The following is a 56,552-nucleotide window of genomic DNA, read 5'->3' as shown; positions in this document are numbered from 1 at the left end:
GCTATCATGAAAAGTGTTCCAGATGTCCGACAGGCCAACCGGGATTGGGGCAACCGAACTCCGGTGCTGCGGTTTGTCCCCGACCAGGATCGGCTCAATCTGATCGGTCTCTCCCCCTCTGAGGCAGCCCAGCAGATGCAGTTGCTGCTCAGCGGCATCCCTGTCACGCAAGTGCGCGACAACATCCGCAACGTCCCTGTTGTCGCACGTAGCGCAGGTGACAACCGGCTCGATCCTTCAAGGCTGGGCGATTTCTCGCTCATGAGCAGGGATGGCCGTCAGGTCCCCCTTGATCAGATCGGCCATTCCGAGATCCGGTTTGAGGAGCCAATTCTCAAACGCCGCGATCGCACACCGGTTATCACGATAAGATCCGATATCAACGAGGCAACGCAACCCCCGGAAGTCTCACAGCAAGTCATGAAGGCGCTTCAGCCGCTGATCGCATCGCTTCCCGTCGGGTACCGCATCGAAATGGGCGGCAACATCGAGGAATCCCTCAAGGCCAATGTCGCACTCGTCAAGATATTTCCGGCCATGATTGCAGCCATGCTTATCGTCATCATCCTCCAGGTTCGCAGCCTGTCAACGATGACGATGGTCATGTTGACCGCACCCCTCGGACTTGCCGGGGTGGTCCCGACGTTGCTTCTTTTCAATCAGCCGTTCGGCTTTAACGCCATTCTCGGGTTGATAGGATTGGCAGGTATCCTCATGCGCAACACGCTGATCCTGACCGAGCAAATCAAGGAAAACCAAGCTGCCGGGCTCGATGATTATCACGCCGTCATTGAAGCGACTGTGCAGCGGACACGCCCTGTCATCCTGACCGCGCTTGCAGCGATCCTGGCCTTCATTCCACTGACCCACTCGGTGTTTTGGGGATCGATGGCGTACACGCTGATTGGGGGAACGGCGGCGGGTACCGTGATGATCCTGCTCTTCCTTCCAGCTCTGTACGCGGTGTGGTTCCGGATCAAGCCAACGAAAGAAGACAGCCACGGGGAAACGACTGAAGACCTGAAACCGCCGGTGGCGCTGGCTGCGGAGTAGGACGATCCTGGTCGAGTCGCGATGTCTCTCCGAGCGCTCAGCGAGCGCCTTATGTCGACCTCGATACACGAAGCGCCCTGAACCCTGGTTGGTTGCCAACTTCGAAATGAGCCGTCATGAGGCGACGTGACTTCAAAGAGATTTATGACGTAGACCGCATGCGCCAACGCATTGTGGTAAATATATTATCACGACTCAAATAGGACAAACATCAGGTGCCGCTAACCAATCCTGGCCGACGAAGCCCCAGATGATCTCTCAGAGTTGAACCTTGATAGTCGGTACGAAACAGGCCGCGTTCCTGAAGGATCGGCACGACCAATTGCGTAAAGTCCTCGAGACCCTCCGGAAAGAAAGGTGGCATGATGTTGAAGCCGTCGGCCGCGTATCCGTCGAACCACTGCTGCAGACGGTCGGCTATCTCCACGGGCGTCCCGAGCACGATGTGGTGGCCGCGACCGGCGGCGACGCGCAGCGCCAGCTGGCGGATCGTCAGGGTCTCGCGTCTGGCAAGCGCCGTCAGAAGCTCGGCACGGCTGCGTAACTGGTCGGAGATAGGCAGGTCCGGCAGCGGACCGTCCGCATCGTAATCGGCAAGGCTGTGCCCAATGCGCTCTTCCAGCAACGGCATGCCGCTCTTCAGATCGGTCCACTGGTCGAGTTGCGCCAGTTTTTCCGCGGCCTCGGCAGAAGTGCGGCCGATAACCGGCAGGAAGCCCGGCATAACCGCAACGTCGTTCGCCTGACGGCCGCCCCGAACGACGCGTTCTTTCAGGCCTTTATAGAAAGCCTGGGCTTCCTCGATGCTCTGCTGGGCGGTGAACACCACGTCGGCTGTGCGGGCGGCGAGGTCCTGGCCCGGGCCCGAGGAGCCTGCCTGAATGAGGATCGGATGGCCCTGCGGAGCGCGCGGGATGTTGAGCGGGCCTTTCACCGAGAAATATTTGCCCTTGTGGTCGAGGATGTGAAGCTTGGCCGGATCGGCATAGATGCCGTTGCCCTTGTCCTTGATGAAGGCGTCGTCGTCCCAGCTGTCCCAGAGGCCACGCACCACATCGACGAATTCTTCGGCAACGGCGTAACGCTCGTCATGCTCGGGATGCGACTTCGTAAAATTGTTGGCGGTGCGGGCATAGGACGTCGTGACGATGTTCCAGGCGGCACGGCCGTGGCTCAGGTGATCGATCGAGGAAAACGCCCGGGCGACGTGATAGGGCTCGCCATAGGTGGTGGACGAGGTCGCCGCCAGCCCGATCCTGTCGGTCACAACAGCCAGCGCCGCCAGTAGCGTCAGCGGTTCGAAGCGGGCAATGGTCGAGGGATGGGCGTCGGCTCCGCTGGTCAGGCCGTCGGCAAGAAAAACCATGTCGAACTTGGCGGCCTCGGCCATCTGCGCCACGCGCCGCAGCAGATTGAAGTTCTCGCTGCCCGCTTCCGCCCGCGGATGGCGCCAGCCGGAGACGTGATGGCCAGCGCCCTGAAGGAACAGGCCCAGATGGATTTCTCTCTTGGTGGTCATGACATCTCTTTCCTTGATGGGAGCTAGACAACGTCCTGATTGAGCAGATCCAGCAGGCGGCCGAGATCGGCACGGCTGGTCATGGCTCGGACAAGCGGGGGAAGCTCGGCAAAGGTCGGGCGGCGGGCGGTCGCATCGCCGAATTTCTCGGTGGGATCGAGGAGGCCGGGGAGGCCCTGAAACCGGCGGGTGATCGTGGTGCCATCGCGCAGCGCGACATCGAGAATGACGAAGCGCGTTCCCGGATCGCTCGACATGCGCGGCGCATTTTCGTCGTGCCGGCGCCCGGCACGGGCCGCAAGCGCCATGAGGTGGGGCTGCACCGGCCTGTCGTCGAAGTGGTCCAGCCGCAGGACGCCGTCGATCAGGGCGGCCGCAAAGACGTATTCCGGGCTGAAGCGCGCCTCGATGCCATTGGTCGGTTGACTCACCACCAGGGCGGCATCGGCGCCCGGCGGATAGGTGAAGGTGATACGCTCGATGGCGTCGGCGGCGAGGCCTTCGCCGTGGAGATCGATGCCGAGAGCGGCAACCGGGTGGCTGGCGGTGCAGCAGGGATAGGCTTTCAGCGTCAGCCCGGGCGTCACGATCTGCCAGGGCGCGCCCCAATTGTCGCACAGGGCGGCAAGGTTTGCTGCACCGAAGGCATAGGCCGAATGAAACCCGACAGGGTTGTCGAGAAAGTCGGGCGCACCGCCGAAGCCCGCATCCGCCAACCGGGCTGCAAGCAGGCCGGACCGTGCGGCCATGCCTGCATGATAGGGCTTGGCGTCATGGCCGAACTGGAGGCGCAGGCCGGAGGCCTGTGTGGCCGCAAGACCCAGTGCGACGGCCGTTTGGTCGACGGGGCTGCGCGTCAGATGCGCGATGGCGGCCGCAACGCCGACCGGGCCGAGCGTGGCGGTCGCGTGAAAGCCTTTCTCATAGTGCTTCGCGCCAATCGAAAGGCCGAGGCGGGCCATCGCCTCAAGGCCGACAACGTAGGAGGCGATCAGTTGTTCTGCTGAAAAGTTCCGTTCCGCCGCAAGCGCCAGCAGAGCCGGAATGATGACGGTGGTCGGATGGCCGCGGACGCTCGCATGCACGTCGTCATAGTCGAGCACGTGGCCGGCATAGGCGTTGATGACGGCTGCAACCAGGAGATCGGTGCGGCGCGACGTGCCGATCAGGATCGCTTCGCCCGGCTGCTCGACGCCGACCGCCTGCGCCAGAATGCCCGTCGCCCGGTCGCCGGCACCGGCAATGGCGCAGGCGAGGAAATCGATGATTGCCGTGCGCGCTGCGTTCATCGCAGGGATGTCCCTCGTCGGGTCCGACGTGACGATTGCCTCGGCGAAGGCATAGGTCAGCGGAAAAGATATGGCGTTCATGGCGGGTTCCTGATGCACATTTCCAAGCTCTAGATCGATTCGCCGTCGCGAATCTCGCCCCGTCCGCCAGAAAACCCGCCGACGAACTGGCGGATGCGGGGATTGCCGGAGGTGTGAAAGATCTGCTGCGGCGTCCCGTGATCGACGACACGGCCATTCTCGGTGAAGACGACTGTATCGCTGATCTCTTCGGCAAAGCGCATCTCGTGGGTCACGAGAATGCTGGTCATGCCCTCGCGGATAAGGTCACGGATCACCCACAGTACTTCGCCGACGGTCTCCGGATCGAGCGCGGACGTGACCTCGTCGAACAGTACCAGATCCGGCTTCATCGCAAGCGCGCGGGCGATGGCGACGCGCTGCTGCTGACCGCCGGAAAGCTGGCCGGGATAGGCGTTTTCCTTGTCCGAAAGCCGCACCTTTTCGAGCAACTCCCGCGCGAGTTTTTCCGTTGCCGGCCGGCCGGCGCCAAGGATGCGGGTGGGCGCAAGTACGATATTGTCGAGCACCGTAAGGTGCGGAAACAGGTTGTACTGCTGAAAGACGATGCCGACGCGTTTGCGCAGCGCAATGCGTTCGCTTTCCCCCGTCAGCTGATCGACGCGGGTGCCGCCAACGGTGATCCGGCCGCTCTGGGGCTGCACCAGCGCATTGATGCAGCGCAGGATGGTCGACTTGCCCGAGCCGGAAGGCCCGATGATCGACACGGCATCGCCCTTGTTGACGGCGAGGTCGATGCCTTTCAGCACCTCGGTCCGGCCGAAGGACAGGTGGACATCCTCCAGTCGAACCAGCGCGGTTTTCGTGTCTGTGGTCATCAGCGTCATCCTCTGGGCCGGCTCAAACCGCATTGAAGCGGCCTTCGAGGCGGCGCGTCAGGTGGGAGATCGGGTAGCATAGCGTGAAAAAGGCGGTCATCACCACGAGGTAGGCGATAACTGTGAAGTCGAGCCGCCGCACCGCCGTGCTGGCATCCGTGGCAGCGTGCAGCAGTTCGTGCACGCCGACCAGCGAGGCAAGCGCCGTGCCCATGGTGATAGAGGCCAGCACGTTCATCCAGGGCGGCAGCGAACGTCGCAGGCATTGTGGCAGGATGATCCAGCGCAGGGCCTCGTTGCGCGAAAAGCCGAGGCCCTTTGCCGCTTCCCATTGCGTCGTCGGAATGGAAAGAATGGCGCCACGGGTGATTTCGGCGACATAGGCGCTGGCGGGAATGGCAAGCCCGATCACCGCCTTCACCCAATCGGGAAACGGCAGGTAGGTGCCGAAGATCATGATCTCGAAAGGGAAAATGTAGGTCGTCGCGAAGATCAGAACGAGATGCGGCGCGTTGCGGAATATCTGCACGTAAACTGCCACCGGATAGCGCACCAGCTTGAAAGGCGCGAGCGCCAGAATGCCGAACAGTACACCGACCAGCGTGCCGAGCGTCATGGCCGACAGCGCGATGAGGATGTTCATCATGAACCCGGAAGCCAGGTACGGCACCCATTCGAGAAGCTCGCGCCCGAGCGTCGGGTCGGCGAGCGACCAGATGAGGCTTATCAGTGGCAATGCCACGAAGCCGCCATTGCGCAGGATATGGCTGCTCCTGCCGCGCTTTGCGAGGACGGCGCCCATCATAGGCCGTACCCGGGAACCGCGAGCTTGCGCTCGACCCAGAGGCCGGCTCGAGCGACAATCAGATTGACAAGGCTGAAGAACAGCAGGATGACGATCATCAGCGACACGACATTGTCGCGTTGCGTCCACACCATGATGGAGGCGTAGGTGATCTCGCTGACGGCGATCGCATTACCGACGGTCGTCAACTTCACGAGGTTAATGAGGTTGTTGACGATTGCCGGAAGCGAGGCCCGCAAGGCGAGCGGCACCTCGACGTAGCGCAGGACCTGGAGCTGGCTGAAACCGATGGCGCGCGCCGCCTCGACGGTTGCAGCCGGCACCGCCTCGATCCCGGCGCGGAGCGCTTCGGCATGGAGCGCGGCGATATGCAGCCCCACCACGGCCACCACCCAGAAGAAAGCAGACAACGGATTGTTCTGAGTGCCGCCGACGAGACTGGAGACGAAGGTGTTGAGAACCAGAAAGCTGAACATCAGTTGCACAAGCGTCGGCGTGTTGCGCGTCAGTTCGACGAAGGCACGCACCGGCGTCGACAGCCACAAGCGCCCGGAGGTCAGACAGGCCGCAAAGAAAAGGCCGAACACGAGGCTGACGGGGATCAACAGCAGGATGAGATATAGCGTGGTGGCAAAGCCGTCACGCCATATCTGGGCCTCGTATCCGGTCGCCAGGAACTCGTAGTTCAAGCCGATCCTGCTCGTCAGGCTGACGAACAGGTCGATGACATCAAAATCGGGCATTATCGCTCTATCGGTGCATTCGCGTTATTGCGCTGCGGAAAGCGCCTTCTGTTCCTGTTGCAGGAATTCGGTTTTCAAAAGCCGATTGGTCTTGGCAAACTCCAGAAGCTTGCCGGAGGAATGCAGCTTCTTGACGCTGGCGTCGAGTGCCGCGGTCGTATCCGCCTCGCCCTTGCGCAACCAGATGACCGAATCCGATGGGATCAGTTCGGTCGGAAAAAGAATGGCATAGTTCTTCCATTCCTCGGGGCGGTCCTGCAGCAGCAGGCCGACGGTCGCGCCGACGTGGACGGCCACGTCGCAATTGCCGCCCTGCAGGGCGAGCAGCGATTCCGGTTGGCTCGGCAGCGCTTTCACCTCCGCGCCGTATTGCTCGATCAGTGGCTGCGTGTAGTTGGAGCCTTGTGAAACGCAAGCGGTCTTTCCCTTCAGGTCGGCCCAGTCCTTCAGCCCGCTGTCCTTGCGGCCCACGGCGGCTCCCCCAGCGCGATCATAGGGTGTCGGAACGTAGCCCAGCACCTTGGCGCGTTCTTCGGTGTATTGCATGTTGGCGATCAGGATATCGACCTTGCCCTGCTGCAGGAACTGAACGCGGTTCGGCGGCGTCACCGTGACGGTCTCGAGCTTCACGCCGAGATCGTCGGCAAGGCCCTTGGCGATGTCGAGATTGAAGCCTTTCTGCTCCTGTGTTTTCGGGTCGATGAAACCGAACGGCGCGCCGGACAGGATAACGCCGACCGTCAGCGTTCCCCGGGCCTTGATCCGGTCCAGCGTCGCATCGGCCGAAGCGGTCGTGGCGCTCAGCGCACAAATCGACAGAGCAAGCCCGACAAGGGCTCTCAGGGGGGCCTTAGACAGCATATAACATCTCCATTTATAGACAAAGACTACGCAACCGCAGCAGGGCGTGCGAGGAACGGCATTCTATAGGCTGGGCCAAAACCGGCAGATATTTGCAAAGGACAATCGCGGCGGGAATGAATGTTCTGCAGATGCTTTTGCGAAGATGCTCGATTTCCGCAAGGTAGGGCGTATCAGACCATGCGAAAAGCATAATGCCGGCTTCCCTTGCTTGCGTAAAAGCGGTCGACATCCTCGGCAGGGCCGGCACCGCGAGCTTGGGGCTTGCGTATCAGGGGGTTATCATGTCGAGAGCCTCAGCTACGCCGCGGTCGATCTCGGTACGCTCGAAGACGGACGGCACCAGCCGTTCGGTGGATGGCTGACGATGAAGGATCGGGCACTTCGCGGCTGATGCGATCAACGCTTGAGTGCGACATGTCATGCCCGCAGACAGCAACCGGTCGTCCAGCGACCAAACCTGGGAGTGTAGCCCGAGCCGCGGGCCCGATGGCTTGAGACCTGAGCCGCAGCCTCAGAACGTCATCGATATTTAACAGACGCTTCAGGTTTGAGAAAATCTGGCCCCGACGACGAGGTCAAACGATTCGATCCCGTTCGTTTCGAACAAGGTCGCAACCCGGAATCAAAATTGACGTTACTCACTTGCGAACATAATTCGGAAATTGTTCGCTGATGAGATCAATGATTGAAAGCGTTCCAGACAGATGTTTGCGCAGCGCAATTGCCGCGGCTTCCGCGTGTCCGGATTTTATCGCATCGATAATATCTTGGTGATCGTTGAGGACATTTTGCATCTTGCCCGGCATAGGCAAATTAAGTCGCCGCAGCCGGTCAAGATGGACGCTCTGCCGGCGCACCGTCGACCAGAGGTTGAGAATGTTCGCATATTCGTAAATTTTGCGGTGAAAGTCTTTGTCGAGCCTGTCGAACGAATCGTAGGTTTGAGGCGAGGCCACATGACGTTGTCGCGCCAGAATTTCTTCAAGTTCGTTGGCCAGTTGTTGCGGAGCCTCTTGGGTCAGACGCCGTACGGCCTCGAGTTCAATTGACAGTCGCAAGAACTGGGCTTGTCTTGCATGGCCAATATCGATTTTTGCGACGACCGTTGCATATTGAGGAAAGACTTCGACGATTCCCTCTTCCTCAAGGCGCATGAGCGCATCGCGGACAGGGGTTTGGCTGACGCCAAACTCCAACTGCAGCGATGCGCGCGAGAGTATCGTGCCTGGAACAAGATCGACTGAAAGAATTCTGTCTCGCAGTATTTCATGGATCTGGTGCGCCACCTGCCGTGTTCGATCCAGAACACTCCCATTCACTCTTCCGCTCATATCAGGCTCTTTCGCTCATGCATTGACGACCGATAGCACAAAATTTTTGTTGATGCACTGATGTATTAGTGCTTTAAAGGCATGGCGAAGTCGGAGGACCTTCGTCGGATGTGCCGGCGGGCGCAGTTGAATCAAATGGGAGGAAAACATGCGATTGCTTACAAATGGTATTGCCGCCTTGGGCATGATCCTGAGTCTGGGCACGGTGAGCCAGGCTCAGGAAAAGACTGACATTTCCATTACACGCCAGCCAGGCATTCTGTATCTGGCGAGCCATGTCATGGAAACGCAAAAGCTCATTGAGAAGCACGCGGCGGAAGATGGCCTCAAAGATATTACCGTCAATTGGCGCACCTTCAGCGGCGGCGGCGCACAAACCGATGCGCTTCTTTCCGGGAATGTCGACATCGTCAACACCGGAACGGGCAACCTGCTTCTGCTGTGGGACAGAACACGTGGCAAGGTGAAAGGGATCATCACCAGTTCGGCGCAACCGGTCATCATGGTGTCGCGTGACCCCAAGATCAAATCATTGAAGGACATCGGTCCGGGCGACAAGATCGCGGTCCCCACTGTCGGCGTTTCGACGCAGGCGATCCTGTTGCAAATGGCGGCAGGTCAGATGTACGGAGACGGCGACCTCAAGCATTTCGATGTCAATACGGTGCAGCTCGGACATCCCGATGCGATGGCGGCGCTGGCGAACAAGAGCCACGAGGTGGCCAGTCATTTCTCCGCACCGCCGTTCCAATATCTGGAGATCGATGCCGGCAACCATGTCGTGGCCAATTCCAAGGACATCATTGGCGGTCCTTTAACGCAAGCGACGTTCTTCACGACAACGGCTTTTGCCGATGCAAATCCTGTCATCATCAAGGCCGTGCGCGAAGCCACAGTCGAGGCAATCGACATGATCAAGAACAACCCGAAAGACGCCTTGAGCGCCTACAAGCAGGTTTCCGGTGACAAAACCGATCTTGATACCTTGGTCAAGATCCTCGGACAGCCGGACATGATGGAGTTTCGCACCGATCCTCAGGGAACGATGAAGTTTGCCACGCATCTGCACAAGATCGGAACGCTCAAGACGATGCCTGCGGCATGGACAGACTATTATCTGCCAGAATCCGCCGATCTAAAAGGCAACTAACTGTCGGCAACGAGCCAACGACCTGGCAGAGACGCCGGGTCTTCCGACTATCCTATGGAGGCCCATATGTTACAGGCCATACAGCAAAAAATGGATCCAACGGCAGGTCTGCCCGATGTCAAAGCGGCAAGTGAGGCCAAGTCGCTTCTCACCGTGGACAAGGTGACGCTTCGCTACAAGACCCCGAATCTGCTGATAACCGCGACGGAAGACGTCAGTTTTTCTGTCGAACGATCCGACCGTTTTGTTCTTCTCGGACCGTCCGGTTGCGGCAAGTCCACGCTGTTGAAGGCCGTCGGCGGATACATGGCCCCGGTGAGTGGATCAATTCATATCAACGGGCGTCCGGTCAAAAAGCCTGGCGCCGATCGTATGATGGTATTTCAGGAGTTCGACCAGCTTTTGCCTTGGAAGACTGTACTGGAAAACGTCATGTTTCCGCTCGTCGTTGCGCGCAAACTACCGCGCAGGGAGGCCGAGGCAAGGGCAAAGGAATATATCGATAAGGTGAAGCTGACACGCGCCACCGACAGTTATCCGCACACGCTTTCGGGTGGCATGAAGCAACGCGTGGCCATCGCCCGCGGCATGGCCATGCAGCCCGACATTTTGCTGATGGATGAGCCGTTTGCGGCGCTCGACGCTTTGACCCGGCGTCAGATGCAGGACGAACTGCTGCAGCTTTGGGAAGACACCAGGTTTACGGTCATTTTCGTCACACATTCGATTGCCGAAGCCATCAAGATCTCCAACCGCATTCTGCTGTTGTCGCCTCATCCGGGGCGCGTGAAGGCTGAAGTCATCGACGTTGATCGCGCCTGTCAGGACGATGGCAGCGCGGTCGCGCTCGAACGCGATATCCACAATCTGCTCTTTTCCGAGTCCGGCCACAGGGAGTGACGACAATGCCTGGTCCGCAAATCATTCTTGCAGCCGATGTTACGACAAACAGGCAGCATGCCAATGTAGCCGAGGTCGAACAGAGGCTCGGTTCCCTCGAACTGATCTTGGGTATCAGCGCCGTGCGTAAGACGGTTCTGATTATTGTCCTCGCCATCATCTGGCAGGTCTATGCAAGCTATCTCGACAATCCCCTGCTTTTCCCCACACTCAGCGACACGCTGACCACCCTTTATGATCGTTTTGTCGACGGCACATTGCCGTCGCGCATCTGGACGACGCTTCAGGTGCTCATCACGGGATATGTGGCAGGGACTTTGCTAGCGGCCATTTTGACAATCCTTGCCATTAACACGCGCATCGGCACCGATTTTTTGGAAACAATGACGGCGATGTTCAATCCGCTACCCGCCATCTCATTGCTGCCACTTGCTTTGATCTGGTTTGGGCTCGGCGCTTCCAGCCTTGTCTTCGTGCTGATCCATTCCGTGCTTTGGGCGGTGGCGCTCAACACCCATGCTGGCTTTCTTGGCGTGTCGCGAACGCTGCGCATGGTCGGAGGCAATTATGGATTGACGGGTTTATCCTATGTGACGCGGATTCTCGTTCCCGCTGCGTTCCCGTCGATCTTGACCGGCCTGAAAATCGGCTGGGCGTTCGCCTGGCGTACGCTGATTGCCGCCGAACTCGTCTTCGGTGTTTCTTCGGGGCAGGGCGGGCTCGGCTGGTTCATCTTTGAGAACCGCAATCTTCTGGACATTCCTGCCGTCTTTGCCGGGCTGCTCACCGTGATCATCATAGGTCTCATCGTCGAGAACCTGGTCTTTCAGACCATTGAGCGCCACACGATACAAAAATGGGGCATGAAGGAATGAGCAGTTTTGAGGCTTCCTTCTCCGTCGCATTTTCCAATTGAGCAATGGCTATGAAAAAAAACCCTGACACATTAAGAAGCGCCCGCTGGTTCGCTCCCGACGACCTGCGCAGCTCCGGCCATCGATCAAGAACAATGCAGATGGGTTATGCGCCGGAAGAATGGAGCGGAAAGCCGGTCATTGCTATCCTCAATACCTGGTCGGATGCCAACCCTTGCCATGCACACTTTAAACACCGCGTCGAGGACGTGAAGCGCGGTGTTTTTCAAGCCGGCGGATTTCCACTCGAATTGCCGGCGCTTTCATTGTCGGAAAGCTACGTCAAGCCAACGACGATGCTCTATCGCAATATGCTGGCGATGGAAGTCGAGGAGCTGCTGCGCTCCCACCCGGTCGATGGCGCTGTGTTGATGGGTGGCTGCGACAAGACCACGCCGGGCTTGGTGATGGGCGCTGTGAGCGCCGGCCTGCCGATGATCTATCTGCCGGCGGGCCCCATGCTGCGCGGCAACTACCGAGGCAAAGCTCTGGGTTCCGGTTCAGATGCCTGGAAATTCTGGGATGAACGGCGCGCGGGCAATCTGTCGAGGGATGAATGGGTCGAGGTGGAAGCCGGAATCGCACGCTCCTACGGCCATTGCATGACCATGGGCACGGCAAGCACCATGACGGCGATCGCGGAAGCCCTCGGCTTGACGTTGCCGGGCGCAAGTTCGATTCCCGCTGCCGACTCCAATCATATCCGGATGTCATCTGCCGTGGGGCGTCGCATCATCGACATGGTCTGGGAAGACCTCGTTCCGAGCAAGATCTTGACCGATGCATCCATAGGCAATGCCGTGGCCGTGGCCATGGCAACCGGATGCTCGACCAATGCCATCGTCCACCTCGTCGCCATGGCACGCCGGGCTGGTGTCGACCTGACAATGGACGATCTGGATCGTGCAGGCCGCACGACCCCGGTTCTCGCGAACATCCGGCCAACTGGCGATACCTATCTGATGGAAGATTTCTACTACGCCGGAGGCCTGCGCGCGCTTATGGCCAAACTTTCATCAAAGCTCGATCTTTCGGTGCTCACGGTCTCCGGCCATACGCTCGGAGAGACGCTGGAGGGGGCCAAATGTTTCAATGACGACGTTATCCGCTCCCTCGACAATCCTGTCTTTCAGGAAGGCTCGCTTGCTGTCGTTAAAGGCAACCTTGCGCCAACAGGCGCGGTTATGAAACCAGCCGCCTGTGATCCGAGGCTGCATCAACACCAAGGTCCGGCATTGGTCTTCGACAGCTACCCGGAGATGAAAGCGGCGATCGACGACGAAAATCTTGACGTCACGCCCGATCATGTCCTGGTGCTGCGCGGGGCCGGGCCGCAGGGCGGCCCGGGCATGCCCGAATGGGGCATGTTGCCGATGCCCAAGGTCCTGCTCAAGAGGGGATATCGCGACATGCTGCGTCTGTCCGATGCTCGCATGAGCGGCACCAGCTATGGAGCCTGCGTTCTGCACGTCTCGCCGGAATCGCATGTCGGCGGCCCGCTGGCTCTTCTGAAAACGGGCGACATCGTGCGGCTCGACCTGAAGGCACGCAGGATTGACATGCTGGTAGACGATGGTGAAATCGAACGCCGTCGCTGTGAATGGAGGAAACCGGCAGACAAGGCTGGTCGGGGCTACGGTTGGATGTTCGCCAGACACGTGAGCCAAGCCGACACGGGCGCGGATTTTGACTTTCTCGAAACACGCTTCGGACCATCCGCTCCTGAACCAGATATCTACTGATAGCCGAGGACAACGAATGACAAACTATGATCTAAGTGAAGAAGCGCGCAAAAAGCTGATGGGCGTGGCCACGCCAACGATTGCGACGGCGCTGTTCAAGCGTGGGCTGCGCAACCAGTGCATCCAAGATGTGCGACCGCTGTCGGCGAAGCAGACCAATATGGTCGGCCAAGCCTTTACACTGCGCTACATACCGGCCCGCGAAGACCTTAACACGATCGAGGTCTTCAAGGATCCGGGTCATCCGCAGCGCGCCGCGGTGGAACAATGTCCGGAGGGAGCCGTCCTGGTGATGGATAGCCGCAAGGATGCCCGGGCAGCTTCGGCCGGCTCCATATTGATATCAAGGCTGCAAGTGAGGGGTGCGGCGGGTGTGGTTACTGACGGAGGCTTCCGCGACAGTCCTGAGATTGCCAATTTAAGCATTCACGCCTACCACAATCGTCCTTCGGCTCCAACCAACCTTACCCACCACCAGGCCTGCGATATCAACGTCCCAATCGGCTGTGGCGATGTCGCGGTTTTTCCGGGCGATGTGCTTGTCGGGGACAATGAAGGCGTCATCGTTATTCCGCGACATTTGGCGGACGAGATCGCCGACGAGACGCTGGAAATGACCGCTTATGAGGATTTTGTCACAGAGCAAGTCATGAACGGTGCGACGATCATCGGCCTCTATCCGGCCACAAGTGACAAGCCAAAGGCTGATTTCGCCGTGTGGCGGGAGAAGAACGGAAGATAAGCATTGAGGAAGCCAAGGTGGGGACTGGCGTTGTCCTGCCCGATTTTCGGTACGTCCTGACTAACCATCAGCGCGCGTTAGTGTCCGGGAACGCAAGGCGTGGCATACGGCTGCTCGGCGAGCGGCCCATGCCCGATCTCGGCTGGTTCGAAGGAGGCGATCGCGTCTCTGCGCCGGGAGCTCGGTTTCGGCAAGGATCCCGCTAATACGCAATCCAAGGCGCCGGTCGGTTAGCTGGGTGGAGAAACATCGTCAGGGTAAGGCCATTCGGACAACCGAGCGCGCCTGTTGGGCCTGACGCAAGAGGCTCTTCGACAATTCGATGATAAGCCCGACCTGTTCGGCAAGTGCGATAAACACGTCAGGCGCGGTGAACTTACGGCACGCTGCCAGCGGGCAAGTGCCTCGAACCCTCACAAGCTTGCCGTCTCCTATAGTCACCAAAGGTTGGAAAAACGGAACGGTCTCGTGGTTCCTGACGCCGATACGCACAGCCTGTTCCAGCTGGGCGCGGCCGGTGACATATTCCAGCATGGCAGCGTCGAACATTCTCGTGGAATTGCGTCCCGATCTCTTCGCGAAATAGGAGGCGGACTGGGCTTGCTCGAAGCCTCCGTAGGCGCGTCAGCGAGGTAGGCCTGTTAAGGTGTCGATTGGCAGTTGCCTCCAGCAAGAAACGGCTCGCGGACGCCGGCGAAGAGATTGATGTGTTTAAGAAAACTGGCTGAACAGCCACAACCGAAGGAGCCTGCGCCGGCGTCGCGCATGACGAATGAGACCCGGGCAAAGGTGACCGCGTCGTCGGAGCCATTCGTAATTCTTCAATCCAGCTCATCTTGACCCGACACGAACAAGCGGCCGCTTTCATGGCCGCAACCTATGGACGGTTGACTGGCAACCCGTGTCTGCCTCACGACGCTCCGGCCCGGCGCTTTGAATTTTTCTACTGGAGCAGCGTATGCTCTTCTCGGCGCGATGCCGATGATCATGATCACGGGCCAACAAGGCATCCTCTCGTCTCGCCAAGCCCGCTTCCAGGATCGTCGACGTCGTTGCGCCCAGGAAACCGCTGACCAAGCTCTCAAGGCAGATCGTTTCGCTCATGATCCCACCATCGTTCGCTCGCAGCGCGGATGGCGTTGGGGGACAAGGCACAGCCACTCTTGTCCTTGCCGAAATAGATGCTGCCGTGGCCGGCTCCGAAGATCACCGTACAGGGCTTACGGCCGTCGGCGAGGCGATCGGGGAAGCCGAGAAAGGGAGGCGAGACGGTCATTTTTCATGATGTGATCCGCCGTTTTTTTGCCAAGATATGTCCTCTTGAGCCGATACGCTATTTATCATATCGATGGATCTTGCTTCCATCGATGTACTCGACACAAAAGACCACCGCTGTTCCATGAGTCATCCTGATCGTTAGTGGATAGAGTTTTGGTATGGAGTCAGACCCTTATCGCTGCTACCCGAAGTATGGTCCACCAAAGATTCAAATGGGGCGTCCCAAGATGGAGTAAACATGGCAGCGAAAACGGGAATCCTTTCTGCGCTGATCAAACAAGCAAACGGCGCGACGGATCTCACCCGTGAGGAAAAACAAGTCCTGCTCCGAAATGCCGCTGAGTTGATCAGAATATACAGAGAGCTAGTTGCGTTTTCAGGGTCCCCGGAGCAGGACACCGGGTCCGATATCGCCTGGGAACTCGAGCAGTTTGCTGAGCATATCGATTTCAAGTACGTCGACGAAACAAGCGAAATCATGCTTGAAGCGGCTGACAAAATCCGGATTCTTCGTCTCATGCTCGGCATCAAACAAGAGATTATCGATGGAACCTCTTAACGGAACCGCAACGCGCCGACATCGATGAACCGGTGTGGAGGTGTGCCATAAGCAGGGGTGTATTCGGTTTCAGCTTAGCACCCACTCCTTCATAGTTTCTGCATGGGTAGTGAGGGCATATCATTGAAACGGGAAGGATATTAAGAAGCGAATTTGAGATTGCCGCCAGTTTTACATCGGCTTGCCCAATGTTTGCGTTATTCAGCGGCTACCATCGGATATCTTGGCCGCACGAAGTTCGGCACCTCGACCCGTGCCAGCGTCGGCCGAATCTTGGAAGATGGGTCGCCTAATTCCATTTATTCCCTGTTTTTGCGCCGAGGCATGGAACTTGTGCCACGCGGTCTGACTTGATTGACGCTGTTATCGCCGGTTTCGTTCTGCAGCTTTCGCCAGCGGGTCAAACGCTCGGGATCAAACTTGCCTGCAGCCATTGCTGCTTGCACCGCGCAGCCGGGTTCATGAACGTGACTACAGTCACGAAACCGGCAATGCGGGGCAAGTTCTGTGATTTCCGCGAACACGGTGTCAATGCCATAACCCACGTGGCTGACATCCAGCGTTCGTATTCCCGGCGTATCGATCACCCAACCGCCGGCGGCAATCGCGTGCAGAGACCGGGATGTGGTGGTGTGACGACCCTTGGCATCATGCTCGCGGATGCCGCCCGTCTGCTGGGGCAGTTCTAGGACCGGGCCCGCCAGCGTGTTCACCAGAGTCGATTTGCCTACACCGGAGGACCCTACCAAGGTCACTGTCTGCCCGACTCCGCACCAGGCAAAGAGCGCAGTCTTGGCGTCAGGAGAGCGCGCATTCAGGGTCACGACAGTCAAACCGCGTTGCAGTGCAGCCGCCCGCTGTTCGAATTCCCAAGCGTTTGACACCGTATCAGCCTTGGTCAAGACGATGACAGGATTTGTTCCGGCTTGGTTGGCCAACGCAAGGTAACGTTCCAGCCGGGCGGCATTGAAATCGGAATTGCACGAGGTAACGATGAACAGTGTATCGATGTTCGCAGCAACCAGCTGTGGGGGTCGATTACCCGTTTTGCGACGTTCCAGCAGGGTTTTTCGCTTCAAAAGGCGTTGCACCAGATGCGTGCCCGGATCAACGAGAATCCAGTCACCTACGGCAAAATCTGCGGTCGTCACGTCGGCGGGATGGGTTAGTTTGACTGTTCCTGATTGAAAAATCGCTGTGAGACGCGCGCGGTGAACCGTATCAATGCGCATCGGGAGGAGGTTTGTCTCGTTTGACACAAGCTGATCGCTAAAAAATTCCGACCATCCCAAACTCGAGAGCGAAGCGCAAGAATCAGTCGTGGTTTCGGTCATCGTAGGGTCATCGCAACATAGGCCTTTTGAACTGATACTTATTTTGCACCTCGGAACTAAAAATACAAACAAGGTATTTGCGCCGATTCTGTCGTCTTGAATCAGCGCCAGACCTCTACTGGCACCGGGGCAAGGCCAGCAAACTTTAATACGCGTGAGCTCGCTCAATCATTGTTTCGCCATCTCGTCCAACGCGGGCTCCTCAATCGGATCGATTCTTATATCTGGTTCATGGCGAAGTCGTGGACTTTTACGCGCAATGAATGGCTGCGACGCAGAGAACGAGAATGTGTTGGACCAACTCAGTTTGTACCGATGTTACACGAGAATCCGGTTCTAATTTCTCTTCTGCATTGGCAGCCTTGGCAGCTATCAAATCGAAATCGCGCAAACCACGGTCAAAGAAGGTCATGCGCTGGGCCAGTCGGTCCGGGTGTAGATCTCCCTTGAGAGATTGGCCGAGGTGAAGGGATGCCCGGTCGAGCGCCATTTTTGGCCGATGTCATGGCAGCAACTCGGGCGCAAATGAACCTCGACCGGATGAAATAAACTTTTGACAAATTGATTTGCGATGCTGCGATTGGACAAAACGTGCGTTCTTTTCACGATCGACGCCGACTTGTGCTCCGGCAAACGCTTGGCTACGCTGAAACAGCAAAAAAGCAGGTTTGGAATGACCGAGATCGCATTCGACCATAGTTATAGCCGGCTGCCGGACAAATTCTTTATCCGCACCATGCCCACCCCTGTTGCGTCTCCGAGATTGATCAAGCTGAACTTTGACCTCGTTTTCCAGCTGGGTCTAGATAATCGGTGGTTGAGCAGCGCCGAGGGTATAGACATGCTCGCAGGAAACAATGTCCCGCAGAGCGCTGACCCTATCGCCACCCCATATGCGGGGCATCAGTTTGGTCATTTCGTCCCGCGACTGGGCGATGGCAGGGCGATCTTGCTCGGTGAAGTCATTGATCGAGACGGTGTCCGACGGGATATACAGTTAAAGGGGGCGGGACGGACGCCCTTTTCGCGTGGCGGAGATGGACGTGCAGCGCTGGGTCCTGTCCTGCGCGAATATATCCTAAGTGAAGCAATGAACGCCCTGCGGATTCCAACCACCCGTGCGCTCGCTGCCGTACTGACCGGAGAAACCGTTGCGCGTGAGATGTCTCTCCCTGGTGCCGTTATCACCCGCGTTGCTTCCAGTCACATACGAATAGGGACGTTTCAATTTTTTGCCGCCCGGGGTGACATTGAGGGCATCCGTGCTCTCGCAGACCACGTCATTGCCCGGCATTATCCCGAGGCGGCAGCAGGCGACATGCCCTACCTGTCGCTCCTGGCGGCAGTGATCGAAGCCCAGGCCTTGCTGGTTGCGCAGTGGATGTTAGCCGGATTTATCCACGGTGTGATGAATACAGACAACATGTCCATCGCCGGCGAGACCATTGACTATGGTCCATGTGCATTCCTGGACAATTACGATCCAGCGACGGTTTTCAGTTCTATCGATCATGCGGGCCGCTATGCGTATGGCAACCAAGGACCGGTCGCTTTGTGGAACCTGGTGCGTCTGGCGGAGAGCCTGCTGCCGTTGCTTGCGGACGATCAGGACAAGGCGGTGTCCTTGGCTCAAAACGCGCTAGCCACTTTCGACGCCCAATTCCAAACAGTGTTTATCACCGGGATGAGACGGAAGCTTGGCCTGTTTACCGAGGCAGAAACCGACCTGACACTCATCAAGGAACTGCTCGACACAATGACGAAGAGCCAGGCGGACTTTACTCTGACGTTCCGATATCTGAGCCACTGTGCCGAGACCGTCAACGACGATGAGAGGGTGCTCAACCTGTTTACAGAACCTGGTGCATTCAGGGAATGGCTGGCACGCTGGCGGGCGCGCATCGCTCACGAACCGCAAACAGGTTTTGAGCGCCGGACTGCAATGCGTCACGTCAATCCGCTTTTCATTCCCCGAAACCACCGGGTCGAAGCGGTGATAGCTGCAGCGGTCCAGAATAGTGATTTCCGCCCGTTTGAAGAACTCCTGACGGTTGTCGGCGAACCTTTCGAGGACCAGGCCGAATTCGCGCATTATGCAAAGCCGCCGGAAATCCACGAGCGCGTTCTCGAAACATTTTGTGGTACGTGAAGTCTCATTGTTTCAAGAGAAATTGAGGAATAGGCAGGATCGGAAATTGGATGGATCAGCCGACAACACACCATCCATCCGTATATTCCTCTAATCGATGAAAGCGGTTGTCGGTTGTTGGTAAATCCAAAGTGTTGTGGTGCTGCTTGCGGTGCACTCGGACTCGTCCCAGCAATGGCCTATAAGCCGTCTGTCGCCCATTTGTTTATCTTTTCCATGGTCGGCGTATCGGTGCGTCGCGCGAGGACGCCGGATTATCCTCTTTGCCCGGTCTGATTGTACCCCTCCTTTTGGCCGCCGACAAAAACCACCTCACGCTTTACGGCGCAGGGCGGTCTTTGGCGTTTTCGCGCGGCATGATGTACCCGTATCGGCCGCAGTTTGCAGTCTTCATTTGCCACCTTGGTTTTACGTTTTATCCGAAGTGGAAGTGTCATCGCGCCGGTCTTGCGAACATCGTCGGTTCGAGTTGATCCGCCGCAACCCGCGCTTATCTAAGATCAACCGCCTCATCAGGGGCGACTAGACTGGGCGGTGCGTCCTCGCTCGAGCAAAACGCCAGCGCCGCCAGTAGTGAGAACGTGGCAACCAACGCGGGAAGTACAAGGTAACGCTGTCTCATCGCGAACTCCGATGTGTTGAGACACGACGATTATACCATTGATGGCGTTCCAGTCGCCAAGCTTGACCCGCGCAATGGTTCCCAGTCGCCGCGATCCCTACGGCATGCCTAAGCTCGATCCGACCGCCTCGTCGACTATCGCCGCGATGACCGTCGAGGCGAGGGACAAGTGGCGGTTAGAAATGGTGAAGCGGGAGCGGGAAGGGCATGCATGTGGCACTTTCATTCGTAGATCACGACCGAAGCTTCTTGATGAAGATGACACCGGAAAGGCAGAAACAAATTGAGTTGGTAAGAATGATCGGCCACTCGCCCCGCATCATTCCGAAGGCGGACCAGAGAGCGAACCCCACGACGGTGAGAGCGTACATACGGGTCGAGATCGCTTCGGTGTCGTCTGTCCTCATGACCTTCCAAACTTGAGGAACGAAACTTGCTACCGAACAAGCAGAAGCGAGGTAACCAACGATCAATGCGGTGTCCAAGGTGCGTCCCGCCATTCCAGCGTCCAGCCCGTACTCATGTCAATCGAGATCAAGCGCCTGTTTGAGTTCCTCAATCCTTTTCGAGGCCTCGGCTTTGGAAATGCCCTCCGCGAAAGCATGCGGTTTATGCGCTTGTTCGGAGAGGGTTTTCAAATAGGAGCGTTGAGCGCCGGTCATGGGCTCGTCGCCGCTGATCCAATCGTCGGGATCTTTCTGCCTATTGGAAGATATGTCAGTTTTTGGGCCGTTACTCATACTGATCTCTCCATAGTTCCTGATCTCTCCATAGTTCCTGTTCACTAAACGTTCTTATTTGGCTTGAGTTCCAAATTCGGTATGGCTGCAGCCGACATCCTTGATGCCACCCCCAAGCCGCGCGATATGGCAAGCTGCGCCGTTTTCGTCATGCCGTTATGGAAGCCCTGCCTTGGCATGAGCCTTCGCCAGAAAGATAAGTACATTCTGGTGATGCTTTCATATTATCCGCAAGGGGTGCGGCGACCTCAAAGCAGGCGCGCCGCAAAGTACGTGGCTTCCACAGGCGAGCTGCTGTAGGCTGGAAAAGCGGTCAACAAGAAGGACCCAACGTGGAGCGTCACCTTGCAGCCATCCTGATTGCAGATGTCGTCGGCTATGGCCGTCTGAGCCGTATCGACGAAGAAGGTACGCGCGCGCACTTCCAGACAGACCTGCAGGAAATATTCGAGCCAAGGATCGCCGCGCACCATGGTCGGCTGGTCAAAACGATGGGCGATGGGATACTGGTCGAGTTCCGCAGTATGGTCGACGCCCTTCGCTGCGCCGTCGAAATCCAGCAACAAAAAGCGCAGGTCAACGAACTCATTCCGCCAGAACGGCGGCTTGATTTCCGCATTGGCATCAACCTCGGCGACATTCTCGTTGAGGGTGACGATATTCACGGTGATGTGGTGAACATTGCAGAGCGACTGCAGGGACTGGCCGAACCGGGAGGAATCGCCATTTCTGCTCCCGCTTGCGACCAGGTCAGAGGAAAGTTGCCGGTCGGCTTTGCCTCCCTCGGCAACCAAAAAATGAAAAGTATCGCCGAGCCGGTTCAAGTCTACCGGGTCTTGATCGGTGCTGAGACTGCGAGCAAGACCGCCGGACCACGCCTTATTGCTGAGGATGACAGAAAGCCGCCGGTCATTGCGGTTCTGCCATTCGAAAATCTGAGCAGCGACGAGGGCTGGACACGACTTGCAGACGGGCTGTCGGCCGACATGACCGGCGATCTGGCGCGGTATCCTGACCTTGCGGTCATTTCGCGCCAGACCATGCAGTCCTACCGGGGCTCGAGCGACACGCGCTCCGTCGGACGGGAGTTGAACGCAAACTACTTGCTGGAAGGCACTCTACAGGCGATCGGTCAACATGTTCGCGTTGCGGTCCAACTGGTCGACGCCCGAACCGGAGCCAACGTCTGGTCTGCTCGATTTGAGGAGCTGATTGATGACTTTTTCGTCATGCAAGACAAGGTCACACAGAGCGTCATCAATGCATTGGCTGGTACCTTCGGGAAGCTGGCCACTATCGGACGCGAGGCAGCCCGGCGGAAGATGCCTTCAAATCTGGATGCCTACGATTGCTATCTACTCGGGGTCGAACTGCACGACAAATTCACGACAGGAACGCGAGCGGAGGCCATTCGCAAGTTGTCGCGGGCGGTAGAACTTGACCCCAACTTCGCGCGGGCCTGGATGATGCTAGGATTGGCCCATGCGGTCGAGGCTTGCTACGCGTTCTCGCCAGATTCAGCTACTTCGATAAAGCTTTGGCGAGAATGCATGGAAACAGCTGTTATGCTCGACCCCACCGATCCAATGACGCGCCTCTTCTTGGGCGATCTTCGCGGCATTGACGGCGATCTCAGCGGGGCCGCAGAGGAGCACGACCGGGCGTTGGCACTAGCACCCAATAACGCCGATGTGCTGTCAATGCTTGGAGCCAGCAGGGCTCTTGTGTGCGGAAATCCCGCCGAGGCATGTGCTCTTGCCGAACGGGCGCTTCGCCTCAATCCACAGGCTCCAAGTTGGTACTACGCACAACTCGCCCGCGCCAAATTCGTCGCTGGTCGGTGCGAAGAGTGTTTGTCGGCGCTGCGCCAGAGCCCTCCCGATAATCCCGTCACGCTGATGTTCCGTGCCTTATGTCACGCATCACTGGGAGACGTCGCCCAAGCCCAGACGATCGCCAAGAAGATTGGCGTCGAGTTTCCAACCTTCACCGTCGAAAACTTCATCCGAACATATCCTGTCACAAATCCGCCGGCACTCGCAGCAATCAAGGAAGGGGCTCGTCTGGCTGGTTTGTATTAGATGCGAAAACACTTATCAAATATGTGACGCTTTCCCTGGTTCCGAAATTGTTTGGTCTTCAAAATTTTCAGTGGGGATCTTCGTAATACAGCATAACCACGAGATTATGATTATAATTGTTGGAGATGAGACATTCTGATCAGGCGGAGTTGATGAACAAATCGAAAGCTCTAGAACAGCCGGGGGTGGGGTTGGACAGTCGTGCCGGGGGCTCAGAAACGCGAACAGACCAAGAGCATGTTTTTGTATGGTCGTTCGCTGTTAAATCAGCATCAAAGAATAAACAATGGGCTTTCGAATTCATTCAACCCATTACGAGCAAGGAGTGGGCCCGCCGGTCAATGGAGAAGGGAAATGCTTCCGCGCGCCTCTCGGTTTTGACCGATCCGGAGATTGTCGAAGCCTAGGCTGGGCCGCAGCGGCCGCCGAGCAGATGAAGACCCGAGCCCAACCCGAATGATGCCAATTGGCCCTCACTCGAGCTTGATCTCCGCACGGCATCTCAAGCACGCTGCACGGTAAAACAACAGCCAGAGAGCGTTGCAGACCCTCGCCGCCAGTTGGAGGCCAAATTCAATCGCTTGAACCACACTTGGACAAGATGGTCTCATCAATAGCCGACGATTTAGCCTTGGCGTTGATCAGCTGAACCGACGGATTACTTCGAAGAGCTGATCACAGGATCGAGCCAGGTTTTTCGTCGGCGCGGTGGCGACACCAAGCAGGAGCGCAGACTCGGCGCTATCAGGCGACACATACCAGGGCGAAAGTGGCGCCGGCGACATGCCCAACGCCGAGACTTCGCGTACAACGGCCAAGTCCGGTGTTCCCCGCGGCAATTTGAGGAGAACAGCCAGCCCCGGCGCGGCAATGCTATTGGCATCAACGGATGCTCGAAAACAATCCAGCAGCGCCTGCCGCTTGGCGGCATAGGCGCGCTTGGTGCGCCGGAGATGGCGCATATAGTGCCCCTCGTGCATGAACTCGGCGGTTGCAAGCTGCAGCGCGGGGCCAGGTGGCGGCGCGAGGCAGGCTGCGACCTCCGCGAACGGAGAAATCAGTTCGGGCGGTGCGACCAGAAAGCCAAGGCGAAGCGTAGGACTGATCGTCTTGCTGAACGAGCCGATGTGAATGACGCGTCCATCCCGGTCGAGCGAAGCGAGCGCCGGCGCAGCCCTGCCCATCAGTTGCAGCTCGCTCAGATAGTCATCTTCGATCACCCAAACCTGGTTTGCTGCTGCCCATTCGAGCAGACGAAGACGCCGCTTGAGTGACAAGGTGGGGCCGAGCGGCGCTTGCTGACCGGGGGTCACCACGACGAGCTTCGCATCAGGATGGTGGCGCATGCCATGATCGATATCGATACCGTCTGCGTCAACGGGGATCGGAGCAATGGACAAGTGTGCGAGTTCGAGTCCTTTCCTGGCGAAGGGGAAGCCTGGATTCTCGACCCAGACACTTTGTCCGCCCAAGCCAAGAACGCTGAGCGTCAGACCCAGTCCCGCGCTGAACCCTCCGGTGATAATGATCTGCGATGGCGAGCAGCTGATGCCGCGAGCAACAGCAAGATAACCGGCGATTTCCCGCCTCAGTTCGATCTCGCCACGCGGATCGGGATAGATGGGGGGAGAACTCGCCTCGGCACGCACGGCATTTGCACGAATACGTGCGAACAACGTTGCAGGAAAGGTCTCGGTTGCCGGCACACCCATCTGGAAGAGCGCAGGTCCCTGCGTCATCTCCAGATAAATCTCCATGAACGAGCCTGCGTCTGGCGGCTGCTCTTTCTTTACGACGACCCGAGGACGTTGGGCGACGCGCGTGCCAGTCGCCCGCGAGGCCTCGATCAACTGGGCAGCGGCCAGTTTCTCATATGCGGTCCGCACGGTACCCCGCGCGACACCGAGTTGGGCAGCGAGGTCCTGCCATGAGGGTAGGCGTGCGCCGGGCTCCAGCACACCATTCTCGATGGCCGTCGTCACCCCGCGTCGGATCTGCTCGGCCAGAGGCATCTTTGCCGTACGGTCGACAGTCAGGTTCAGCCGCTTGTTCATGCTGCCGTAGTACAGCATTTTGTCGCGTTCTTGGTGCTTTTTTTCTGGCCCACCAGGACGCATCTTTATGTTACAAAAAGGAGAAAGCCCATGAAGGTCCGTACCATTGTTGCTACCTGCGCCGTGCTCGCCTTGGCGGGTACCGGCTCCACCCCGGCTCATGAGAGTCAAGCCGAAACGGTCACGCCTAAATTCGATCAGGCGATCCCGAACATCCCGGGCAAGTCGCTCGTCGCTGTGGAAGTCGACTATGCACCCGCCGCAGCTTCCCCGCCGCACACACACGCGAAGTCCGCCTTCATCTACGCCTATGTGATCTCGGGCGCGATCGAGTCGAAGGTGAACAATGGCGAGACCCGCATCTACAAAGCTGGCGAGAGCTGGTCCGAACCGCCAAACGCCAGCCATTCAGTCAGCCGCAATGCGAGCAAGACCGAGCCGGCGAAGTTGCTCGCGGTCTTCGTCGTCGACTCTGACGACAAGGCGCTCACCACCCCTGTCAAATGAGACCGAAGGAACAAGAACGATGACCAAGAGGCTCGATTACGACCAGACCGCTCCCAAAGGGCCCAAGGCGCTCGGCCATTTAAGATGGCCTGAAGCATTGGCCTGAGGCCACTGGGGTTGGCCGACAAAGATCCCCAATTTCACCGAAGGGATTTTTGCACGCTGATGCGAAACTCTCGGTGGGTTGCCGGAAAATGACCCAGAGTATCCAGCAGCGATCAAGCAACGATTAGGAAAACCATGATGCTCAAACAAATAGCGGGAGTGCGCATACCCGACAGTAAGATCGGACGCGAAGTGACACAGCTCATTCGTGACACCGAGAGCGAGTTGCTCTTCCATCACTCGGTCCGGGTGTATTTCTGGGGATCCTTGGCAGGAAATCGGATGGAGCTGAACTTTGATCCGGAACTGCTTTACACGGCCGCCATGTTTCACGACATCGGCCTCACCGCACGTTATGAAAACAGCCAGCTACGCTTTGAAGTGGATGGCGCGAATGCAGCGCGCGAATTTCTTCAGGGGCACGGGATCTCCGAAAGCGATATCGAGACGGTCTGGAACGCCGTCGCTCTCCACACTACTCCTGGCGTACCCCAATATATGCGTCCCGAGATTGCGCTGGTGCAGGCGGGGGCTGGCATGGATGTGGCCGGCCGTGGCTATGATCAATTTACCGATGCGCAGCGCGAGGCCGTTACCGCCGCTTTTCCCCGAGAGACCTGCTTCAACGACGGAATCATTGACGCATTTTATCAGGGCATGAAACATCGCCCCGACAGCACCTTCGGCACCTTCAACGATGATGTCCTGGCGTTCAAAGATCCCAACTTTCGGCGGATTGATATGTGCAGCGTCATCCTTGCGTCAAGATGGAATAGTTGAATGCAGCTTTTTGCCCAGAGCCGAGGCTGCGGTTCCGGAACTCATCGGCACCGCCCGTATGGCGGCTCCGCTTCCGCAAACGGCAACCGGTTTCGATCTTTTCGGCGACTGCACCGAGATTTCCAACCGCTGCCTGCCAATGAAGCCATGCAGCTGTTGAATGGCTATTTCGACACAGTGGTCCTCGCAATTGCGGGCAAGGGCGATGAAGTGCTGAGGTTCATGGGCGACGCTGTGCGCGCATTCTTGCCGGTTACCGGCGGCATGGCGGCGGTTGCTGCCTACCGGGCAGCGACGGAAATCCTGGAAAAAAACCGAGACAACGCAAATCGCCGCAAGGAAATCGAGCGTGGGCGTGGCCCTGCATCGTCGCGAAGTCAGCTACGGTAATCTCGCTTCTGTCCGCCGTCTCGATCCACGCTGATTGGCCCAGACCGCAACATGGCGATGGTATGAACTGCTTATGTCGGCATCTTTCGTAAGTGCAAGGTTCTGGGATCGAGAATTCCATTGGGATTCGACCGTTGTAAAGGCTTCAAAAATCCACTCGAACTCCTTGAAAGAAAATGAAATCGACAATCAAGGCGAAAGGAAGTGACAATGAGCACGAATGAGCAAAAGGCTGCACCGGGCAAGGGCCGCAAGGACCACTTCATGATGGCTTGGCGGGTTCACGAATTCGGACCACCGGATGTCATGGCGTTCGAGAAGATCGACTGCCCGCAGCCGGGACCCGGCGAAGTGCTGATCCGGGTGCGCGCCGTCGGCGTCGGCCCCTGGGACGGCTGGATAAGAGCCGGCAAGAGCGCCTTGCCGCAACCTTTGCCCCTTACCCTCGGGTCGGACCTGTCGGGTATTGTCGAGTCGGTCGGCCCTGACGCGAGGAATTTTGCAACGGGCGATGAAGTCTTTGGCGTAACGAACAGTCAGTTCGTTGGTGCCTATGCCGAATACGCCATCGCGTCAGCCAAGATGATCGCGAAGAAGCCAGTCTCACTCGACTACAATGCAGCGGCGTCGGTTCCGGTCGTGGCTGTTACGGCCTGGCAGGCGCTCTTTGAGCATGGAAAACTTGCAGCCGGCCAGATAGTCATTATTCACGGTGGTGCAGGAAGTGTCGGTGCCTACGCGGTGCAGCTGGCGCATCGGGCCGGTATTCGTGTCGTTGCGACTGCCAGCGCCGCAGACCTTGCCTATGTTCGCAGCCTTGGCGCGGATGAAGCCTTCGATTACAAGAGCGAGGATCTTGAAAAGCATTTGGGGCAGGCCGATGTGGTTATTGATCTCGTCGGTGGAAGGACGCAAGATCGTTCTTTCAATCTGCTTCGTCGTGGCGGCAAGCTTGTCTCCGCTGTCTCGCAACCCGATCAGGAAGAGGCCGAGCGTCATGGCGTCGAAGCTTTTTTCTTCCTCGTGGAGGTGACCGGCGATCGCCTTGCGAAAATCGCTGACTTCATCGACAACGGGAAGATGAGGACACAGGTCGGCGCGGTCCTTTCCTTGGCCGAAGCGAGGACCGCCCATGAAATGCTGGAAGGCATTTTGCCCCGGCCCCGCGGAAAAATCGTTCTCGATGTCCCAACGTGACGGTGGAGCACCGCTCGGATAGCACGTCCGCGTCTCTAAGCGTATGGGAACCAAGCGTCTCCAGTTCAAATTGAAGCCGGGCCGAAATTGCCATGCATGACATCGCAGTATGAACGACAATACCATAGTCGAGCGGTGGGCGCTCGGCTCGACTATGCGCTTATTCAATGTGGCCATGCAATTTGCGCCTCGCCGATCGCCTTGAGGAGATCGGCGCATGCCATTGGGTTGCTCAGTGGGAACATCGCCGAGAGTCCGTCGCCCCAGCAATTTGAGATTTCACCACCACGTTCCTCAAAGATCCGGAATAGCATCAGAAAAGCCGTTTAAAAGTCGATTACATCATCGTACGGGTCGGAATAAATTCAGAAGCGCTGGGACGGCTTGCCGTTTCTCCAGAGCAGCTGGATTTATCTCACGGCGATGCGTAGAACGTGCGCCGCTTATTTCGGAAATCTTGGAAGCTTCACTTCAAACAGTACACACCGCCTAAAAGGAACATCGCGACAAAAGTGGTCTCGCCGACGACGAACGCAACGGCTTGGGCACCCGCATATGAAATTGATAAAGCGAAGTCTTCATACCGACCGCTAGCATTCCTCCCGGCAGTGCCCAGCGAGATCGTTCGGCACCGAAGGTCAACAAGACCATGGGCATAACTCCGGCCGAATTCGCGCTCGCCAGAACGAGGAACGCCAAAAGAAATCCGGGTATTATGGTTTGGCGCTTCACGTTTCCACCGGCCGCGAGACGGTGTTGAGGGCGACGCAAATTCCGATGCCGCGGGCGACCGTCTGGACCATCATCAAAATCAAGTTGCATGGCGTCAGCCTTTCGAATGATTTGGCCGTCGTGCATTTCGAACACGCCATCGCCGCCGCCTTGCGCGTAAAAATCTACCTCCAGATTATGCACGTCCCCATGTGTTTCTGCGCAAGAGCAACAAACGATAGGTGCTCGGCTCTACATCCTTATGCAGTGACCAGATGGTTTGGCACTTTGGGGATTCGAGTTTGCTATGGATGCGTTGGTTCACCGCATCCTGCATGAAGGGCCTTGTCGCGCTTCGCATCGCGACGGTTTTAGCAATTCATATTTTCTGGTTGGCCGGGTGCAAGCGACGACTTCTGTATTTGGGAGGCCCTGATCGAACAGGGTCATCACCCTTCGCGCGAGACTATCCGTATCTTCGTGGCGCGCAGCTTCCTGAGTTCCCCCCAATCTCCTGATAACAGCTCAAAGTCATAATACAATAAACTGAGATTTGTATCTTGACATGATCTCATTCGGCTAATAGCGGTATCAACTTCGGGAGGACGATTGAACACCGCGTGCAGCCTTCGGCCCGGTCCAGTGCTGACGGTCATAATCTGTGCACAGCGGCTGAACTCGTGGATTCTGCCAGCTCCGATGGGTCAATAACCCGTCGATTTTCGAAATGGGGAGGAACTCATCATGTATTTTTATAAGCTGACAACGACAGCCATTGCCATTGGTGCGCTGATGATCGGAGCTGCAAGCGCTCAGACCGTACTTCGTTCGGCCGATACCCATCCTGATGGTTATCCGACGGTTGAAGCGGTCAAATATATGGGCGAACTTATCAAGGAGCGCACCGCCGGGCGTTACGCGGTCGAGGTCTATCATTCCGCGCAGCTGGGCGAGGAGAAGGATACGATAGAACAGACGCAGGCCGGCGTCCTTGATTTCAACCGCGTGTCAATGGGCCCCTTCAACGGCGTCGTCCCGGTGACGCAGATACCCTCGCTGCCCTATATATTCCGGTCCGCAGACCATATGCGCAAAACGATGGACGGACCGATTGGGGCTGAAATCCTCAAGGCGTTCGATACGCACAATCTCGTCGGCCTGGCTTTCTACGATTCCGGAGCCCGATCTTTCTACAACTCCAGGAAAGCCATCACCTCTCTCGCGGACCTGAAGGGGATGAAGTTCCGCGTCATCCAGTCCGATGTGTTTGTCGACATGGTCAACAACCTTGGAGCCAATGCCACGCCGATGGCCTATGGCGAGGTCTATTCCGCTCTTGAGACCGGCGTCATTGACGGAGCCGAAAACAACTGGCCGAGCTTCGAATCCGCCAAACACTACGAAGTTGCCAAGTTCATCACTTTAGATGAACACCAGATGGTCCCGGAAGTCCTCGTCATGTCGAAATCGAGCTGGGACAAGCTTACTCCCGAGGACCAGGCCATCGTACGTCAGGCGGCAAAGGACAGTGTTGCCAAAATGCGGGAGCTCTGGGACGCTCGCGAAAAGAAATCGCGCGCAACCGTTGAGGCCGCGGGAGTGAAGGTGAGCGAGATCGACAAGCAACCGCTGATCGACGCGATGAAGCCCGTCTACGAAAAATATCTGTCGACGCCGGAGTTGAAAGACCTCGCCGCCCGCATTCAGGCAACCAAGTAATCCTTGTGACCACAACGGCAGTTCCGCACTGCCGTTGTGTCCTGACAGGAAAGGGAAGCTGTAGATGACCGGCAACAACAATTCGCAACAAGGTTTAGTTTCCGCGGCAAGGAGAACGCGCCTGCTTCGCATCGGCGCGATGCTGACGAAAGTCAGCGATGGAGCCCTGTACCTTGCCGGCTTTGGCCTCGTCGTCATGACCGTCCTTGTCGCCTATCAGGTTTTCTCCCGCTTCATTCTGAACTCGTCACCGAGCTGGACAGAAACCAGCGCCATCATGATCATGAGCTGGTTCATTTTCCTCGGCGCGGCCATCGGCGTTCGCGAGAATTTCCATATGGGTTTCGACGTGCTTCTGTACGTCCTGCCACAGGGAAGCAAAGGGGCTCTGCGCGCATTTTCCGATGTGATCGTTCTTGCTTTCGGTATCGGCATGGTTTGGTACGGCTGCAAGCTTGTGATCCTCACATGGCAATCCACCATTCCATCGCTTGGTCTGCCCGCTGGCTTCGATTATCTCCCGCTGACCACGGGCGGCATTCTGATCAGCCTGTTTTCGCTGGAGCGCATCGTGATGCGATGGGCCGGGATCAGCGTGGACAAGGATGTCAACCTTGAAGACGTTCCCGACATGCCTGTCGTGCAGGAGGCTTGAGTGATGGAGCTGTGGATTCTCTTTGGCTTCTTCACGTTCCTGATGTTTATCGGCACGCCGATCGCCTTTTGCCTTGGCGCAGCCAGCTTCGCCACCGTGCTTTACCTCGGTCTGCCGCCACTGGTCGTCTTCCAGCGACTGAATTCCGGCATGAATGTTTTTTCGCTGATGGCCGTGCCGTTTTTCATCTACGCCGGAGACCTCATGGTTCGCGGCGGCATCGCCCATCGCATCATCGCCTTTGCCGGTTCGCTTGTCGGGCATTTGCGGGGCGGGCTCGGACAAGTCAACATCGTGACGGCAACACTGTTTGGCGGCATTTCGGGCTCGGCCGTTGCCGAAGCCGCCGCGGTTGGCGGACTGATGATTCCGCAAATGAAAGCAAGGGGATATGGTGCAGACTACGCGGTCAATGTTACCTCCATGGCAGCACTGATCGCACTGCTTTTGCCGCCTTCCCAAAACATGATCATTTATTCCATTGCCGGCGGTGGAAAGATCTCAATCGCCGATCTGTTCACCGCCGGCATTCTCCCGGGCCTCCTGCTGGCAGTTTCGCTCATGGTCACGGCCTATATCGTTGCCCGCAAGCGGGGCTACCCGACGGAGCCCTTCCAGGGCTTCGCCCAGGTCGGCCGTTTCGCCGTCATTGCCGTCCCGGGCCTGCTGTTGATCGCCATCATATTCGGCGGCGTGCGTTCAGGGATTTTCACCGCAACAGAAAGCTCTTGTATCGCCGTTATCTATGCCTTGCTGGTGACGGTGCTGGGTTACAGATCGATGCGTTGGGACGATTTCGTCCATGCCACGCAAGGTGCGGTGCGCACCACAGCAATGGTGCTGCTGATAATTGGCACTGCGGCTTCATTTAGCTGGCTTATGGCCTATCTCAAAGTTCCTTTGGCGCTGATCGCAGGAATGAATGCCATCTCCACAGACCCGCTGGTCGTTCTGCTCCTGCTGAATGTCCTGATGCTGCTTCTTGGTACGTTCATGGACATGGGCCCCATGATTATCATCTGCACACCGATCTTCCTTCCGATGGCCCAGCACTATGGAGTCGACCCGGTCCATTTTGGCGTCATCCTCATTCTCAATCTTGGTATCGGATTGAACACTCCGCCCGTTGGCACCGTCCAGTTTGTCGCGTGTGCCGTGGGCAAGATCACTGTGTGGCAAGCCATGCGTTCCATATGGCCCTTCTACGGCGCTGGAATTGTGGTTCTGGGTCTTGTCACCTATATTCCGGCCATCTCGCTCTGGCTTCCGAGCGTGTTCAAATAGAGGTGGCACCGGCAATGGAAACTGTGACTGATCTAAAAGTGGAACGACGGCCGAAGCTGTCGGAAACAGTGGTCGCGGCCATCCGCGAGCAGCTGCAGACCGGGCTTATGCAGCCAGGTCAGAAGCTTCCGACCGAGGGCCAGCTCACAGAAACCTTTGGTGTCAGCCGCACCGTCATCCGCGAAGCCATCGCCCAGTTGGCTGCCGCCGGCCTCGTCGAGCCGAGACAAGGGGCAGGTGTCTTTGTGATCGAGCAGATTTCGACGGCGTTCGGTGCATTGACGTCGGAGATGGGCACGAAGAACTCCATAGCGCTCAACGTTCTGGAAGTCAGGCTGGCCATCGAGATCGAGTCGGCGGGGCTGGCCGCCACACGGCGCAATGCGGCGCAAGAGGCGGCAATCCAGGAGGCCTATTTCGAGTTCGACGTGCTCCTGCGAAATGGGGATCCCACCGGGCCGGCCGATCTGGCTTTTCACCGGGCTATCGCCAGTGCAACCAACAATCCGATCTATGTCGAAATGCTGGATGTCCTTGGCCGCCGCGCCATTCCCTGTGACGTGACTTCTCCGTGGTCCACGGAAACGTCGCAATCGGACGAATATCAGCGTGGTCTGCATCGTGAACATTTAGCCATTCTCAAGGCCATTTCCGCCGGCGATGCCGAAGCTGCCCGTCACGCAATGCGCGTTCACCTCAGTGCCAGCCAAAAGCGATATCTCGAACGCCTTCAGGCGCGGCATGGCTTTCATCAATCCGGCCCTTCCAAGCGCCAGGACCGCGAGTAACAATAATTTTCAGGATATAATGACCTACGTTGGCACCGAATTCACTTGCCGCTATGCCATCGACCCGGTTGCAGCTGCTGCTATGGGAAACCGACGAACTGCGCAACAACTTTCACATCGGACATTTTTTTTGCAAGGTGGACGCGTCAATCAATTTCTTTCGGTCGAGTTGGCAAAAATCGGTGGCGATGCAGCCATACCGCGCGCCACTTGCGCCCCCCGTACCGCCGTCAATTGTGCGTGAGCCAATCGTCGAGATGCAAAGCATGCAACGAGTGAGAAGCCTGGCAAATGTCATGCGTGCCGTTGCCTTGAACGCAGCATCAGCACGTTACTCCGGCGTTGGTCGCCGGCCTGGCGCACGTCAATCCAGCCGTCCATCCCGGATGCGAACGAAGAAGTCTTCGTTGCCGATCTGGCCGCCCTTAAGGACAAGTTCCAACGGTGCCGATCCATCAAATCGGTGACCCAGGCATACCGGAGAGCCCGGGGATTGCGCAATCGGATGACGCAGAGTGAGTGCCCCGACATGGAGCTCGCTGAGGGCATGGCTTGATGTATCACCACCGGCAACGACAACCCTCTTCAGGCCGTTCGCCGCCGTCAGACGATTCAGCAAGGCGCCAAGCCGCCGGCCAACACGATCATTGGCACGCCTGTCGGTGATCGGCTGTATTGATGGTTTGCCCAGCGCCGTGAAAAGCAGCGGGCTCCTTCCTGATGTCAGGACCGCTGTGGCCGTATCGAAAGCTGCAGTTTCGGCTCGTTCCGACCCCGCACCGGTCGCAAGCGCCGCGTAGTCGACCTCGATCGGTTCGAAGCCATGACTGCTGGCATATCTGATCTGCATTTCCGTTGTCGGGGAGCAACTCCCGGAGACGACCGCGATCCGCTCCTGGGGTAACAGCGGCGATGACGAGGCCGCTGGTGCAAGATTGCCCCCGGCGCGCAGGGTTTCAATATACGCATATTCGACACCCGACGATCCGAATATGAGCGGGGCAGCGCTGCCAAGGTTCGCGTCAATGAGGGCACCTGCGCAGCGCAAGCTCAACAAATCGGCGACATCGATCATGATGATTTTGTGGTCTTCGTCCAGCGCCTTGCGCAAAGCCATCGATCCGTCGCCAGCGAGGAGTGCCGGGAGCTCGACGAGGCCTATCGAAGTGCGCGTCTGCTGCGCCAGATGCCTGCGCAGATCGGCTTCATGCATCGGTGTGCTGGGGTGCCGGCTCATCACCGGATGCCTGTCGATCCGGAAGACCTCGCCGCGAAACCGGGCAAAGAGTTCACCAAACATGGTGTAGCGTCCGAGTTGGGGGACCCCGACAATCAGCAGCGCGGCCTCTTGTTTGAAGGTTTCAAGGCCAATATCGATTGCCCGGCCGATTGACCCTTGCGCGGGCGAACTGTCGAATGTCGAGCAGACCTTGTAGTGACAGATGGGAGCCCGCAACGATCGCAGCCATGCAAAGATCCTCGGCAATTCGCGGTCCATCCATTCAGGTGTTTGGCTGCGGCTCGTTCCCGCCAGGCCGACCGCCGCAGCGTTGTTGAAGGCTTTGAGGCGCGCATCATCCGGAATCCCGGTAAAAAGGACGGTCTCGATGCCGTTCGAGCTCAAGGCTTCCATCGCATCGGTAGACCCGGTGAAGTCATCGCCGTAAAACGCGATCTGCGTTTTTTCCGTCATGACAACCTCGACCGGAAGGTTTCAACTGCCGCACGAAGGTCGGGGTGCGTGACTGCGTAGGTTTCAAGGCTGATGCCCTCCACGGCGGCCTGCCAGGCTTCGCGCAAACTCCTTATCCCGCCCGCCGGACCATGCGGATGCCCCATTATGCCGCCGCCAGCGCAATAAATGAGATCAGTCGAGCCGAGCGCCTTGTAGGTGTCTTCCACCTGTTCTGCCGACTGCCCCGAAGAAAATACCGGCATCACCCTGAAATCCCTGTCACCGTCGAACAGGGGGGTGAGGCACTGGCTTGCCGACGCGATCGACGACGTGCCATCCTCGCTGAACTTGTTGCGCAGCCCGTTGACATGAAGATGATCAACCCCGGCAATCCGCCAGAATTTCTGCCACGCGATGAAACTGATCCCGATATCGGGCGAGCGTGAGAACAGGCCCCAGCCGTTCCGATGGCCATGTATCGGTAAATCCGTATGCTGTCGCAGCGCTGTGACAGCGGGAAGCCCGACGCTGTGGATCCCGACCATGACACACGTTCCACCCGCATCGCGTACGAGGTCGGCGTTACGCTTCATCTCATCCATCCCGCCGGTGATGTTGAAAGCATACATCGGCTTTTTGCCGGTTCTGTCAGCAAAGTCGCGGAGCACCTTCATTACGGCCTTGACACGTTCAGCAAACGGGCAGTGCGGGCCATTGGCCTGCAACTCATCATCCTTCAGGAAGTCAATTCCGCCTTCCGCCAGTCGCGAGACGAGGCTGGCAGTCTGTAGAGGATCAAGTCCGACGCTCGGCTTGATGATCGTACCAATCAATGGACCGACAGGTACACCGGCCAACTTGCGCGTTCCGCCTATGCCTGCCCGCGGACCGGGATAGGCGGCCGCAAACTCCGCCGGAAGCTCGACGTCAAGCAGACGAAGCGCAGAGACCTCGCGCAATTCGAAAAGGTTGCCTGCAACTGTTGCCAGCACATTGGGAAGCGACGGTCCCATGTTCGCCAGTGACCAGGAAAGGCGAATTCGCCCGCGCGTAAATTTCCTGCCGGCTACCCTGCATGGCAGGGAGGGCTTGCTGGCCGCACCGGTCTCGACGATCGACTCGATGCGCGCCCCATAGGCCTCTTTCAGCTCGTCGGTCTCGCCTTCGAGCTGCATGAACGTGCCTGAGGATTGTTCCCCGGCGATGATGGCCGCCGTATCGGCAAGGTTTCCGGGCGTCTCCAGATCGTAATCAGCGTAAATTCGGTTCACGTTCACCTCCCGTTGATTGCCAGCATACATACAGGCGCATTATTAACTGATCAACTCATTATACCAGTTGACAACATGATATCTTGCCGACACATTGCGGCGAAGAATTCAAGGGAGGGCATTCTTCATGAAAATCGCGCTGCTCGGTGCTGGCGGAAAAATGGGGACGCGGCTCGCGAAGAACCTTGCGGGGTCGCGATTCCAAGTGGCTCATGTAGAGGTCAATGAGGCGGCAAAAGCCCGCCTGAAGGATGTGCTGGGTGTCGACTGCGTCACTCCGGAGGAAGGCCTCGAAGGGGCGCGCATCGTTGTTATGGCGGTTCCCGATACAGCGATCCGGGCAGTGTCTCATCAGATCGTCGACAAGCTCCAGCCCGGCACGATGGTTGTCATCCTCGATGCGGCCGCACCATTTGCCGGCCACCTGCCGGAACGCAAGGACATCACCTATTTCGTCACGCACCCTTGTCATCCGCCGATCTTCAATGACGAGACAGAAATGTCCGCAAAACGCGATTTCTTCGGCGGCGTCGCTGCGGCGCAGTCAATCGTCAGCGCGCTGATGCAAGGGCCCGAGGAACACTTCGCCCAGGGCGAAGAGGTGGCGAAACTCATTTACAAGCCCATCCTGCGCTCGCACAGGGTTACTGTCGAGCAGATGGCGCTGCTCGAACCCGGCCTTTCGGAGACTGTGTGTGCGTCACTGCTGGCGGCCATGAAGGATGCCCTGGACGAGGTCGTTCGCCGGGGCGTTGACCCGGTCGCGGCCCGCGACTTCCTGCTCGGGCACATGAACATTCTGGGTGCCGTCATCATGGGGGAGGTCGACGGCGTATTCTCGGATGCCTGCAACAAGGCAATCGAAAACGGCAAGCCGCGGATAATGCAGCCGGACTGGCTGAACGTCTTCAATCACGACGAGATTACGGAGAGCATCCGGCGGATCACCTGATCCGACGGTGATCCATCCCTGTGGGAGGACAGGGATACACCATTGAAAAGCGATCGATAAAAGTGTCACTCGGGAGGAGAAACCATGACATTCTTGAAAAAGCTCTTGCTTGCAACAGCAACAACCGCGCTTCTGGCAGCTTCGCCTGGCTTTGCCAGTGCCGCTGATCTGCTGGCAATTATCACGCCGTCCCACGACAATCCCTTCTTCAAATCGGAAGCGGAGGGTGCAAAGGCTCGCGCTGAGGCCTTGGGCTACGAAACGATCGTGCTTGTGCATGATGACGATGCCAACAAGCAGAATGAGTTGATCGATACCGCCATCGCAAGGGGTGCCAAGGCGATTGTACTCGACAATGCAGGTTCCGATGCCTCGGTCGCTGCGGTACAGAAGGCGAAGGATGCAAAGATCCCGTCCTTCCTCATCGACCGCGAGATCAATGCGACCGGTATCGCTGTGTCGCAGATCGTCTCCAACAATTATCAGGGCGCAACTTTGGGCGCTGAATTCTTTGTCGAACAGATGGGCGAGAAGGGGACCTATGTCGAGCTCGTCGGACGCGAGGCGGACATCAATGCCGGCATCCGCTCCAAGGGCTACCATGACGTCATCGATCAGTATCCGGACATGAAGATGGTTTCGCGCCAGTCGGCGAACTGGAGCCAGACCGAGGCCTTCGCCAAGATGCAATCCATCCTGCAGGCCAATCCGGATATCAAGGGTGTAATCTCCGGCAATGACACCATGGCCATGGGGGCATGGGCCGCGTTGAAGGCCGCCAACCGCACCGACGTCATCCTCGTGGGCTTTGACGGCAGCAATGACGTGCGCGATTCGATCAGCGAGGGCGGCATCAAGGGCACTGTCCTGCAGCCGGCCTACCGGCAAGCGGAAATGGCCGTCGAGCAGGCGGACAAATATCTGAAAACCGGCTCCACCGGCGTAGAAGAAAAGCAGCTGATGGATTGCGTCCTGATCACCGCCGACAATGCCAAAAAGCTCGAGACCTTTGCCATGAAGGAGTGAGCACAAGAGGCATGGCGGATCACGCAAGATCCGCCATGCCTTCTTCGATGCCCTGATCCTTATGCTCGCGAGTGAAATGGATGACAATCAAAGTAAACGTCCTTGTTGCCGTCTCGGTCGCCGTCGTGGTGCTCGGCGTTTCGGGCTGCAAGATCAAGAAGAATGAAGCCGCCAGCGCCAAGGCCTCCGGCCAGCTCGAAATATTCTTTGATTCCTCGGACTTCAATGCCGAGAAGGTGGTTGCCGATATATGGACGCCGAAGGTCGAGCCTTTCATGCGCGACAAGGCCAATCGATTTGCCGAGGTCCAATCGGCATTGGCAAAGGACGCCAGGAGTGCCGGGCCGCAGTATGGATATAGCGAGAATCCTGCCCAGAACCCCTATAGTTTCATAGTCAGGCTTGACGGCCAGGTGGTCGACTCGAACACCAAGTCCAGGGCCGCCTATATCGCGGTGGATACGAATGGCGACGGCAAGAGCGATGCCAAGGTGCAGCTTGGCCCGGTCATCCGTGGCACGGCGCTGCGTGACGTCCTGCCTTTCATCCCTTTCAGCGCCTTCAAGAACCAGATTGAATATGCCAATGTTGGCCGTGCGCTGAATGCGCATGTCTACGAGGCCAAACTCTCCAAACTCGACCGGGACAACCTTGTTGGAAAACATGTGAGTGTAACGGGGGCTTTCGTGGCCCCGAGTGCGGGAGCTGAAATCCTGATTGCGCCGTCCGACGTCACCATCGCAAGCGGCCAGCCATGAACGCCGATCAGGAAGTCATCCTCAGCGTGCGCGGTGCTACCAAGGTCTATCCGGGGACGATCGCCTTGAAATCCGTGGACTTCGATGTCCGCAAAGGCGCCGTTAATGTGCTTGTCGGGGAGAATGGCGCCGGCAAATCGACCCTTATGAAGATTATCAGCGGCGTCGAACAGCCAACCGAGGGCACCATACTGCTGAATGGCGAGCCCATTCGCATGACCAGTACGCAGGATGCTATCCGCAATGGAATCGGTATTGTGTTTCAGGAACTCAACCTGTTCCCAAACATGACTGTCGCCGAGAACATCTTCATTACGCGCGAACAATGCCGTTTCGGCATCGATATTGACCGCACGACGCAGGAAGAGAAGTCCCGGGCACTCATGCGGCGTCTTGAACATGATATTGCGGTCGACCGGCCGGTCGGAGAATTGCGCATTGGCCAGCAGCAGATTGTCGAGATTGCCAAGGCCCTGTCACAGGACGCAAGGATTCTGATCATGGACGAACCGACCTCGGCATTGAGCGCCACCGAGGTCGAAATTCTGTTCCGCGTGATTGCCGAGCTGAAGGCGCAGGGTGTGGCAATCGTCTATATTTCCCATCGTCTCGAGGAACTCGTGCGCATCGGCGATTTCATCACTGTCCTCAGAGACGGCAGCATAACCGGCTCGAGTTCGATGAAGGACATCGATGTGCCTTGGATCGTGCGAAGCATGATCGGCGCATCGTCAAAGGACTATGCCAAGACCGCAGAGCACAGATACGGCAACGAGATTTTGCAAATCGAGGATATTACTCTGCCGAGGCAAGGCGGCGGTTATATGGTTGACCATGTCTCACTGTCGTTGCGGGCAGGGGAAATCATCGGCATCTACGGCCTGATGGGGGCGGGCCGAACCGAGTTGTTCGACTGTATCATGGGGCGGCACAAGCATGCCGGGGGGACGATCCTCGTTGGCGGAAGGCCATTGCCCAAGGCGGATGTCCTTGAGCGTATCAATGGTGGGCTTGCCCTGATCCCGGAGGACCGGAAGGCCGAAGGGCTGATCCAGATCATGTCGATCAGCGACAACATGACTCTGGCGAGCCTCTGGAACTATGTGCGCGGCGTGCAGATCGACGGCAAGAAGGAGCGCGCGACAGTCGCGCAATACGTTCGCAAACTCGCGATCAAGATCGCCAATCCGGATAATGAGGTCGCATCGCTTTCAGGCGGAAACCAGCAGAAGGTGGTCATCGGCAAGGCGCTCATGACGGATCCGAAAGTCCTGCTTATGGACGAACCGAGCCGTGGCATCGATATCGGTGCCAAGGCGGAAGTGTTCCGCACCATGCGCAGGCTTGCGGCGGACGGCCTTGGCATCCTCTTTGTGACGTCCGACCTCGAAGAGGTCATGGCGCTGTCAGACCGCATCATCGTCATGTCCAAAGGCCGCATCACCGGCGATTTTCAACGCGTTGGGGCAACGGAACAAGCCGTGGTCGCCGCATCGAGCGTCGGCCACGACATTACCGGCCAAACCATGGAGGCTCGATCATGAGCGCTACGATTACCAAGCAGGCGCCCGGATTGACCTCCAGTTCGGCAGTGATGGCGCTCCTGCACATGCGGACCTTCATCGCCCTGTTCCTGGTCCTGATCTTCTTCTCCTTTGCCGCGCCGAACTTCCTCAGCACGGCGAACATGGTGATCATGTCGAAACATGTGGCGCTCAACGCGTTCCTTGCCGTAGGCATGACCTTCGTCATCATCACCGGAGGCATCGATCTTTCGGTCGGATCGATCGTCGGCCTGTCGGGTATGGTTGCAGGCGGATTGATCATGAACGGGCTCAATCTCGGGCCAATAGGCTACACGATCTATTTCAATGTGGTCGAGGTCGTTCTCATTACCCTGGCCGTCGGCATCCTGATCGGGGCCCTCAACGGATTTCTGATAACGCGATTGAATGTAGCGCCATTCATTGCGACGCTCGGCACCCTCTACGTGGCCCGGGGCTTTGCCCTCCTTTCTTCGGACGGACGTACGTTCCCGAACCTCGTCGGTAACGCTGAGCTCGGCACGACCGGGTTTCCGTTTCTCGGGTCGGGCGTGATTTTGGGCATCCCCGTATCGATCTGGCTGCTGGTCATCATCGGCTGTGGTGCTGCCTATATCGCCGGACGCACGCCACTTGGCCGTTTTATCTATGCTGTCGGTGGCAATGAACGGGCGGCGGCCCTGTCCGGCGTGCGTGTCAATCGCGTGAAGATGTTCGTCTATATGTTCTCTGGCTTCTGTGCCGCGATCGTTGGCCTGATCATTTCATCCGAATTGGTGGCGTCCCATCCCGCCACGGGCGAAAGTTTTGAACTCAATGCGATCGCTGCTGCCGTCCTTGGCGGCACATCGATGTCGGGCGGCCGCGGCAAGATCGGCGGCACCATAGTCGGCGCGTTTGTGATCGGTATCCTTTCCGATGGCCTGGTGATGATGGGCGTCAGCTCGTTCTGGCAGATTGTCATCAAGGGTGTCGTGATTATCGCGGCCGTTGTCGTTGACCAGTTTCAGAGAAGGCTTCAACAAAGACTTGCGCTGCAACAGCAGGCAGCGATCGGAGGCTGACAATGGTGAGAGGCGGACTGATCGGTTGTGGCTTCTTTGCCCATAACCACCTCCATGCCTGGCAAGAAATAGGTGATGGCGCGATTACGGCCCTGTGCGATCGTGACGAGGAGAGATTGCGGGATGCCGGCCAGAAGTTCGGGATCAGCAATCTTTATACCGATGCGGCAGAAATGATGGCACGCGAGTCCCTCGACTTCGTCGACATCGCAACAACTGTCGCGACGCACCGCCCGCTGGTCGAGTTGGCCGCTGGCGCAGGTCTGCCTGTCATTTGCCAAAAGCCCTTCGCCGAAAGTCTCAGCGACGCCCGCGCGATGGTCGATGCCTGTGCCCGGGCAGGTGTGCCATTGATGGTGCATGAGAATTTCCGTTGGCAGGCGCCGATACGCGCCGTCCGCGCTGTCCTGGACAGCGGCCGGATCGGAACCGTCTTTTGGGCAAGAGTGTCGTTTCGATCGGCCTATGACGTCTTCTCGGGCCAACCCTATCTTGCGACATCGCAGCGGTTCATCCTCGAGGACCTCGGCATCCACATCCTCGACATTGCCCGCTTCCTTTTTGGCGATGTAAGCCGCTTGTCTGCGGTCATCAATCGGGTCAATCCCAAGATCAGGGGCGAGGACGTTGCGACCGTGCTCATGCTCCACGAAAGCGGCGTGAACAGTATCTGTGATTGCAGTTACGCGACAGCATTGGCAGAAGAGCTTTTCCCGCAGACACTGCTGGAAATCGATGGCAGTCGGGGCTCGATCCGGCTCAATGCCAACTACGAATTGATCGTGCACAGCAATGGCGTGACCGAGAGGCAGACGGTCGCCCCGGTCCTTCACCACTGGGCATGCCGGCCCTGGCACAATATCCAGGAAAGTGTCTACGCCATACAGAAACACTGGGTGGATTGCCTTGCCAGCGGGACCGTCCCGGAAACCTCAGGAGACGATAATCTTAAAACCATGACGCTCGTGGCCGCCGCCTATCAATCGGCGGCGGGGAACCTTGCGCCAGTCGATGTCGCGACATTGACATGACGGCTCCGTCACCTCGTTCGCTCAGGCTCTTTGGAACGGACATTCCCCCGGCCGACGCGCAACTGTTGAGGGCGGGGGATCTGGAGGTGGAGTTGGTACAGGGGAACCTGCGCGCGATCCGCTTCAAGGGGCACGACATACTGCGCGCCATCGCCTATGTCGTGCGGGATCGCGACTGGGGCACGTTCGATCCGGCTATCAGCGATCTCGTTGTCGATATGCAGCCGAAACGTTTTGAAGTGCGCTATTTCGCCAGCTGCGGCGGTCGATTGCGCTATACGGCGATAATCGGCGGCGACGCCGACGGAACGCTGAAATTCTCCGTCACGGCAACGCCGGACCGGGACTTCGAGACCAATCGGTGCGGGTTCTGCGTACTGCATCCAATCGTCGGGGTCGCCGGGAAGCCCGTCACTGTCGAACACTGCGACGGGGCGACAGAAGAGGCAATATTCCCGGATCTGATCGCGCCCTGGCAGCCCTTCAAATCGATCCGTTCCCTGAGCCATAATCCGGCTGAGGGGATAGAAGCGACCTGCCGCCTGCTTGGCGATGCGTTCGAGATGGAGGATCAGCGCAACTGGTCGGATGCCTCCTATAAGACTTATATGCGCCCGCTCGCCTTGCCATGGCCCTACATCATGCCCGCCGGCACCGCGAACATGCAGGAGGTTGAGCTGTCGCTGCGGGTAGCACCATCGGCGGCGACGCGCAGGAGGAACGGAAACACCGTCCGCGTGACGGTTTCCGGGAAGCCTTCGGGCCATAGGCTGGCGGAAACGGGACTGCTCGTCATGCCCGACACGTTGCAGCAGACACTCGACGGTGCGTCGGCAGTCAAAGAGATTGGTCCCGGCTTTCTCCTTTGTCATCTCGACCCATCAGCCGGCCACGGCGAAGCTGAATTGACCGGCTATGCCCAACTCCGCAATCGTACAAACTGCCCGATCCTGCTGGAGTATGTCGCCCTTGCTGGCACCGACCTCGACGGCGAGTTTCGGGCGCTGGCAGCGCAGATCGAGCGATCCGCGCTTCGGCTTGCCGGGCTGACCGTTTGCCCGTTGGTGGACAGGCAGTCTACGCCGCCAGGAAGCCGCTGGCCTGAATGCCCGCCATTGTCCGCTCTTTACGACGCGGCGCACGAGAACTTTCCGGGTCTTGCCATTGGCGGTGGAATGGTAAGCTACTTTACCGAACTCAATCGCAAGCGGCCGCCTGTTGAAAAACTGGATTTCGTCACGCATGGCACCAATCCAATCGTTCATGCAGCCGACGACGAAAGTGTGATGCAGACGCTTGAGGCGCTGCCCTTCATCTTTCGTTCTGCAAGGAAGATCATGGGCGACGTCCAGACGTATCGCCTGGGGCCATCCTTCATTCCGATGCGCCAGAACCCCTATGGTTCGCGCGCCTTCGAGAACGATTTGGGCGAACGCAAGGCGATGGCGAAAGCCGACCCGCGACAGGGCGGCGTATTTGCTGCTTCATTCATGGCCGGGTACGCCGCGCGCGTTGCCGAACATAACATTGCTTCCTTCGTTCCCGCTGGCCTGTTCGGCGCCGCCGGCCTTGTCGGCGACGCCGATACCCCTTATCCGGCGTGCACTGTCGCCAAGTGGCTATGCTGCCTCGCCGGGCAATCAGTGCTCGAGAGCAGCTCGGAGGAAGAGGCCTCAATACTGCTCGCAGCCTTTAAGGACGATGCAGGACATGTAAGCGTTTTGATCTCCAATATCACGGGGGAAGTACAAACAGCCACCCTTGATCTGTCCGCCCGCCCGTCCAGGCTGTCGGTCGCCATATTGGACGAGGATAGTTTCCCAGGAGCGGCGACGAGGAGATTGCCTTTTGGCGAAGATCAGATCGAGCTTTTATTGAAGCCCTATGCGGTAGCACTCCTGCGTTATAACGTTTGACAGTGCTGACTTCGTCCGCACCACACTGATTTGAAATGAAGGTTTCGGGAGTCCTTTTGGCCTATGAAAAATCTCGATGATCGAATCGTCCGAAGAAAGCTGTCCGATGAGGTTTTCGATCGGTTGCACGACCTTATCGCCAGCGGCGAAATCGGTCCCGGAGATGAGATGCCCTCCGAGCGGGATCTCATGGAGCGATTTGGCGTGGGCAGGCCCGCGATCCGCGAGGCGATGCAATCGCTGCACACTATGGGGTTGATATCCATTTCCCACGGCGAGCGGGCAAGGGTTAGCGCTTTAACGCCGCGGAAGATGTTCAAGCAGATCGATGTGGTGGCACGCATGTTGATGCTGACTTCCCCGGAATCGCTTGAACATCTCAAAGGCACCCGGCTGTTCTATGAGCGCGGTTTGGTCCGCATAGCGGCCGAGCGGGCGACGCCCGGTGACATCGACGCGCTCGAGTCAATCTTGGCCAGCCAGAAACGCCACTACGGCAATTCTGAGCGCTTCATCGCGGATGATATTGCTTTCCACCGTAAAATCGCTTCGATTTCCGGTAATCCCATCCTCGAGGCATTGAGCGAGTCGCTGCTAAAATGGCTGTTCGAGTATCACATCGAGATGTTGATCTGGACCGGTCAGGAAAACGTGACACTTCAGGAGCATGAGGCAATCCTGAATTGCATCAAAGGTGGTGATGCCGACGCGGCGGAACGGGCTATGGTTGTTCATATCGAGCGCTCGCGGGCTCTCTATGCGGTCAAACGTTGAACCAGGTTGATGACCTGAACCTTGGTGCAATTCTGGGCATTGTAGAAAAAATCTTGTCTGCACTGTTCATCGACGCCGATTTAACCTCGGCAACTATCCCGATTTGAGATAACGGCACAATGCAAGCGGGTGTGGGTTCTAATTCAAATGCAACGGCGGTCTGGGGCAGGCCAGTCCGGCAGCGATACGATTTCAACAAGCTGTTCTCTGAACACTTCGGTCGGGTCCTGTCGTCGAGACACTTTCGCGGGGGCGTGTTGAGACGCTCGCAGATTGAACGCACGGTTTGCTGCGGCAGCGACAGGAGAGATCCGTGTCACGCGGCAGGTAGCGGCGCACTCTTTTGTTCATGTTCTCGACAGAGCCTTTCTGCCAGCGGGCTTGCGGATCGCAGAACCATGCCTTCGTCCCCATCACGGCCGCCAAATCGCGCCAGGACACGAACACGAATTTGCTAGTCTTCGCAAAAAGCTTTGCTCCTCCAAGGCAGACTGTGGAGCAGGGAGGGTCCGTGCGAAGTGGTAAGTACTTTGCCTTGCCGTCGATAAAGGCCGCTCTCGACCTGATATGCGAGGAGGTTGCGGCTCCACCCATGTTTCTCCGCATGACGGACATACCAAAGTTGCTCTTCAGTACTCTTCAAAGCTTCAATGCGTTTGACGTTTTGGCCCCAAGGCAACCTTGCAGCAAGTTGTTGCACGATCTCCTCGTCGGGAAACACCTGCGCAAAGGCACGCATATATTTGAGATTTCGAGGCAAAAGGCCGGGCCTATCGATCACGCGGACACCCATCCCGCGCTGCTCTGGCGGGCTAATTTCCCGCTGCCGATGCTCCAATGAGCAAGATAGGTTCTAGGCTGACAGCGACGGCCGCCGGCGCGGCTGCATGAATATGTCAACTCTCCGGCGATCGGGTACGGAGCGTCATGAACAAAAAAGGACCGCTGCGGGAGGAGGTGCAGCGGTCCTGATTGTAAATGTACCGCGGGAGGAGGTGCAGCACACTTGAGCTGGGTTTCCGGGAGGAGAAGAACCCAACGACGCCAGACTACCTTAGGTCAAATTTGAGGCAATCCTTAATCATGCATAACAGTCTATGCATATTGTCGCATTCTTGTCGTGGCGGGCAGCAGAAAACATCTGTTCGGAAACAGCGACGATATCGACCTGCGCACTGGCGCCGGCACGCGGGGAGGGCCAGAAGCTGCGCCGGAGCCACCCGAGCATCAAGGAGCCCCTGGCCATTGATGGCCGCCTGGTCATGCCGGTTGGACCCGATGCAATGAGCCAGAGATTCGGCAAAACTGACCGGAGCTCAATGTCCCCGATCTTCCGCCGCGTCGCGTTGGCACAGGCGAAGACCAAGCGCATCGCGATCAATGCCCGTAATAACTGACTGCAACTGGCCGGGTGCACCCTGACAGGCTGGCGAAACCGTCTCGGACTTGCTCAGATATCTTGCGGCCCTGATTGCGCAGAGGGCAACGAGTGATCCACTACCGCCCGCGTCGGCGAAAGAAACCGCCGAGGGTATTTGCAGGTTCCGATTTGGACGCTGCCAGCTAGCACTCCTATCATTCGAGTGCCAATGAGGGTATGAAGGCATGTGAGCCACATTGTCTGGCTGCAGAAAGAGTTCCTCATGAAATTCCGGCCACTTCACGACCGCGTCGTCATTCGACGCGCTGAAGGCGATATCAAATCCAAGGGCGGGATCATTATTCCCGACACTGCCATGGAAAAGCCCCAGGAAGGCACAGTGATTGCGGTGGGACCGGGAGCCCGTGATGAAAGCGGCGCCCTGATCGCACTCAATGTCAAGGCAGGCGATGCCGTTCTGTTCGGCAAATGGTCCGGTGCCGACGTCAAGATTGACGGCGACGATCTCCTGATCATGAAGGAGACGGACATCCTGGGCATCGTCGAGACACAGTAGGCGGAACGAAGAATGCCCTATGGGCAATTGCCGCACTTCGCAATTTCAAGAACGAACTGGACGAATAAACATGTCTGCCAAAGAAATCAAATTTTCCACCGATGCCCGCGACCGGATCCTTCGCGGTGTCGAAATACTGAACAACGCCGTCAAGGTGACGCTCGGCCCAAAGGGGCGCAATGTCATCATCGACCGCTCTTTTGGTGCGCCGCGCATAACCAAAGATGGCGTTACTGTCGCCAAGGAAATCGAACTTGCCGACAAGTTCGAGAATATGGGCGCACAGATGATCCGCGAGGTCGCATCAAAGACCAATGACCTCGCCGGGGATGGAACCACCACGGCGACGGTGTTGGCCGCCTCGATTTTGCGCGAGGGGGCAAAACTCGTTGCAGCCGGGATGAATCCAATGGATCTAAAACGCGGTATCGACCTTGCCGTGGCCGCTGTCGTCACCGACATTCAGGCGCGGGCAAAGAAGGTCAAGACTTCGGAAGAAATTGCCCAGGTCGGAACCATCGCCGCCAATGGCGATGCCACCGTTGGTGAGATGATTGCCAAGGCAATGAAGAAGGTGGGCAATGAGGGTGTTATTACCGTTGAAGAGGCAAAGACCGCCGAGACCGAACTCGAAGTTGTCGAGGGGATGCAGTTCGACCGCGGATATCTCTCGCCCTATTTTGTCACCAATACCGACAAGATGCGGGTGGAACTGGAGGACGCCCACATCCTGCTTCACGAGAAGAAGCTCGGCAATCTGCAGGCGTTGCTGCCGATCCTCGAAGCCGTGGTCCAGAGCGGAAAGCCGCTTTTGATTGTCTCCGAGGATGTGGAAGGCGAAGCTTTGGCGACCCTTGTCGTCAACAAGTTGCGCGGCGGTCTCAAAGTGGCTGCGGTCAAGGCCCCGGGGTTTGGTGATCGTCGCAAGGCCATGCTGGAGGATATTGCGATCCTTACCGGTGGTCAGCTGATCTCCGAAGATCTCGGCATCAAGCTGGAGAATGTCACGATCGACATGCTCGGACGGGCAAAACGCCTCCTCATCGACAAGGAAGCCACCACAATCGTCGAGGGAGGAGGCGACAAGGCCGCCATCGCAGCGCGGGTCCAGCAGATCAAAGCGCAAGTCGAGGAAACCACTTCAGACTATGACAAGGAAAAGATGCAGGAGCGACTGGCAAAACTTGCCGGTGGCGTTGCGGTGATCCGTGTGGGTGGTGCAACCGAAACCGAGGTCAAGGAAAAGAAAGACCGTATTGACGATGCGCTGAACGCCACGCGTGCTGCGGTGGAAGAGGGCGTTGTTCCGGGCGGCGGTGTCGCGCTGTTGCGTGCCAAGGCATCATTGGCTGCCCTTACCGGAGCAAATGCCGACGTGACCGCCGGTATTTCGATTGTGCTGCAAGCCCTTGAAGCTCCGATCCGACAGATAGCCGAAAATTCCGGTGTCGAAGGTTCGATCGTTGTCGGCAATCTTTTCGACAGCAAGAAACCCAATCAGGGGTTCAACGCGCAGACCGAACTTTATGTCGATATGATTGCGGCTGGCATCGTCGATCCGGCCAAAGTGGTCCGCACAGCCCTTCAGGATGCCGGCTCGATTGCCGGGCTTTTGATCACAGCGGAAGCCATGATCGCCGACATTTCACCATCGGCAGCGCTCGGAATGAATGACGCAAGAAGTACCGGATACTAAATTCTGGTTCCCGGTACCATGACATCGCGCCACAGCTTTTGGCGCGATGTCTGCCCGTTACAAACATCGAGATTGACTTGCTGGACGCTCGGATAAAGCGGTTTAGTCTAGGAGTGAGCCTTCCCTATGGCGCTACGACAGAGCCAGGAATTCGTCGGATTTCGGGTGCGTTCATAGCGTCGAAAAGCCGGCACTAGAGGCGCCGATGGCTTTGCGGCAGCGACGGTCGCGCCATCCATGCCGCCGAGAAAAGACACAGCGGTATCGATCAAGGTTCATGGTCCCTGCATTCGTATGCGGCGGCACGCCGGGTACACACGTTAGCCGCAGGCTATGCACGATCGAAGGTAAAGGAGGTAAGCAGAGTGGTGACGAAGTTACTCGCTTTTTCTTTGACCAGCACCTCTGTCCATTCGTTTGTCCCTCGCAGCATGAGGCCCGAGTAAATGCTGTCGACCGCTGCCTCCTCGATGCGCTTGATATGCGACTTGAACACAGTTTCATCGCCCGTTTTGTACATATCCCGCACGACCATCCGTAGGATTTCCTGAATGGCAATCTGCCAGGCCGTGTTGATCGCCTGGAGCTCATTGCTCTGCTCTGTCATTCAAATCTCCGAATATGCGCCGGCGGGCCGCGAGCAATGCTATCCGGCTCGGAGGCTTCCGACAGTTCGTGAACATAAAAAAAGGCCAGGCAGATGCCTGACCCACTTGGTTGACTTGCCTTCGACAGTACCAGTATAGCCGTGGCCAAGGCAAAGCGGTTACCGATTACATAGCCTGCAGATTACAGGCCGACATTTTACCCGACTTACTGTCGCGCTCCAGCTCGTAGCCGATCTTCTGACCCTCGACAATTTCGCGCATACCGGCGCGCTCGACCGCAGAGATATGAACGAACGCATCGGTGCCGCCGTTGTCAGGCTGGATAAAGCCGAAGCCTTTGGTGGAATTGAACCATTTAACTGTGCCAGTGGTCATAACGAACCCTTTCATAGCAATTGCAACGACCCGCCGACAGAGAGCTTGGCGGATGATGATCTCGATCTTTGAAGGGGAAGTTCGTCCAGGGCACGTTGCCAGCGCGCGATAACAAAAGTCAAACTAGCAAACATCGACGCTAGACGTGTACCCCTCCACACACCAAGATGTCAATGCGGTGCCCCCTCCGGTCGCGGTGTCGCTGTCAGCATCATAAGCCCTTCCCGCGCGCACGACGGTCGCAAAGAAGCGCATCGTTCAAGGCGAACCGATGCTTCGCTTTTGCATCTTTGTCGTCCCAGGATTTTCAGGGGGCGTTTGCAGGGTCGGTGCACTGAATTTGCAGGCGAGCAGGGCAGGACAGGACAGGTGAAAATATTCGTTCTTCGCAAGCGTTTGCGCCCATTCCAAGCTTGCGGGCCGTGGTCGTCCGCTACCGTGCTTTGGTCCACTATTTATTTTCTTCGGATCGATTTGAGAGCGCACGCGTTGGAAAGCAGCCCACGATGAGACGGACAGCGCTATGAAAGGGACTTCGTATGAAGAAGAACTCGATCACAGTCCTCGTTGTAGAAGACGAGGTCATCGTCCGCATGGACATCGCCCACGCTTTGGAAGCCGCCGGCTTTAGCGTGTTGGAAGCGGGAGATGCCGACGAGGCAATCGCTATCCTGAGTGAAAGCGCTGATATCCGGGTGCTGTTCACCGATATCGACATGCCCGGAAGCATGGATGGATTGAAACTGGCGGCCGCGGTGCGGGACAGGTGGCCACCGATAAAGATCATTGTTACATCGGGACATAGGTACATGTCCGACGACGCACTTCCGGTCGAGGGCCGCTTTTTTGGAAAGCCTTACCACCACAAACACATCATAGAGGCCGTACGAGAGATGGGAATGGTGAATTAATGGAGGTGGCTCGATAGCGGCTCGAGGTCGTATGAATGCGGATGCCGTCGATCGCGATGTTGACGATGGTCAATGTGGAATATAAAGCGGGAAGCGTTTGCAGTCAGCCGTCTGGCGTCTCCCCTACTCGATTTCAACGGAATGGATTCGATCGACATGGTCACGCATAAGAAACAATCTGTCGTGAAGACCGGCATTGCCGGGCTGGATGAAATCCTCCGGGGCGGCTTGCCTTCTTCCAATTTTTACATCCTGCAAGGTGCTCCCGGATCGGGCAAGACAACAGCAGCGCTACAGTTTCTGCTCGCCGGCGTCGAGGCCGGGGAACGCTGCCTTTACGTCAGTCTCTCCCAGACCGCGGCAGAGCTTGAATCGATCGCCATTTCTCACGGCTGGAGCCTCAAGGGTATCAGAGTTGAGGAGTTGTCGGCGTCCGATGCTGTGAATGGCGCTTCGGATCAAACGATCTTTCAAACCACGGAGCTCCGGCTCGACGAAACCCGGAAAGCCGTTGAGCAGGCAATTGAAGATCACAAGCCCCACAGGCTTGTCTATGACTCGCTTCTGGAAATCCGCCTCATCACAGGAGATTCCCCGCGCTTTAGACGCGAACTGTTGGGTTTTAAGTCTTTCCTGGCGCAGCGGCAGGTGGTGGCCTTGCTACTGGATACACAGACGAACGGCTCAGTTGAGCGCAGCGGCGAGGAGGTCGAGGGGATTGCCCATGGTGTCATCCGCTTCGACAAATCGCTCGAGGAATATGGCGGGGTCCGTCGCCGGGTCGAGGTAAGCAAGATGCGCGGCGTTCCTGTGGCCGACGGCTATCATGATATGGCCATACGGGAAGGAGAAGGGGTTATCATCTACCCAAGGATAATTCCCGGCGCGGCATCCGAAACAGTCAAACCGCAGCTGATCAAGTCGGGCGTTACAGCCCTCGATGAAATGTTTGGCGGCGGACAGGAGTCGGGAACGACGACGCTGGTTATCGGCCAGTCGGGGACCGGCAAATCCACCATGTCATCGCTCTACGCGACAGCTGCATTGAAACGGGGCGAGAGCGTTGCGCTCTTTCTGTTTGAGGAAAGATTGGAAACGTTTTTCCGGCGTTCCGAGGGACTTGGCATGGACCTGCGCCAGTTTCACAAGGACGGCCAGCTGATCATACGGGATTTCAATCCCAACGAGATATCGCCCGGCGAATTCGGCAAGATCGCGCAAGAGGTGGTCACCCGGGAAAAGTCGCGCGTTGTGGTGATCGACAGCTTCACCGGATATCTGAATTCACTGCCGCACCGCGAGAAGGCCGTGCGCGATATCCAGTCTTTGCTGAAATATCTCGCCCGTTCGGGCGTACTGACCATGTTGATCGTCGCGCAACACGGTTTGCTCGGGCAAAATGTTGGCATTGACGTCGATGTCAGCTTCCTTGGAGACACTGTCCTGCTTCTCAGGATCTCCGAACATGAAGGAAAGCTCAGACGCAGCATCACGGTCGTCAAGAAGCGGCACGGTCCACATGACCTCGACGTCCGGGAGCTCTTGATCGAAAGCTCCGGCGTTACCGTTGTTGCGTACAACCCCCTGCCAGAGGCGTAATGGACGCCAGCAATCACGGCGAACTGGACTGGGTGCTTGTCCTGGCACCCTACAGGAAAGACGCAGCCTATATCGAGATGTTGCTCGTGGAGCATGGCATGGTCGTCAGGGCCTGTGCCGATACGGAGGATCTGGTGCGGAAGCTTCCGCAATCGCCCGGCGTAATCATTGCCACCCACGAGTCCCTGAATCCTCCGACGATCGAGGCCATCGCAAACCATTTGACCACTCAGCCAAACTGGTCGGACTTGCCAATTTTCGTGCTGTTGGATCGAACAGCACAGCAATCGCGAATCCGGGCGGAATTGGACAGGCGATGGCCACGCTCACGCCAGCTGTTCTTTCAAAGACCCGTTGCTTCCCTGGAGCTTGTGAGCGGCGTGCAATCTGCGCTCCTTGTCCGGTTGCGCCAGCGGGAAGTCAGAGACTCCATCGAGCGGGAAAGGGAGCTTCGTCTCGAACTCAACCACCGCGTCAAAAATATCCTGGCCAGCGTGACATCGATTTTTCGCATGACCCGTCGCGGTGCCGACACGATCGATGCTCTTACCGCTGACTTCGAAGGCCGCCTGGGGGCACTGGCCAACGTCCACTCCGCCGTATTCGAAGCAGGAGGCGTCGCCGTCGCACTGAGAGGCATGGTGAACCTCACTCTGGAGCCTTATCGTGCCGACGGGAGGAACAGAATTTATGTCGAAGGGCCTGATCTGCTGCTCACCCGCGAGGCGGGGACAACCCTGGCGCTATGCCTGCACGAACTTGTCACAAACGCCATCAAGTACGGTGCGCTTTCAACCCCGGAGGGAAGCGTCAGCGTGGTCTGGGAAATTTCTGCCACCGACACACCGGCGTTGACCCTTGAGTGGGCCGAGACCGGGGGGCCGGCTGTCGCGCCTCCGACGAGGGCAGGTTACGGAACCAGATACGTGCGTTCGGCGCTGGCTGCCGTCTTTGGAGAAAAGCCCATTGTGACTTTTGATCCTGCCGGCCTGCGGTGCGTTGTCAGTGGACCGCTTTCGAAGGTCTCACCAAGAGACTGAACCCGTGCCTCCGCCAGGTACCGGGCTCCAGCACACCAAACGATCCCTGAAAGAATCTCGTATTAGATACGCGATTCCGCGGAAGAGGACATCATCGCCTTCACCGAGCAAGGTATCCGCATATTCGCAACTCTACAGGCCAGGCGGTACCATGACGACTTGTTCGCGGTCCTTGAACTGATCGCCGCGAATCCCCGAATGGCGCGTGAGCGAGAAGAGATTTCGCCGCCGGTCAGGATCCATCCGTTCAAAGCCCATCTGATTGTCTACCGCATCGAAGAGAAGGGAACCATTTTCGTGATCCGAATACGCCATGGACATGAAGATTGGGCCAGCGAACCTGCTTAGGGTCCGCCGATTGAACAGACAAGCGCAGTTGCTTTTAAAGCAATCGCCGCTGGGAATGTAACAGACGGCCTGACATTCTTTAAGTTGCTGTTATGCTGCTGAATCATCCCCCGCATATTGTTTCAGGATCGATGGTTCAATTCCCATCAAGACGATCATAGTGCCTGCTTATGGCTCAAAGCGGTCATTTGAGCCAGTTCGTTACGCACTTCTGGTTGTTGCATCCGACTGCAGCCGATGCTTCCCCTAAGGTCGATGGCGGTCAAGCTGGAACGGTGTTACCTTGCGCGTGGGGATTTAATTTGGACGGCGTCGCGTTTTGGCACGCAGTGTGTTGGAGACGGTCGATCGACGTTGGGGGGAACAACATGAAATATTCCATTTCGTTGATAGCATTGATCGCAGCTGGTCTTCTGGCAGCAACTCCCGTGCGTGCCGCCGACATCACGTCGCCGATGGCACCCGAACTCAAGCAGACCGAGAGGGATGGTTGGACGTTTGCCATTGCCCCGTATTTCTGGGCTGCGGGCATGTCCGGTGACGCCGGGCTTTTCGGTTTGCCGACCGTGCATCTCGACATGGATTTCGGCGACATTTTGAAAGATCTCGACTTTGCCGCGATGGCGATTGCCGAGGCGCGCTACGACCGTTACAGCCTGTTCACCGACATCTTGTACACCAAGATCTCGAGTGGCCGCGGCACGCCGCGAGGCATTATTGCCGGAAGCGTCGACGTTTCATCCGAAACATTTGCCGGCCTCATCGGTGCCGGCTATTCGGTTCTGCAAAATGAGCGGGGCAATCTGGATATTGTCGGAGGCCTGAGGGTCTGGCACGCCAGCACGGACATTTCGTTCAGCGGCGGCATCCTCGACGGCCGCGGCCGGAGCGACGGGGCGACCTGGGTCGACGGGCTGGCCGGACTGCGCGGCAAATATTCCATCACCGACAAGGTATATCTGACAGGGTGGGGCCTTGTTGGCGGTGGCGGGGCGAACGTCGACTGGGATGTCGCAGGCGGCATCGGCTACAGTTTCAACGACAAGATATCGGCCGTCGCGGGCTATCGGGCGCTTGGTGTCGACTACAGCGATGACGGCTTCGTCCTCGACGTCGTCCAGCAGGGACCGATCTTCGGCGTCGTCATGCGTTTCTGAGTTGGGAACGCTGCGGATCATGCTGACGCAAAGTTCATCCTGCATCAAGACGGCGTGAACTTTGCGTCAGGCAACTTAGTAGCACGGCGGAAGCGGATAGTAGCCGCATTGCGGGTAGTAGTATGGATTGGCCGCCGCCGCACCTATGGCAGCTCCCGCTACCGCGCCGGCTGCCACCGCACCGCTGCCATACCAGGCACCGTGATAGACCGGAGCATGCCAGTAGGTCCCGCCGACGTGGGCAACATTGACGTCACCGACATGGGCGTAGCCTCCATGGAAATCTCCTGCAGCAAAGCCGCCTCCGCCAAAGTTCCCACCCCCGGCAAATCCGCCTCCATGGAAACCGCCTCCACCAAATCCGCCGCCGCCGCCGAAGCTTCCACCGAAATGATCGATGAAAAGCGCTGCTGGCCCGGACCCACCATCCAGGCTTCCTTCAAGAACCGTAACGTCGAATGTGAGATTGCCGCCGTCGAGCTTCGGAGATTTGAGGGTGACGACAGCGTCACTCACACCCGATCCGTCGCCGCCGAGCACGGATACCGTGGCGTTTGGCGGGTCAATGGCAAAGTTGTCCTTGCCCTCATCCCACTGCATGATGAACTGCTCGGTGGCGACATGTCCTGCGGCCCGCACCGGACGGTCGGCAAAGACGATGGAATTTGCCGACACGCCGGTGAGAACAAGCTTGCCGCCGTCAAGCTTGGCTCCTGCCGAATTGATGACTGCAAGTGACGGCACAGGGCCGGTCGGCGTGACAGTCCCGATGGACTTTTCCAGCGGTACGTTGGGTTTTTTGGCGGAATCCTGGGCGAATGCTGCCGTCGTTGCCAACGCCAAACCTGCGGCAACGGCCATAGAGCCTGCGATGGGATGGTTGATCTTCATAACGATATCCTCCGAGTTGTCGGGAAAGGTGCCGATCGGTCCGCAACGTCCGGACGTGCGTCACTTTTCGGGAAAGATCTGTTTCCAGTCGGCCTTCATGTCGACAACGGTCCACTGGTTGACGGCGGCCGCATCAAGCGCCGTGTCGAGGCGACCGAACTGCGTATTGCGGTCGTAGGCATATTCGCGCTCCACATCGGTGTGGTGGATAATCATCCCGAAACCGGGTTTGTCGCCCAAAGTCGTCCACTGCAGCATCTCAAGGTCGCCATCGGAATTGCCGAAGGCTGCGATAGGACGGCGGCCAATGTGCTCGTTGATACCAACGGGCTTGCCGGCCTTGTCATCAATGAAGTTGACTTGCGGCAGCCGCATCAAGGTCGGCGCGCCATCCTTCATCTCGAATTGCGTCTTGATCGACGAGCCGACGACCTGTTCGGGTGGAACGCCATAGACCTTTTCGGTCCATGGCCGCATCATCTCGATGCCGCCACCCGACACGATGAAGGTCTTGAAGCCGCTGGCGCGCAAATACGTAAGGAGTTCGAGCATCGGCTGGTAGACGAGCTCGGTGTAGGGCTTCTTGAATCGCGGATCACGCGCGGTTGCCATCCAGTCGGTGACGATCGTCTGGAACTCCTCGTGGGTCATTCCGGCGTGCGTCGCCATGATGAGTTCCAACAGCCCCTTTTCGCCGGCTGCGGCAAGGGTTTTCATATCGCCCTCAAGCACCGCCTTGAATGGCTGTGTGTCCTTCCATTCGGGATGCGATGCGGCCTCGGCCTTTACCCGGTCAAGGGCGAAAGCGAGCTGAGTGTAGATCGGATGCTCGACCCACAAGGTGCCGTCATTGTCGAACACGGCGATGCGTTCCGGCTCGGCGACGAAGTCGGGCGTGTTCTCTGTGGTCACCTTCTTGACGAACTCGACGATGGCCGCCTTTGGTGCCGTGTCGTTCCATGACGGCAGCGGGTCCGTCTGAGCCTGCGCGGTTGCGCTGGCCAGCAGGATGAGAACACCAGTCAGTATGGGCTTTAAGAGTGCGTTGGACGACAACATGAGATGTTCTCCATCA

At 57.8% G+C, this 56,552-nt stretch carries 56 protein-coding genes and 3 pseudogenes (1 of these 59 running past the window's edge); 37 read left to right on the top strand and 22 right to left on the bottom strand.

Annotation, left to right across the window (positions count from 1 at the left end):
* Positions 1-1,053, top strand: partial view of an efflux RND transporter permease subunit gene (locus LB462_RS27050; RefSeq protein ID WP_224514469.1) — the 3' portion only. 2,058 nt of this gene lie to the left of the window's left edge; 1,053 of the gene's 3,111 nt are visible here — the last part of the coding sequence; the start codon falls outside the window, past its left edge; its stop codon occupies positions 1,051-1,053.
* 211 nt (positions 1,054-1,264) lie between these two features.
* Here LB462_RS27050 and LB462_RS27045 read toward each other — a convergent pair whose 3' ends face one another.
* From LB462_RS27045 to LB462_RS27020, 6 genes are read right to left on the bottom strand one after another with little or no spacing between them, the layout of a single operon-like run.
* Positions 1,265-2,572: an LLM class flavin-dependent oxidoreductase gene (locus LB462_RS27045; RefSeq protein WP_224514467.1), complete on the bottom strand. Its 1,308-nt coding sequence runs from the start codon at positions 2,570-2,572 to the stop codon at positions 1,265-1,267.
* A gap of 23 nt (positions 2,573-2,595) precedes the next feature.
* On the bottom strand, positions 2,596-3,942 hold the full coding sequence (locus tag LB462_RS27040) for an MmgE/PrpD family protein (RefSeq protein ID WP_224514465.1): 1,347 nt from the start codon (positions 3,940-3,942) through the stop codon (positions 2,596-2,598).
* Positions 3,943-3,971: 29 nt separating this feature from the next.
* Entirely contained in the window at positions 3,972-4,760 is a 789-nt protein-coding gene (locus LB462_RS27035) for an amino acid ABC transporter ATP-binding protein (RefSeq protein ID WP_224514463.1), read from the bottom strand.
* A gap of 22 nt (positions 4,761-4,782) precedes the next feature.
* The gene (locus tag LB462_RS27030) at positions 4,783-5,565 is read right to left on the bottom strand and encodes an amino acid ABC transporter permease (RefSeq protein ID WP_224514462.1); all 783 of its coding nucleotides are present in this window, start codon (positions 5,563-5,565) and stop codon (positions 4,783-4,785) included.
* The gene (locus LB462_RS27025; RefSeq protein WP_224514460.1) at positions 5,562-6,308 is read right to left on the bottom strand and encodes an amino acid ABC transporter permease; all 747 of its coding nucleotides are present in this window, start codon (positions 6,306-6,308) and stop codon (positions 5,562-5,564) included. The genes LB462_RS27030 and LB462_RS27025 overlap by 4 nt, the downstream gene beginning before the upstream one ends.
* A 24-nt stretch (positions 6,309-6,332) precedes the next feature.
* Entirely contained in the window at positions 6,333-7,169 is an 837-nt protein-coding gene (locus tag LB462_RS27020; RefSeq protein WP_224514450.1) for a transporter substrate-binding domain-containing protein, read from the bottom strand.
* Positions 7,170-7,363: 194 nt separating this feature from the next.
* On the opposite strand from LB462_RS27020, the gene LB462_RS27015 reads away from it, so the two are divergent.
* Positions 7,364-7,534 carry a hypothetical protein gene (locus tag LB462_RS27015; protein ID WP_224514448.1) on the top strand — a complete coding sequence of 57 codons (171 nt, stop codon included), beginning with the start codon at positions 7,364-7,366 and terminating at the stop codon, positions 7,532-7,534.
* Positions 7,535-7,810: 276 nt separating this feature from the next.
* On the opposite strand, the gene LB462_RS27010 is transcribed toward LB462_RS27015, so the two are convergent.
* Positions 7,811-8,503, bottom strand: coding sequence for a GntR family transcriptional regulator (locus LB462_RS27010; protein ID WP_224514446.1), 693 nt, complete (start codon positions 8,501-8,503; stop codon positions 7,811-7,813).
* A gap of 148 nt (positions 8,504-8,651) precedes the next feature.
* On the opposite strand from LB462_RS27010, the gene LB462_RS27005 reads away from it, so the two are divergent.
* From LB462_RS27005 to LB462_RS26985, 5 genes are all read left to right on the top strand, one after another.
* A complete protein-coding gene (locus tag LB462_RS27005; RefSeq protein ID WP_224514445.1) occupies positions 8,652-9,653 on the top strand; it encodes an ABC transporter substrate-binding protein in 1,002 nt (333 codons plus the stop codon).
* Positions 9,654-9,743: 90 nt separating this feature from the next.
* A complete protein-coding gene (locus tag LB462_RS27000; RefSeq protein WP_224514563.1) occupies positions 9,744-10,553 on the top strand; it encodes an ABC transporter ATP-binding protein in 810 nt (269 codons plus the stop codon).
* A 5-nt stretch (positions 10,554-10,558) separates the two neighbouring features.
* Entirely contained in the window at positions 10,559-11,428 is an 870-nt protein-coding gene (locus LB462_RS26995) for an ABC transporter permease (protein ID WP_224514444.1), read from the top strand.
* A 44-nt stretch (positions 11,429-11,472) separates the two neighbouring features.
* The gene (gene araD / locus LB462_RS26990) at positions 11,473-13,209 is read left to right on the top strand and encodes an L-arabinonate dehydratase (protein ID WP_224514443.1); all 1,737 of its coding nucleotides are present in this window, start codon (positions 11,473-11,475) and stop codon (positions 13,207-13,209) included.
* 16 nt (positions 13,210-13,225) lie between these two features.
* Positions 13,226-13,951 (top strand): ribonuclease activity regulator RraA, encoded by a 726-nt coding sequence (locus LB462_RS26985; RefSeq protein WP_224514442.1) that lies wholly within the window; start codon positions 13,226-13,228, stop codon positions 13,949-13,951.
* Between the two features lie 252 nt (positions 13,952-14,203).
* On the opposite strand, the gene LB462_RS26980 is transcribed toward LB462_RS26985, so the two are convergent.
* Positions 14,204-14,500: a hypothetical protein gene (locus tag LB462_RS26980; protein WP_224514441.1), complete on the bottom strand. Its 297-nt coding sequence runs from the start codon at positions 14,498-14,500 to the stop codon at positions 14,204-14,206.
* Positions 14,501-14,748: 248 nt separating this feature from the next.
* Between LB462_RS26980 and LB462_RS26975 the strand changes: the two are divergent.
* Positions 14,749-15,057, top strand: a pseudogene (locus tag LB462_RS26975) (thiamine pyrophosphate-binding protein); the annotation flags it as partial.
* Here LB462_RS26975 and LB462_RS26970 read toward each other — a convergent pair.
* On the bottom strand, positions 15,033-15,227 hold the full coding sequence (locus LB462_RS26970; RefSeq protein ID WP_370637318.1) for a hypothetical protein: 195 nt from the start codon (positions 15,225-15,227) through the stop codon (positions 15,033-15,035). The pseudogene LB462_RS26975 and the gene LB462_RS26970 sit on opposite strands and share 25 nt — an antisense overlap.
* Positions 15,228-15,467: 240 nt before the next feature.
* Between LB462_RS26970 and LB462_RS26965 the strand changes: the two genes are divergently transcribed.
* A complete protein-coding gene (locus LB462_RS26965) occupies positions 15,468-15,788 on the top strand; it encodes a hypothetical protein (RefSeq protein ID WP_224514440.1) in 321 nt (106 codons plus the stop codon).
* Between the two features lie 299 nt (positions 15,789-16,087).
* Here the strand turns inward: LB462_RS26965 and rsgA are convergent, their stop codons facing one another.
* A complete protein-coding gene (gene rsgA, locus LB462_RS26960; RefSeq protein WP_224514439.1) occupies positions 16,088-17,122 on the bottom strand; it encodes a ribosome small subunit-dependent GTPase A in 1,035 nt (344 codons plus the stop codon).
* 673 nt (positions 17,123-17,795) lie between these two features.
* On the opposite strand from rsgA, the gene LB462_RS26955 reads away from it, so the two are divergent.
* Entirely contained in the window at positions 17,796-19,271 is a 1,476-nt protein-coding gene (locus LB462_RS26955) for a protein adenylyltransferase SelO (RefSeq protein WP_224514438.1), read from the top strand.
* Positions 19,272-20,126: 855 nt separating this feature from the next.
* Here LB462_RS26955 and LB462_RS26950 read toward each other — a convergent pair.
* Together LB462_RS26950 and LB462_RS26945 are read right to left on the bottom strand one after the other, a co-directional pair.
* On the bottom strand, positions 20,127-20,393 hold the full coding sequence (locus tag LB462_RS26950; protein ID WP_224514437.1) for a SemiSWEET family sugar transporter: 267 nt from the start codon (positions 20,391-20,393) through the stop codon (positions 20,127-20,129).
* Positions 20,394-20,417: 24 nt separating this feature from the next.
* The gene (locus tag LB462_RS26945) at positions 20,418-20,633 is read right to left on the bottom strand and encodes a DUF3072 domain-containing protein (protein ID WP_224514436.1); all 216 of its coding nucleotides are present in this window, start codon (positions 20,631-20,633) and stop codon (positions 20,418-20,420) included.
* Between the two features lie 332 nt (positions 20,634-20,965).
* Here LB462_RS26945 and LB462_RS31635 point away from each other — a divergent pair.
* From LB462_RS31635 to LB462_RS26935, 3 genes and pseudogenes are all read left to right on the top strand, one after another.
* Positions 20,966-21,373: pseudogene (locus tag LB462_RS31635) on the top strand (adenylate/guanylate cyclase domain-containing protein); the annotation flags it as partial.
* A gap of 57 nt (positions 21,374-21,430) precedes the next feature.
* Positions 21,431-22,714 (top strand): tetratricopeptide repeat protein, encoded by a 1,284-nt coding sequence (locus tag LB462_RS26940; protein WP_255627876.1) that lies wholly within the window; start codon positions 21,431-21,433, stop codon positions 22,712-22,714.
* Positions 22,715-22,866: 152 nt separating this feature from the next.
* Positions 22,867-23,121: a hypothetical protein gene (locus LB462_RS26935; protein ID WP_224514434.1), complete on the top strand. Its 255-nt coding sequence runs from the start codon at positions 22,867-22,869 to the stop codon at positions 23,119-23,121.
* A 234-nt stretch (positions 23,122-23,355) separates the two neighbouring features.
* Here LB462_RS26935 and pdxR read toward each other — a convergent pair whose 3' ends face one another.
* Positions 23,356-24,768 carry a MocR-like pyridoxine biosynthesis transcription factor PdxR gene (gene pdxR, locus LB462_RS26930; protein ID WP_224514561.1) on the bottom strand — a complete coding sequence of 471 codons (1,413 nt, stop codon included), beginning with the start codon at positions 24,766-24,768 and terminating at the stop codon, positions 23,356-23,358.
* Between the two features lie 90 nt (positions 24,769-24,858).
* Here pdxR and LB462_RS26925 point away from each other — a divergent pair, with 90 nt between their 5' ends.
* From LB462_RS26925 to LB462_RS26910, 4 genes are all read left to right on the top strand, one after another.
* Positions 24,859-25,275 carry a cupin domain-containing protein gene (locus tag LB462_RS26925; RefSeq protein WP_224514431.1) on the top strand — a complete coding sequence of 139 codons (417 nt, stop codon included), beginning with the start codon at positions 24,859-24,861 and terminating at the stop codon, positions 25,273-25,275.
* A gap of 243 nt (positions 25,276-25,518) precedes the next feature.
* Entirely contained in the window at positions 25,519-26,160 is a 642-nt protein-coding gene (locus tag LB462_RS26920; protein WP_224514559.1) for an HD domain-containing protein, read from the top strand.
* 147 nt (positions 26,161-26,307) lie between these two features.
* Positions 26,308-26,550, top strand: coding sequence for a hypothetical protein (locus LB462_RS26915; RefSeq protein ID WP_224514430.1), 243 nt, complete (start codon positions 26,308-26,310; stop codon positions 26,548-26,550).
* A 210-nt stretch (positions 26,551-26,760) separates the two neighbouring features.
* The gene (locus LB462_RS26910) at positions 26,761-27,747 is read left to right on the top strand and encodes an NADP-dependent oxidoreductase (protein WP_370637308.1); all 987 of its coding nucleotides are present in this window, start codon (positions 26,761-26,763) and stop codon (positions 27,745-27,747) included.
* 489 nt (positions 27,748-28,236) lie between these two features.
* On the opposite strand, the gene LB462_RS31630 is transcribed toward LB462_RS26910, so the two are convergent.
* On the bottom strand, positions 28,237-28,569 hold the full coding sequence (locus LB462_RS31630) for a putative sulfate exporter family transporter (RefSeq protein WP_224514555.1): 333 nt from the start codon (positions 28,567-28,569) through the stop codon (positions 28,237-28,239).
* A gap of 630 nt (positions 28,570-29,199) precedes the next feature.
* Between LB462_RS31630 and LB462_RS26900 the strand changes: the two genes are divergently transcribed.
* The 4 genes from LB462_RS26900 to LB462_RS26885 all read left to right on the top strand — a co-directional run bounded on the left by LB462_RS26900 (position 29,200) and on the right by LB462_RS26885 (position 32,904).
* The gene (locus LB462_RS26900; protein WP_370637314.1) at positions 29,200-30,177 is read left to right on the top strand and encodes a TRAP transporter substrate-binding protein; all 978 of its coding nucleotides are present in this window, start codon (positions 29,200-29,202) and stop codon (positions 30,175-30,177) included.
* 139 nt (positions 30,178-30,316) lie between these two features.
* The gene (locus LB462_RS26895; protein WP_224514553.1) at positions 30,317-30,832 is read left to right on the top strand and encodes a TRAP transporter small permease; all 516 of its coding nucleotides are present in this window, start codon (positions 30,317-30,319) and stop codon (positions 30,830-30,832) included.
* A gap of 3 nt (positions 30,833-30,835) precedes the next feature.
* Positions 30,836-32,116, top strand: coding sequence for a TRAP transporter large permease (locus LB462_RS26890; protein WP_224514426.1), 1,281 nt, complete (start codon positions 30,836-30,838; stop codon positions 32,114-32,116).
* 14 nt (positions 32,117-32,130) lie between these two features.
* On the top strand, positions 32,131-32,904 hold the full coding sequence (locus LB462_RS26885) for a FadR/GntR family transcriptional regulator (RefSeq protein WP_224514424.1): 774 nt from the start codon (positions 32,131-32,133) through the stop codon (positions 32,902-32,904).
* A gap of 364 nt (positions 32,905-33,268) precedes the next feature.
* On the opposite strand, the gene LB462_RS26880 is transcribed toward LB462_RS26885, so the two are convergent.
* Together LB462_RS26880 and LB462_RS26875 are read right to left on the bottom strand one after the other, a co-directional pair.
* Positions 33,269-34,597, bottom strand: a complete 1,329-nt coding sequence (locus LB462_RS26880) for a four-carbon acid sugar kinase family protein (RefSeq protein ID WP_224514422.1) — start codon at positions 34,595-34,597, stop codon at positions 33,269-33,271.
* Positions 34,594-35,850, bottom strand: a complete 1,257-nt coding sequence (locus tag LB462_RS26875; protein WP_224514421.1) for a ribulose-bisphosphate carboxylase large subunit family protein — start codon at positions 35,848-35,850, stop codon at positions 34,594-34,596. The genes LB462_RS26880 and LB462_RS26875 overlap by 4 nt, the downstream gene beginning before the upstream one ends.
* 127 nt (positions 35,851-35,977) lie before the next feature.
* On the opposite strand from LB462_RS26875, the gene LB462_RS26870 reads away from it, so the two are divergent.
* The 8 genes from LB462_RS26870 (at position 35,978) to LB462_RS26835 (ending at position 44,915) form a co-directional block, all read left to right on the top strand.
* Positions 35,978-36,802 carry a phosphogluconate dehydrogenase C-terminal domain-containing protein gene (locus LB462_RS26870; protein WP_224514410.1) on the top strand — a complete coding sequence of 275 codons (825 nt, stop codon included), beginning with the start codon at positions 35,978-35,980 and terminating at the stop codon, positions 36,800-36,802.
* Between the two features lie 84 nt (positions 36,803-36,886).
* Positions 36,887-37,828, top strand: coding sequence for a D-ribose ABC transporter substrate-binding protein (locus tag LB462_RS26865; RefSeq protein WP_224514408.1), 942 nt, complete (start codon positions 36,887-36,889; stop codon positions 37,826-37,828).
* An 80-nt stretch (positions 37,829-37,908) separates the two neighbouring features.
* The gene (locus LB462_RS26860; RefSeq protein ID WP_224514406.1) at positions 37,909-38,586 is read left to right on the top strand and encodes a DUF2291 family protein; all 678 of its coding nucleotides are present in this window, start codon (positions 37,909-37,911) and stop codon (positions 38,584-38,586) included.
* On the top strand, positions 38,583-40,130 hold the full coding sequence (locus LB462_RS26855) for a sugar ABC transporter ATP-binding protein (protein WP_224514404.1): 1,548 nt from the start codon (positions 38,583-38,585) through the stop codon (positions 40,128-40,130). Before LB462_RS26860 ends, LB462_RS26855 begins: the two co-directional genes overlap by 4 nt.
* A complete protein-coding gene (locus tag LB462_RS26850; protein WP_370637313.1) occupies positions 40,124-41,194 on the top strand; it encodes an ABC transporter permease in 1,071 nt (356 codons plus the stop codon). Before LB462_RS26855 ends, LB462_RS26850 begins: the two co-directional genes overlap by 7 nt.
* Positions 41,191-42,225, top strand: a complete 1,035-nt coding sequence (locus LB462_RS26845; RefSeq protein WP_224514551.1) for a Gfo/Idh/MocA family protein — start codon at positions 41,191-41,193, stop codon at positions 42,223-42,225. The genes LB462_RS26850 and LB462_RS26845 overlap by 4 nt, the downstream gene beginning before the upstream one ends.
* A complete protein-coding gene (apnL, locus tag LB462_RS26840) occupies positions 42,222-44,141 on the top strand; it encodes a D-apionate lactonase (RefSeq protein WP_224514400.1) in 1,920 nt (639 codons plus the stop codon). Before LB462_RS26845 ends, apnL begins: the two co-directional genes overlap by 4 nt.
* A 63-nt stretch (positions 44,142-44,204) precedes the next feature.
* On the top strand, positions 44,205-44,915 hold the full coding sequence (locus LB462_RS26835) for a transcriptional regulator NanR (protein ID WP_224514398.1): 711 nt from the start codon (positions 44,205-44,207) through the stop codon (positions 44,913-44,915).
* A 143-nt stretch (positions 44,916-45,058) separates the two neighbouring features.
* Here the strand turns inward: LB462_RS26835 and LB462_RS31825 are convergent.
* Positions 45,059-45,365 (bottom strand): annotated as a pseudogene (locus tag LB462_RS31825) (transposase); the annotation flags it as partial.
* A 4-nt stretch (positions 45,366-45,369) separates the two neighbouring features.
* Positions 45,370-45,654 (bottom strand): DUF1016 N-terminal domain-containing protein, encoded by a 285-nt coding sequence (locus LB462_RS31625; RefSeq protein WP_370637312.1) that lies wholly within the window; start codon positions 45,652-45,654, stop codon positions 45,370-45,372.
* Between the two features lie 358 nt (positions 45,655-46,012).
* Here LB462_RS31625 and LB462_RS26825 point away from each other — a divergent pair, with 358 nt between their 5' ends.
* From LB462_RS26825 to groL, 3 genes are all read left to right on the top strand, one after another.
* A complete protein-coding gene (locus tag LB462_RS26825) occupies positions 46,013-46,312 on the top strand; it encodes a hypothetical protein (RefSeq protein ID WP_224514394.1) in 300 nt (99 codons plus the stop codon).
* 246 nt (positions 46,313-46,558) lie between these two features.
* On the top strand, positions 46,559-46,852 hold the full coding sequence (locus LB462_RS26820) for a co-chaperone GroES (RefSeq protein WP_224514393.1): 294 nt from the start codon (positions 46,559-46,561) through the stop codon (positions 46,850-46,852).
* A 70-nt stretch (positions 46,853-46,922) separates the two neighbouring features.
* Positions 46,923-48,548, top strand: a complete 1,626-nt coding sequence (gene groL / locus LB462_RS26815) for a chaperonin GroEL (RefSeq protein WP_224514391.1) — start codon at positions 46,923-46,925, stop codon at positions 48,546-48,548.
* A gap of 331 nt (positions 48,549-48,879) precedes the next feature.
* Here the strand turns inward: groL and LB462_RS26810 are convergent, their stop codons facing one another.
* Together LB462_RS26810 and LB462_RS26805 are read right to left on the bottom strand one after the other, a co-directional pair.
* Positions 48,880-49,155, bottom strand: a complete 276-nt coding sequence (locus LB462_RS26810; protein WP_224514389.1) for a hypothetical protein — start codon at positions 49,153-49,155, stop codon at positions 48,880-48,882.
* Positions 49,156-49,321: 166 nt separating this feature from the next.
* Entirely contained in the window at positions 49,322-49,531 is a 210-nt protein-coding gene (locus LB462_RS26805; protein WP_224514387.1) for a cold-shock protein, read from the bottom strand.
* 539 nt (positions 49,532-50,070) lie between these two features.
* On the opposite strand from LB462_RS26805, the gene LB462_RS26800 reads away from it, so the two are divergent.
* The 5 genes from LB462_RS26800 to LB462_RS26780 all read left to right on the top strand — a co-directional run bounded on the left by LB462_RS26800 (position 50,071) and on the right by LB462_RS26780 (position 54,586).
* Positions 50,071-50,442 (top strand): response regulator, encoded by a 372-nt coding sequence (locus tag LB462_RS26800; protein ID WP_224514377.1) that lies wholly within the window; start codon positions 50,071-50,073, stop codon positions 50,440-50,442.
* Positions 50,443-50,598: 156 nt separating this feature from the next.
* On the top strand, positions 50,599-52,041 hold the full coding sequence (locus LB462_RS26795) for a DUF7125 family protein (RefSeq protein WP_224514549.1): 1,443 nt from the start codon (positions 50,599-50,601) through the stop codon (positions 52,039-52,041).
* Positions 52,041-53,081, top strand: a complete 1,041-nt coding sequence (locus tag LB462_RS26790) for a sensor histidine kinase (RefSeq protein ID WP_224514375.1) — start codon at positions 52,041-52,043, stop codon at positions 53,079-53,081. Before LB462_RS26795 ends, LB462_RS26790 begins: the two co-directional genes overlap by 1 nt.
* A 66-nt stretch (positions 53,082-53,147) precedes the next feature.
* The gene (locus LB462_RS26785; protein ID WP_224514547.1) at positions 53,148-53,429 is read left to right on the top strand and encodes a type II toxin-antitoxin system RelE/ParE family toxin; all 282 of its coding nucleotides are present in this window, start codon (positions 53,148-53,150) and stop codon (positions 53,427-53,429) included.
* Positions 53,430-53,797: 368 nt separating this feature from the next.
* Complete coding sequence (locus tag LB462_RS26780; RefSeq protein ID WP_224514373.1) at positions 53,798-54,586, top strand: hypothetical protein; 789 nt, start codon at positions 53,798-53,800, stop codon at positions 54,584-54,586.
* A 75-nt stretch (positions 54,587-54,661) separates the two neighbouring features.
* Here LB462_RS26780 and LB462_RS26775 read toward each other — a convergent pair whose 3' ends face one another.
* Both LB462_RS26775 and LB462_RS26770 read right to left on the bottom strand, forming a co-directional pair.
* On the bottom strand, positions 54,662-55,477 hold the full coding sequence (locus LB462_RS26775; protein WP_224514371.1) for a hypothetical protein: 816 nt from the start codon (positions 55,475-55,477) through the stop codon (positions 54,662-54,664).
* 60 nt (positions 55,478-55,537) lie between these two features.
* Positions 55,538-56,536, bottom strand: a complete 999-nt coding sequence (locus tag LB462_RS26770) for an HAD family hydrolase (protein WP_224514544.1) — start codon at positions 56,534-56,536, stop codon at positions 55,538-55,540.
* Between the last annotated feature and the right edge of the window lie 16 nt (positions 56,537-56,552).

This window comes from Phyllobacterium chamaecytisi, assembly GCF_020164455.1.
Taxonomy (GTDB): domain Bacteria; phylum Pseudomonadota; class Alphaproteobacteria; order Rhizobiales; family Rhizobiaceae; genus Phyllobacterium; species Phyllobacterium chamaecytisi.
This window is presented reverse-complemented; position numbering and strand designations above follow the sequence as displayed.

Coding starts and splice junctions, on each gene's coding strand:
- LB462_RS27010 (WP_224514446.1), bottom strand. CDS start 8,503: ATGAGCGGAAGAGTGAATGGGAGTGTTCTGGATCGAACACGGCAGGTG.
- LB462_RS26965 (WP_224514440.1), top strand. CDS start 15,468: ATGGCAGCGAAAACGGGAATCCTTTCTGCGCTGATCAAACAAGCAAAC.
- LB462_RS26775 (WP_224514371.1), bottom strand. CDS start 55,477: ATGAAGATCAACCATCCCATCGCAGGCTCTATGGCCGTTGCCGCAGGT.
- LB462_RS26945 (WP_224514436.1), bottom strand. CDS start 20,633: ATGAGTAACGGCCCAAAAACTGACATATCTTCCAATAGGCAGAAAGAT.
- groL (WP_224514391.1), top strand. CDS start 46,923: ATGTCTGCCAAAGAAATCAAATTTTCCACCGATGCCCGCGACCGGATC.
- LB462_RS27040 (WP_224514465.1), bottom strand. CDS start 3,942: ATGAACGCCATATCTTTTCCGCTGACCTATGCCTTCGCCGAGGCAATC.
- LB462_RS26835 (WP_224514398.1), top strand. CDS start 44,205: ATGAAAAATCTCGATGATCGAATCGTCCGAAGAAAGCTGTCCGATGAG.
- LB462_RS26925 (WP_224514431.1), top strand. CDS start 24,859: ATGAAGGTCCGTACCATTGTTGCTACCTGCGCCGTGCTCGCCTTGGCG.
- LB462_RS31625 (WP_370637312.1), bottom strand. CDS start 45,654: ATGCGTGCCTTTGCGCAGGTGTTTCCCGACGAGGAGATCGTGCAACAA.
- LB462_RS27025 (WP_224514460.1), bottom strand. CDS start 6,308: ATGCCCGATTTTGATGTCATCGACCTGTTCGTCAGCCTGACGAGCAGG.
- LB462_RS27035 (WP_224514463.1), bottom strand. CDS start 4,760: ATGACCACAGACACGAAAACCGCGCTGGTTCGACTGGAGGATGTCCAC.
- LB462_RS26865 (WP_224514408.1), top strand. CDS start 36,887: ATGACATTCTTGAAAAAGCTCTTGCTTGCAACAGCAACAACCGCGCTT.
- araD (WP_224514443.1), top strand. CDS start 11,473: ATGGCTATGAAAAAAAACCCTGACACATTAAGAAGCGCCCGCTGGTTC.
- apnL (WP_224514400.1), top strand. CDS start 42,222: ATGACGGCTCCGTCACCTCGTTCGCTCAGGCTCTTTGGAACGGACATT.
- LB462_RS27045 (WP_224514467.1), bottom strand. CDS start 2,572: ATGACCACCAAGAGAGAAATCCATCTGGGCCTGTTCCTTCAGGGCGCT.
- LB462_RS26890 (WP_224514426.1), top strand. CDS start 30,836: ATGGAGCTGTGGATTCTCTTTGGCTTCTTCACGTTCCTGATGTTTATC.
- LB462_RS26955 (WP_224514438.1), top strand. CDS start 17,796: ATGACCGAGATCGCATTCGACCATAGTTATAGCCGGCTGCCGGACAAA.
- LB462_RS26985 (WP_224514442.1), top strand. CDS start 13,226: ATGACAAACTATGATCTAAGTGAAGAAGCGCGCAAAAAGCTGATGGGC.
- LB462_RS26800 (WP_224514377.1), top strand. CDS start 50,071: ATGAAGAAGAACTCGATCACAGTCCTCGTTGTAGAAGACGAGGTCATC.
- LB462_RS26920 (WP_224514559.1), top strand. CDS start 25,519: ATGCTCAAACAAATAGCGGGAGTGCGCATACCCGACAGTAAGATCGGA.
- LB462_RS26910 (WP_370637308.1), top strand. CDS start 26,761: ATGAGCACGAATGAGCAAAAGGCTGCACCGGGCAAGGGCCGCAAGGAC.
- LB462_RS26770 (WP_224514544.1), bottom strand. CDS start 56,536: ATGTTGTCGTCCAACGCACTCTTAAAGCCCATACTGACTGGTGTTCTC.
- LB462_RS27005 (WP_224514445.1), top strand. CDS start 8,652: ATGCGATTGCTTACAAATGGTATTGCCGCCTTGGGCATGATCCTGAGT.
- LB462_RS26795 (WP_224514549.1), top strand. CDS start 50,599: ATGGTCACGCATAAGAAACAATCTGTCGTGAAGACCGGCATTGCCGGG.
- LB462_RS26895 (WP_224514553.1), top strand. CDS start 30,317: ATGCTGACGAAAGTCAGCGATGGAGCCCTGTACCTTGCCGGCTTTGGC.
- LB462_RS26885 (WP_224514424.1), top strand. CDS start 32,131: ATGGAAACTGTGACTGATCTAAAAGTGGAACGACGGCCGAAGCTGTCG.
- LB462_RS26995 (WP_224514444.1), top strand. CDS start 10,559: ATGCCTGGTCCGCAAATCATTCTTGCAGCCGATGTTACGACAAACAGG.
- LB462_RS27015 (WP_224514448.1), top strand. CDS start 7,364: ATGCCGGCTTCCCTTGCTTGCGTAAAAGCGGTCGACATCCTCGGCAGG.
- LB462_RS26855 (WP_224514404.1), top strand. CDS start 38,583: ATGAACGCCGATCAGGAAGTCATCCTCAGCGTGCGCGGTGCTACCAAG.
- LB462_RS27030 (WP_224514462.1), bottom strand. CDS start 5,565: ATGATGGGCGCCGTCCTCGCAAAGCGCGGCAGGAGCAGCCATATCCTG.
- LB462_RS26980 (WP_224514441.1), bottom strand. CDS start 14,500: ATGTTCGACGCTGCCATGCTGGAATATGTCACCGGCCGCGCCCAGCTG.
- LB462_RS26860 (WP_224514406.1), top strand. CDS start 37,909: ATGACAATCAAAGTAAACGTCCTTGTTGCCGTCTCGGTCGCCGTCGTG.
- rsgA (WP_224514439.1), bottom strand. CDS start 17,122: ATGACCGAAACCACGACTGATTCTTGCGCTTCGCTCTCGAGTTTGGGA.
- LB462_RS26935 (WP_224514434.1), top strand. CDS start 22,867: ATGAACAAATCGAAAGCTCTAGAACAGCCGGGGGTGGGGTTGGACAGT.
- LB462_RS26950 (WP_224514437.1), bottom strand. CDS start 20,393: ATGGCGGGACGCACCTTGGACACCGCATTGATCGTTGGTTACCTCGCT.
- LB462_RS26790 (WP_224514375.1), top strand. CDS start 52,041: ATGGACGCCAGCAATCACGGCGAACTGGACTGGGTGCTTGTCCTGGCA.
- LB462_RS27020 (WP_224514450.1), bottom strand. CDS start 7,169: ATGCTGTCTAAGGCCCCCCTGAGAGCCCTTGTCGGGCTTGCTCTGTCG.
- LB462_RS26970 (WP_370637318.1), bottom strand. CDS start 15,227: ATGACCGTCTCGCCTCCCTTTCTCGGCTTCCCCGATCGCCTCGCCGAC.
- LB462_RS26880 (WP_224514422.1), bottom strand. CDS start 34,597: ATGACGGAAAAAACGCAGATCGCGTTTTACGGCGATGACTTCACCGGG.
- LB462_RS26780 (WP_224514373.1), top strand. CDS start 53,798: ATGAAATATTCCATTTCGTTGATAGCATTGATCGCAGCTGGTCTTCTG.
- LB462_RS26820 (WP_224514393.1), top strand. CDS start 46,559: ATGAAATTCCGGCCACTTCACGACCGCGTCGTCATTCGACGCGCTGAA.
- LB462_RS26825 (WP_224514394.1), top strand. CDS start 46,013: ATGCATATTGTCGCATTCTTGTCGTGGCGGGCAGCAGAAAACATCTGT.
- LB462_RS26870 (WP_224514410.1), top strand. CDS start 35,978: ATGAAAATCGCGCTGCTCGGTGCTGGCGGAAAAATGGGGACGCGGCTC.
- pdxR (WP_224514561.1), bottom strand. CDS start 24,768: ATGAACAAGCGGCTGAACCTGACTGTCGACCGTACGGCAAAGATGCCT.
- LB462_RS31630 (WP_224514555.1), bottom strand. CDS start 28,569: ATGCAACTTGATTTTGATGATGGTCCAGACGGTCGCCCGCGGCATCGG.
- LB462_RS26805 (WP_224514387.1), bottom strand. CDS start 49,531: ATGACCACTGGCACAGTTAAATGGTTCAATTCCACCAAAGGCTTCGGC.
- LB462_RS26915 (WP_224514430.1), top strand. CDS start 26,308: ATGCAGCTGTTGAATGGCTATTTCGACACAGTGGTCCTCGCAATTGCG.
- LB462_RS26810 (WP_224514389.1), bottom strand. CDS start 49,155: ATGACAGAGCAGAGCAATGAGCTCCAGGCGATCAACACGGCCTGGCAG.
- LB462_RS27000 (WP_224514563.1), top strand. CDS start 9,744: ATGGATCCAACGGCAGGTCTGCCCGATGTCAAAGCGGCAAGTGAGGCC.
- LB462_RS26940 (WP_255627876.1), top strand. CDS start 21,431: ATGAAAAGTATCGCCGAGCCGGTTCAAGTCTACCGGGTCTTGATCGGT.